This is a genomic window from Aromatoleum bremense (assembly GCF_017894365.1).
GTDB classification, from domain to species: domain Bacteria; phylum Pseudomonadota; class Gammaproteobacteria; order Burkholderiales; family Rhodocyclaceae; genus Aromatoleum; species Aromatoleum bremense.
On sequence record NZ_CP059467.1, the window covers coordinates 3,742,201 to 3,795,047 of the forward strand.

The 52,847-nt window shown below is 65.6% G+C and carries 62 protein-coding genes (1 of these 62 running past the window's edge); 38 read left to right on the top strand and 24 right to left on the bottom strand.

Annotated elements, in window-relative coordinates; translation table 11 throughout:
* The 6 genes from pbN1_RS21000 to pbN1_RS17645 all read left to right on the top strand — a co-directional run.
* A protein-coding gene (locus pbN1_RS21000; RefSeq protein WP_280516162.1) for a WecB/TagA/CpsF family glycosyltransferase crosses the window boundary here: on the top strand, window positions 1-331 show its 3' portion. 20 nt of this gene lie to the left of the window's left edge; 331 of the gene's 351 nt are visible here — the last part of the coding sequence; the start codon falls outside the window, past its left edge; its stop codon occupies window positions 329-331.
* A 96-nt stretch (window positions 332-427) separates the two neighbouring features.
* Entirely contained in the window at window positions 428-1,027 is a 600-nt protein-coding gene (locus pbN1_RS21005) for an H-NS histone family protein (protein WP_280516163.1), read from the top strand.
* 188 nt (window positions 1,028-1,215) lie between these two features.
* Window positions 1,216-1,458 (top strand): VanZ family protein, encoded by a 243-nt coding sequence (locus pbN1_RS17630; protein ID WP_169204237.1) that lies wholly within the window; start codon window positions 1,216-1,218, stop codon window positions 1,456-1,458.
* A gap of 64 nt (window positions 1,459-1,522) precedes the next feature.
* A complete protein-coding gene (locus pbN1_RS17635; protein WP_210147567.1) occupies window positions 1,523-3,067 on the top strand; it encodes an O-antigen ligase family protein in 1,545 nt (514 codons plus the stop codon).
* 34 nt (window positions 3,068-3,101) lie between these two features.
* Window positions 3,102-3,341, top strand: a complete 240-nt coding sequence (locus tag pbN1_RS17640) for a ribbon-helix-helix domain-containing protein (protein WP_169204286.1) — start codon at window positions 3,102-3,104, stop codon at window positions 3,339-3,341.
* A gap of 288 nt (window positions 3,342-3,629) precedes the next feature.
* Window positions 3,630-4,136, top strand: a complete 507-nt coding sequence (locus pbN1_RS17645) for a TIGR00645 family protein (RefSeq protein WP_169204287.1) — start codon at window positions 3,630-3,632, stop codon at window positions 4,134-4,136.
* Between the two features lie 52 nt (window positions 4,137-4,188).
* On the opposite strand, the gene pbN1_RS17650 is transcribed toward pbN1_RS17645, so the two are convergent.
* Both pbN1_RS17650 and map read right to left on the bottom strand, forming a co-directional pair.
* Window positions 4,189-6,774 (bottom strand): [protein-PII] uridylyltransferase, encoded by a 2,586-nt coding sequence (locus pbN1_RS17650; protein ID WP_210147568.1) that lies wholly within the window; start codon window positions 6,772-6,774, stop codon window positions 4,189-4,191.
* 6 nt (window positions 6,775-6,780) lie between these two features.
* Complete coding sequence (map, locus tag pbN1_RS17655) at window positions 6,781-7,605, bottom strand: type I methionyl aminopeptidase (RefSeq protein WP_169203542.1); 825 nt, start codon at window positions 7,603-7,605, stop codon at window positions 6,781-6,783.
* Between the two features lie 351 nt (window positions 7,606-7,956).
* Between map and rpsB the strand changes: the two genes are divergently transcribed.
* The 17 genes from rpsB to pbN1_RS17740 all read left to right on the top strand — a co-directional run bounded on the left by rpsB (window position 7,957) and on the right by pbN1_RS17740 (window position 23,382).
* Window positions 7,957-8,712, top strand: a complete 756-nt coding sequence (gene rpsB / locus pbN1_RS17660) for a 30S ribosomal protein S2 (protein WP_169200113.1) — start codon at window positions 7,957-7,959, stop codon at window positions 8,710-8,712.
* A 52-nt stretch (window positions 8,713-8,764) separates the two neighbouring features.
* Window positions 8,765-9,655: a translation elongation factor Ts gene (gene tsf / locus pbN1_RS17665; RefSeq protein ID WP_169203543.1), complete on the top strand. Its 891-nt coding sequence runs from the start codon at window positions 8,765-8,767 to the stop codon at window positions 9,653-9,655.
* A gap of 10 nt (window positions 9,656-9,665) precedes the next feature.
* On the top strand, window positions 9,666-10,382 hold the full coding sequence (pyrH, locus tag pbN1_RS17670) for a UMP kinase (RefSeq protein WP_169203544.1): 717 nt from the start codon (window positions 9,666-9,668) through the stop codon (window positions 10,380-10,382).
* Between the two features lie 10 nt (window positions 10,383-10,392).
* A complete protein-coding gene (frr, locus tag pbN1_RS17675; protein WP_169203545.1) occupies window positions 10,393-10,950 on the top strand; it encodes a ribosome recycling factor in 558 nt (185 codons plus the stop codon).
* A gap of 49 nt (window positions 10,951-10,999) precedes the next feature.
* On the top strand, window positions 11,000-11,791 hold the full coding sequence (uppS, locus tag pbN1_RS17680; RefSeq protein ID WP_169118715.1) for a polyprenyl diphosphate synthase: 792 nt from the start codon (window positions 11,000-11,002) through the stop codon (window positions 11,789-11,791).
* Complete coding sequence (locus pbN1_RS17685; RefSeq protein WP_169118714.1) at window positions 11,784-12,611, top strand: phosphatidate cytidylyltransferase; 828 nt, start codon at window positions 11,784-11,786, stop codon at window positions 12,609-12,611. Before uppS ends, pbN1_RS17685 begins: the two co-directional genes overlap by 8 nt.
* A gap of 3 nt (window positions 12,612-12,614) precedes the next feature.
* Entirely contained in the window at window positions 12,615-13,826 is a 1,212-nt protein-coding gene (gene ispC / locus pbN1_RS17690; protein WP_169203546.1) for a 1-deoxy-D-xylulose-5-phosphate reductoisomerase, read from the top strand.
* On the top strand, window positions 13,823-15,187 hold the full coding sequence (gene rseP / locus pbN1_RS17695; protein ID WP_168954179.1) for an RIP metalloprotease RseP: 1,365 nt from the start codon (window positions 13,823-13,825) through the stop codon (window positions 15,185-15,187). The genes ispC and rseP overlap by 4 nt, the downstream gene beginning before the upstream one ends.
* Window positions 15,188-15,194: 7 nt before the next feature.
* Window positions 15,195-17,495, top strand: coding sequence for an outer membrane protein assembly factor BamA (bamA, locus tag pbN1_RS17700; protein ID WP_169203547.1), 2,301 nt, complete (start codon window positions 15,195-15,197; stop codon window positions 17,493-17,495).
* 115 nt (window positions 17,496-17,610) lie between these two features.
* On the top strand, window positions 17,611-18,114 hold the full coding sequence (locus pbN1_RS17705) for an OmpH/Skp family outer membrane protein (protein WP_169203548.1): 504 nt from the start codon (window positions 17,611-17,613) through the stop codon (window positions 18,112-18,114).
* A 12-nt stretch (window positions 18,115-18,126) separates the two neighbouring features.
* Window positions 18,127-19,134 (top strand): UDP-3-O-(3-hydroxymyristoyl)glucosamine N-acyltransferase, encoded by a 1,008-nt coding sequence (gene lpxD / locus pbN1_RS17710; protein ID WP_169203549.1) that lies wholly within the window; start codon window positions 18,127-18,129, stop codon window positions 19,132-19,134.
* A 17-nt stretch (window positions 19,135-19,151) separates the two neighbouring features.
* A complete protein-coding gene (gene fabZ / locus pbN1_RS17715; RefSeq protein WP_169118709.1) occupies window positions 19,152-19,589 on the top strand; it encodes a 3-hydroxyacyl-ACP dehydratase FabZ in 438 nt (145 codons plus the stop codon).
* Window positions 19,586-20,356, top strand: coding sequence for an acyl-ACP--UDP-N-acetylglucosamine O-acyltransferase (lpxA, locus tag pbN1_RS17720; RefSeq protein ID WP_169203550.1), 771 nt, complete (start codon window positions 19,586-19,588; stop codon window positions 20,354-20,356). The genes fabZ and lpxA overlap by 4 nt, the downstream gene beginning before the upstream one ends.
* A gap of 4 nt (window positions 20,357-20,360) precedes the next feature.
* A complete protein-coding gene (gene lpxB / locus pbN1_RS17725; protein ID WP_169203551.1) occupies window positions 20,361-21,536 on the top strand; it encodes a lipid-A-disaccharide synthase in 1,176 nt (391 codons plus the stop codon).
* Complete coding sequence (gene rnhB / locus pbN1_RS17730) at window positions 21,509-22,123, top strand: ribonuclease HII (RefSeq protein ID WP_169203552.1); 615 nt, start codon at window positions 21,509-21,511, stop codon at window positions 22,121-22,123. Before lpxB ends, rnhB begins: the two co-directional genes overlap by 28 nt.
* Window positions 22,120-22,575 carry a CopD family protein gene (locus pbN1_RS17735; RefSeq protein WP_169203553.1) on the top strand — a complete coding sequence of 152 codons (456 nt, stop codon included), beginning with the start codon at window positions 22,120-22,122 and terminating at the stop codon, window positions 22,573-22,575. Before rnhB ends, pbN1_RS17735 begins: the two co-directional genes overlap by 4 nt.
* Before the next feature lie 21 nt (window positions 22,576-22,596).
* Window positions 22,597-23,382: a TrmH family RNA methyltransferase gene (locus pbN1_RS17740; protein WP_169203554.1), complete on the top strand. Its 786-nt coding sequence runs from the start codon at window positions 22,597-22,599 to the stop codon at window positions 23,380-23,382.
* 16 nt (window positions 23,383-23,398) lie between these two features.
* Here the strand turns inward: pbN1_RS17740 and bioD are convergent, their stop codons facing one another.
* The 5 genes from bioD to pbN1_RS17765 are packed head-to-tail and all read right to left on the bottom strand — an operon-like array spanning window position 23,399 to window position 28,174.
* Complete coding sequence (gene bioD, locus pbN1_RS17745) at window positions 23,399-24,076, bottom strand: dethiobiotin synthase (protein WP_169203555.1); 678 nt, start codon at window positions 24,074-24,076, stop codon at window positions 23,399-23,401.
* Window positions 24,069-24,935 carry a methyltransferase domain-containing protein gene (locus tag pbN1_RS17750; RefSeq protein WP_169203556.1) on the bottom strand — a complete coding sequence of 289 codons (867 nt, stop codon included), beginning with the start codon at window positions 24,933-24,935 and terminating at the stop codon, window positions 24,069-24,071. The genes bioD and pbN1_RS17750 overlap by 8 nt, the downstream gene beginning before the upstream one ends.
* Window positions 24,928-25,680, bottom strand: coding sequence for an alpha/beta fold hydrolase (locus pbN1_RS17755; protein WP_169203557.1), 753 nt, complete (start codon window positions 25,678-25,680; stop codon window positions 24,928-24,930). The genes pbN1_RS17750 and pbN1_RS17755 overlap by 8 nt, the downstream gene beginning before the upstream one ends.
* A complete protein-coding gene (bioF, locus tag pbN1_RS17760) occupies window positions 25,677-26,837 on the bottom strand; it encodes an 8-amino-7-oxononanoate synthase (RefSeq protein ID WP_169203558.1) in 1,161 nt (386 codons plus the stop codon). Before bioF ends, pbN1_RS17755 begins: the two co-directional genes overlap by 4 nt.
* A gap of 5 nt (window positions 26,838-26,842) precedes the next feature.
* Window positions 26,843-28,174 carry an adenosylmethionine--8-amino-7-oxononanoate transaminase gene (locus pbN1_RS17765; RefSeq protein ID WP_169203559.1) on the bottom strand — a complete coding sequence of 444 codons (1,332 nt, stop codon included), beginning with the start codon at window positions 28,172-28,174 and terminating at the stop codon, window positions 26,843-26,845.
* Window positions 28,175-28,320: 146 nt separating this feature from the next.
* Here pbN1_RS17765 and yaaA point away from each other — a divergent pair, with 146 nt between their 5' ends.
* From yaaA to pbN1_RS17785, 4 genes are all read left to right on the top strand, one after another.
* Entirely contained in the window at window positions 28,321-29,106 is a 786-nt protein-coding gene (gene yaaA, locus pbN1_RS17770) for a peroxide stress protein YaaA (protein ID WP_169203560.1), read from the top strand.
* Window positions 29,107-29,136: 30 nt separating this feature from the next.
* Window positions 29,137-30,261 carry a M14 family metallopeptidase gene (locus pbN1_RS17775; RefSeq protein WP_169203561.1) on the top strand — a complete coding sequence of 375 codons (1,125 nt, stop codon included), beginning with the start codon at window positions 29,137-29,139 and terminating at the stop codon, window positions 30,259-30,261.
* Between the two features lie 107 nt (window positions 30,262-30,368).
* Window positions 30,369-30,599: a DUF433 domain-containing protein gene (locus pbN1_RS17780; RefSeq protein ID WP_169203562.1), complete on the top strand. Its 231-nt coding sequence runs from the start codon at window positions 30,369-30,371 to the stop codon at window positions 30,597-30,599.
* Window positions 30,596-30,874: a DUF5615 family PIN-like protein gene (locus pbN1_RS17785; protein WP_210147569.1), complete on the top strand. Its 279-nt coding sequence runs from the start codon at window positions 30,596-30,598 to the stop codon at window positions 30,872-30,874. Before pbN1_RS17780 ends, pbN1_RS17785 begins: the two co-directional genes overlap by 4 nt.
* A gap of 349 nt (window positions 30,875-31,223) precedes the next feature.
* Here pbN1_RS17785 and pbN1_RS17790 read toward each other — a convergent pair whose 3' ends face one another.
* Window positions 31,224-31,718 (bottom strand): hypothetical protein, encoded by a 495-nt coding sequence (locus pbN1_RS17790; RefSeq protein WP_210147570.1) that lies wholly within the window; start codon window positions 31,716-31,718, stop codon window positions 31,224-31,226.
* Window positions 31,719-32,325: 607 nt separating this feature from the next.
* Here pbN1_RS17790 and pbN1_RS17795 point away from each other — a divergent pair.
* The 7 genes from pbN1_RS17795 (at window position 32,326) to pbN1_RS17825 (ending at window position 36,589) form a co-directional block, all read left to right on the top strand.
* A complete protein-coding gene (locus pbN1_RS17795; RefSeq protein ID WP_169204132.1) occupies window positions 32,326-32,790 on the top strand; it encodes a PIN domain-containing protein in 465 nt (154 codons plus the stop codon).
* Window positions 32,791-32,905: 115 nt separating this feature from the next.
* Window positions 32,906-33,166 carry a hypothetical protein gene (locus pbN1_RS17800; RefSeq protein WP_169204133.1) on the top strand — a complete coding sequence of 87 codons (261 nt, stop codon included), beginning with the start codon at window positions 32,906-32,908 and terminating at the stop codon, window positions 33,164-33,166.
* A gap of 660 nt (window positions 33,167-33,826) precedes the next feature.
* Window positions 33,827-34,459, top strand: coding sequence for a GIY-YIG nuclease family protein (locus tag pbN1_RS17805; RefSeq protein WP_169204134.1), 633 nt, complete (start codon window positions 33,827-33,829; stop codon window positions 34,457-34,459).
* Between the two features lie 109 nt (window positions 34,460-34,568).
* Window positions 34,569-34,979 carry a hypothetical protein gene (locus pbN1_RS17810; RefSeq protein ID WP_169204135.1) on the top strand — a complete coding sequence of 137 codons (411 nt, stop codon included), beginning with the start codon at window positions 34,569-34,571 and terminating at the stop codon, window positions 34,977-34,979.
* A 205-nt stretch (window positions 34,980-35,184) separates the two neighbouring features.
* Window positions 35,185-35,670: a hypothetical protein gene (locus pbN1_RS17815; RefSeq protein ID WP_169204136.1), complete on the top strand. Its 486-nt coding sequence runs from the start codon at window positions 35,185-35,187 to the stop codon at window positions 35,668-35,670.
* A 332-nt stretch (window positions 35,671-36,002) separates the two neighbouring features.
* Window positions 36,003-36,257, top strand: a complete 255-nt coding sequence (locus pbN1_RS17820; protein WP_169204137.1) for a type II toxin-antitoxin system HicA family toxin — start codon at window positions 36,003-36,005, stop codon at window positions 36,255-36,257.
* Window positions 36,254-36,589 carry a type II toxin-antitoxin system HicB family antitoxin gene (locus tag pbN1_RS17825; protein ID WP_011239230.1) on the top strand — a complete coding sequence of 112 codons (336 nt, stop codon included), beginning with the start codon at window positions 36,254-36,256 and terminating at the stop codon, window positions 36,587-36,589. Before pbN1_RS17820 ends, pbN1_RS17825 begins: the two co-directional genes overlap by 4 nt.
* A 100-nt stretch (window positions 36,590-36,689) precedes the next feature.
* On the opposite strand, the gene pbN1_RS17830 is transcribed toward pbN1_RS17825, so the two are convergent.
* The gene (locus tag pbN1_RS17830) at window positions 36,690-37,013 is read right to left on the bottom strand and encodes an HAD family hydrolase (protein WP_280516164.1); all 324 of its coding nucleotides are present in this window, start codon (window positions 37,011-37,013) and stop codon (window positions 36,690-36,692) included.
* Between the two features lie 212 nt (window positions 37,014-37,225).
* Between pbN1_RS17830 and pbN1_RS17835 the strand changes: the two genes are divergently transcribed.
* Complete coding sequence (locus pbN1_RS17835) at window positions 37,226-37,636, top strand: EthD family reductase (RefSeq protein ID WP_244857011.1); 411 nt, start codon at window positions 37,226-37,228, stop codon at window positions 37,634-37,636.
* 207 nt (window positions 37,637-37,843) lie between these two features.
* On the opposite strand, the gene pbN1_RS17840 is transcribed toward pbN1_RS17835, so the two are convergent.
* The 10 genes from pbN1_RS17840 to pbN1_RS17885 form a co-directional block, all read right to left on the bottom strand.
* A complete protein-coding gene (locus tag pbN1_RS17840) occupies window positions 37,844-38,128 on the bottom strand; it encodes a type II toxin-antitoxin system RelE/ParE family toxin (protein WP_169204138.1) in 285 nt (94 codons plus the stop codon).
* Complete coding sequence (locus pbN1_RS17845) at window positions 38,125-38,403, bottom strand: antitoxin of toxin-antitoxin stability system (protein WP_169204139.1); 279 nt, start codon at window positions 38,401-38,403, stop codon at window positions 38,125-38,127. Before pbN1_RS17845 ends, pbN1_RS17840 begins: the two co-directional genes overlap by 4 nt.
* A 114-nt stretch (window positions 38,404-38,517) precedes the next feature.
* Window positions 38,518-39,348 carry a phosphoserine phosphatase SerB gene (gene serB / locus pbN1_RS17850; RefSeq protein WP_169204140.1) on the bottom strand — a complete coding sequence of 277 codons (831 nt, stop codon included), beginning with the start codon at window positions 39,346-39,348 and terminating at the stop codon, window positions 38,518-38,520.
* A complete protein-coding gene (locus tag pbN1_RS17855; RefSeq protein WP_169204141.1) occupies window positions 39,345-40,424 on the bottom strand; it encodes a 3-deoxy-7-phosphoheptulonate synthase in 1,080 nt (359 codons plus the stop codon). Before pbN1_RS17855 ends, serB begins: the two co-directional genes overlap by 4 nt.
* Window positions 40,425-40,567: 143 nt before the next feature.
* Complete coding sequence (locus pbN1_RS17860; RefSeq protein WP_169202904.1) at window positions 40,568-41,728, bottom strand: NAD(P)/FAD-dependent oxidoreductase; 1,161 nt, start codon at window positions 41,726-41,728, stop codon at window positions 40,568-40,570.
* A 112-nt stretch (window positions 41,729-41,840) separates the two neighbouring features.
* Complete coding sequence (locus tag pbN1_RS17865; protein WP_169202903.1) at window positions 41,841-42,005, bottom strand: rubredoxin; 165 nt, start codon at window positions 42,003-42,005, stop codon at window positions 41,841-41,843.
* Between the two features lie 58 nt (window positions 42,006-42,063).
* Window positions 42,064-42,549, bottom strand: a complete 486-nt coding sequence (locus pbN1_RS17870) for a rubrerythrin family protein (protein ID WP_169120338.1) — start codon at window positions 42,547-42,549, stop codon at window positions 42,064-42,066.
* Window positions 42,550-42,670: 121 nt separating this feature from the next.
* Window positions 42,671-43,693, bottom strand: coding sequence for a patatin-like phospholipase family protein (locus pbN1_RS17875; RefSeq protein ID WP_169202902.1), 1,023 nt, complete (start codon window positions 43,691-43,693; stop codon window positions 42,671-42,673).
* A gap of 103 nt (window positions 43,694-43,796) precedes the next feature.
* Entirely contained in the window at window positions 43,797-44,012 is a 216-nt protein-coding gene (locus tag pbN1_RS17880) for a dodecin (RefSeq protein ID WP_169120336.1), read from the bottom strand.
* Between the two features lie 110 nt (window positions 44,013-44,122).
* Window positions 44,123-46,885, bottom strand: a complete 2,763-nt coding sequence (locus pbN1_RS17885) for a bifunctional diguanylate cyclase/phosphodiesterase (protein ID WP_169202901.1) — start codon at window positions 46,883-46,885, stop codon at window positions 44,123-44,125.
* Window positions 46,886-47,200: 315 nt separating this feature from the next.
* On the opposite strand from pbN1_RS17885, the gene pbN1_RS17890 reads away from it, so the two are divergent.
* On the top strand, window positions 47,201-48,814 hold the full coding sequence (locus pbN1_RS17890) for an NAD(P)/FAD-dependent oxidoreductase (RefSeq protein ID WP_169202900.1): 1,614 nt from the start codon (window positions 47,201-47,203) through the stop codon (window positions 48,812-48,814).
* A gap of 73 nt (window positions 48,815-48,887) precedes the next feature.
* On the top strand, window positions 48,888-49,091 hold the full coding sequence (locus pbN1_RS17895; RefSeq protein ID WP_169120330.1) for a SlyX family protein: 204 nt from the start codon (window positions 48,888-48,890) through the stop codon (window positions 49,089-49,091).
* An 18-nt stretch (window positions 49,092-49,109) separates the two neighbouring features.
* Here pbN1_RS17895 and pbN1_RS17900 read toward each other — a convergent pair whose 3' ends face one another.
* Window positions 49,110-49,331 (bottom strand): hypothetical protein, encoded by a 222-nt coding sequence (locus tag pbN1_RS17900; RefSeq protein WP_169120328.1) that lies wholly within the window; start codon window positions 49,329-49,331, stop codon window positions 49,110-49,112.
* A gap of 26 nt (window positions 49,332-49,357) precedes the next feature.
* Window positions 49,358-49,756 (bottom strand): thioredoxin family protein, encoded by a 399-nt coding sequence (locus tag pbN1_RS17905; protein WP_169202899.1) that lies wholly within the window; start codon window positions 49,754-49,756, stop codon window positions 49,358-49,360.
* Window positions 49,757-49,947: 191 nt separating this feature from the next.
* On the opposite strand from pbN1_RS17905, the gene pbN1_RS17910 reads away from it, so the two are divergent.
* Window positions 49,948-50,715: a metallophosphoesterase family protein gene (locus pbN1_RS17910; protein ID WP_169202898.1), complete on the top strand. Its 768-nt coding sequence runs from the start codon at window positions 49,948-49,950 to the stop codon at window positions 50,713-50,715.
* 45 nt (window positions 50,716-50,760) lie between these two features.
* Here pbN1_RS17910 and pbN1_RS17915 read toward each other — a convergent pair whose 3' ends face one another.
* The 3 genes from pbN1_RS17915 to pbN1_RS17925 all read right to left on the bottom strand — a co-directional run bounded on the left by pbN1_RS17915 (window position 50,761) and on the right by pbN1_RS17925 (window position 52,561).
* Window positions 50,761-51,375 carry a hypothetical protein gene (locus pbN1_RS17915; RefSeq protein ID WP_169202897.1) on the bottom strand — a complete coding sequence of 205 codons (615 nt, stop codon included), beginning with the start codon at window positions 51,373-51,375 and terminating at the stop codon, window positions 50,761-50,763.
* A gap of 92 nt (window positions 51,376-51,467) precedes the next feature.
* A complete protein-coding gene (locus pbN1_RS17920) occupies window positions 51,468-51,800 on the bottom strand; it encodes a cupin domain-containing protein (protein ID WP_169202896.1) in 333 nt (110 codons plus the stop codon).
* Between the two features lie 8 nt (window positions 51,801-51,808).
* The gene (locus tag pbN1_RS17925; RefSeq protein WP_169202895.1) at window positions 51,809-52,561 is read right to left on the bottom strand and encodes an SDR family NAD(P)-dependent oxidoreductase; all 753 of its coding nucleotides are present in this window, start codon (window positions 52,559-52,561) and stop codon (window positions 51,809-51,811) included.
* Window positions 52,562-52,847: the final 286 nt, after the last annotated feature.

Here is a 52,847-nt window from a genome sequence, read left to right on the forward strand (position 1 = left end):
CGTACAAGCGCTGAACCCCAGCCTGAAGCTGGCCGGTTATCACCACGGCTACTTCTGGAGCGACGAAGCGGGAACGGTTGAGAAGATCCGCGCCAGCGGCGCGCAGTTGCTGTTCGTCACGATCACCTCGCCGAAGAAGGAAAACTTCATCAACTGCTGGCGTGACCAGCTCGGAGTCACTTTCGTTATGGCCCGCCTCGCTTTGGTCGAGCTACAAGGACGGGTTGCGCAACGTGCAGTTCGCGCCCTTGCAGCCCTACGAGGGGCTGCCGGTGCTGTTGGCTTCGGCGGCTTGTCACCTGGTCATCCAGAAACGCGGCGCCGCCGATAAAGACCGCATCCTGGAACGCTTCCTTGCGGACCCGACCGGAACGTGTCAATGATTTTGAGACACCAAAGGGTACTAATTTAGTGACGAAGAGAAGGCATGCGACCGATTCGCCTGCGCTTCACCACGCGTCGCAGTCGTCCGATCGCTGCAGCGCTGGGGCTGGAGTGGCTGTGCCGGTTGATCCAGGGGCATGAAATCCCGGGATGTTTAAGCATCTTCATCATCGGCATATCGCACAGATCCTCGAATCGCTCACATTCAATCACAGCGGTGGCGCCATTGAAGGCGGTGAACGTGGTCATGGTGGGGTATGCTCGCGCCGGTAAAATATTTGCGAACAACACAAACGGAGCAGGCGTAATGAGCACGTATCAGGAAATCCTCGCGCAGATCGAAGCGCTCAAGCAGCAGGCGGAAGAGATGCGGCAGGCCGAGATTGCCGACGTGATCGCCGATATCCGGCAGAAGATCACCGACTACAACCTGAGCGCAGCCGACCTGGGCTTCGGCGCTCCGGCGCGAGCCGAGAAACCGGCGGCGGGCAAGCGCGGAACGGTCAAGGCGAAATATCGCAATCCGGCCACCGGCACGAGCTGGTCCGGGCGCGGCGTGATGCCGAAGTGGCTGAAGGCCGAGCTGGATGCGGGCAAGGCGAAGGAGGCGTTTTTGATTGCGGATGAAGGGGCGCAAGTCTGATGAATCGCGCTCGGGGCGCGGATCGAATGCAATGAAATCCGGAGCCGGGATTTCGGGGATGTCCGCCGCGGGCGGGGAACGGGTGTGGAAGGTCGTTGCCTTGGCGATAGTGGTCGCGCTCTTCGCTGGCGGCGGCCACACGCAGGTGGTCGCGGGGCTGATCGTATTGCCGTGGGACAAGCTGATGCATGCGACCCGCGTTCGGCGTGCTGGCGCTGTCGCTGGTGCGCGGCTTTTCGCTGCCGTTCGTCCGGGCGGGCGTCGCGGCGGCGCTGTTCGGGGTCGCCGACGAGCTGCATCAGACCACCTTGGCGGGACGCGATCCGAGCGTCGGAGATTGGGTGGCGGACGTGGTCGGGGTGGCGCTGGTGCTAGCGATGCTGCATTGGCGGCGGCGGGCCTTGCGCGCGCACGGCCCGTTGCTGCGGTGAACTCCCAGGGCGCAGAAAAATACCGGGCGTTTGCCGGGCATCGAATAGGGAAGGTTGTGATCGGATGAATGGTTTGACGATGGATGGGGCGGGGCAGCGGTCGGCGGGTTGGGTGGCGTGGGTCGCGGGCTTGATGCTGGTGTTCGCGCCGCTGGTGCGCGGGGCGAACCGGCCGCTCGCGTTGCTGGCGCTGGAACTGCTGGCGCTGTTGCTGCTGGCGGGCGCGGTGGCGCGGCCGGTATTCGTAGAGCGGCTGTCGCGGCCGTTGCTGCTGGCGCTGGCGATGGTGGTCGCGGTGCCGTTGCTGCAGCTCGCGCCGCTGCCGTTCGAATTCGGAGTGACGCTGCCGGGCCACGGGGCATATGCCGTCGCGCAGTTGGAAGCGGGGGCTGCGCCGGAGTGGCTTGCGCTGTCGACGGTGCCTTATCTCACCGAGCAGGCGTTGTGGGCGCTGCTGCCGCCGCTGGCGGTGTTCCTGGTCGTGGTCGGGCTCGATGACACGCAGGTGCGGCGGTTGGTGATGGTGTTTGTCGCGGTCGCGGTGTTCCAGGCGGTGATGGGCCTGATGCAGTACGGCGCGGGGCCGGAGTCGGCGCTGCGCTTCGGTTACGAATCGTCCGGCGACAGCGCGATCGGTACCTATGCGAACCGCGGCCACCTCGCGGGCCTGCTGCTGATGGCGCTGCCGATCGGCCTGGCGCTGCTGGCGTCGACAATCTTTTCGCTGGACGAATCGGCGAGCCGTCGCCAGCGGCGGGGCGGGGCGCTGCACCGGCTGAAGGCGCTCGTCGGCGGCGAGGGCGAGATGAACCGCACGGCCGTGTATGCGGCGGTGTGCGTCGCGCTCCTGCTCGGCATCGTGTTCGCGCGCTCGCGCACCGGCATCGCGGTCGGCATGGTCGGCGTGGTGCTGTCGGCGGTGGTGCTGATGCGCAATTTCGGTGCCGGTTTCGCGACGCGCATGGTCGGCGCGGTGTCGGCGTTCGGGGTCGCGCTGGCGGTGGCGGTCGGGCTCGCACCGGTGTTCGCACGGTTTGCGCAGGACGCGACGGCGGATGCACGCTGGCCGATCCTTGACGCGACGCTGGAGGCGGCGTCGGCATTCTTCCCGTTCGGCAGCGGCATGGGCACGTTCCCGGCGGTGATCCGGGCGTTCCATCCGGCTGAGATCGGCGGCGAAGCCTATATCAACCACGCGCACAACGATTTCGCCGAGTGGTGGATGGAAGGCGGCGTGCCGGCGCTGGGGCTGATGCTGGCGCTGGCGGCGATCTACCTGCTGCGCTGGCGCGCGGTGTGGGCGGTGCGCAACTGGCGGCCGCTGCACATGATGCAGGTCGGCGCGGGGCTGGGCGTGCTGCTGATCGTGCTGTTCGGGCTGACCGACTACAACCTGCGCATTCCCGCCAACGCGATGTACTTCGCGTTCCTCGCCGCGGTGTTCTTCCACCCCGGCGAGCCGGAACGGGAGCGCCGGCGCGGGGAGCGTCGCCGGGCTGCGGTTGCGGAACCTGTCGCCGCGCAGGCGACTGCGCACCCCGTCGTGTCGCCGCAGACCCGGGCAGTGGATGCCGGCATGGGAGCGGGGCGCAATCCGTTTGCGGATTGAGCGTTTCATTCGCCGGTGCTCTCAAGAGTCTTCCATGTCGACGATACGCTGGAACGTTGCTGTTTCCGCCGAAACAGACCAGGCATTGCGGATGTACCTTGCCAGCCAGGGGGGCGGGCGCAAAGGTGATTTGTCGCGCTTCATCGAAGAGGCGGTGTGCACCCACATCCTCGAGCTGAGCGCGGAAGAAGCCAAGGCAGCCAATGCCGAAGTAAGTGAATCCGACATCGCGGCGATGGTGGATGAAGCGCTTGGCTGGGCCAGGGCGCAGTAATGCGCGTGGTGCTGGACACCAATAGCAAGTTGCCTGGCAGGTGCACGGGACGGACTACCTGACTCCAGGCGAAGCATTCGGGATCTACGAGGCATTGCTGAAGGTGCTGGACAGAGCGCCCGAGGTTGCGCTGGCCGCCTTGCATTGACAAGACGGCCTGTCCGCGCTGCGACGCGTGCTGCCTTGATCCGCCCTTCCAGACCGGATGTATGCAAAGCGGTATCGACGTCGCCTCACGAAGCCACGGGCTGCTAGAATTCGGCGCCCTGGTCTTCCACGAGTGAATGCATGAAACGCCTCGAATCGGCCTTCGAACACTTCCTTTTCAGCAGCCGCTGGCTGATGGCGCCGGTGTATGCGGGATTGATCTTCGCGCTGCTGGTGCTGCTGGTGAAGTTCGGCAAGGAGGTCTGGCAGCTGTCGAGCCGGGTGATGACGGCGAGCGGCAGCGAGGTGATCATCGGCGTGCTGTCGCTGGTGGATATCTCGCTGATCATGAGCCTGCTGATCATCATCATGCTGAGCGGCTACGAGAACTTCGTCTCGAAGATGGAGGATCTGCACGCCCATACCGACCGGCCGGAATGGATGGGGCATATCGGCTTTTCCGACCTGAAGATCAAGCTGATCGGCTCGATCGTCGCGATCTCGGGGATCGAGCTGCTGAAGGCGTTCATGAACGTCGGCAATCTTTCCGACCGCCACCTCGGGTGGATGGTCGGCATCCACCTGACCTTCGTGCTGTCGGGCCTGCTCTATGCGCTGATGGACCGGCTGCAGGGCAAGGGGCACTGACGGCAAGGCCTGGCGGATAGGGCCTGCGCGCGCCTGCGGCGCATCCGCCTTGCTAGATGTGCAGCCGCTGCAGCAGTTCGCGCTCGATCTTGACGACCCGTGCATCCTGCGACAGCCCGTTTCCGCTGAGCAGGAACGTATCTTCGACGCGTTCGCCGAGCGTCGCGATCTTCGCGGTGTGCAGGACGATGCCGTTCTGCGCGAGCACTTCGGCGACCGCGAACAGCAGCCCCGGGCGGTCGGCCGCGGTCAGCGAGAGGATGTAGTGCTTGCCGGATTCGTCGGGCAGGATGCTGACCCGCGGAGTGACCGGGAAATGCTTCACCTGACGTGACAGGCGGCCGGGGGACGGGCGGTCGGGCGGGGCGGGTTTTTTCAGGCGTTCGGTGAGTTCGTGCTCGATCAGCGTGATGACATCGCGGTAATGTTCGGCGTTGCCCGGGTCCTGCAGCATGAAGCTGTCGAGCGCGTAGCCGTGGCGCGTGGTGTGCACCTTGGCGTCGAGGATCGAGAAGCCGAGGCGGCCGAAGAAACCGGTCAGGCGCACGAAGAGATCCTTCTGGTCGCGCGTGAACACCATCACCTGCACGCCCTGGTCGGCGTCGGAGACGCGCGCCTTGACGACCGGCTCGAGGGCGTCGGGGCGGTAATACAGCGTGCGGCTGTGCCACGCGATCTCTTCGGCCGAATGGCGCATGAAATACACGGCATCGAGTTGGGCCCACAGCGCATCTTCGACGCCGGGCCGCAGCCCGTGATAGCGCAGCAAGGCGCGCGCGTTTTCCTGGCGGTCGTCGAGCCCGAGCGCCTCCTGCGGCGTCGCGCCGCGCAGCAGCCGGCGGGTGGCGAAGAAGAGATCTTCGAGGAGCTTGCCTTTCCAGCCGTTCCAGACCTTCGGGCTGGTGCCGCGGATGTCGGCGTGCGTGAGCAGATACAGCGCGGTCAGCCGCCGCTCGGTGCGCACGGTGTCGGCGAAGCGCCGGATTACCTCCGGATCGTACGTGTCTTCCTTCTGCGCGACGTGAGACATCGTCAGGTGATGTTCGACGAGCCACACGACGAGATCGGCGTCTTCGCGGGCGAGATGGTGATGCTCGCAGAATTCGCGTGCGTCGATCGTGCCGAGTTTCGAATGGTCGCCGCCGCGTCCTTTCGCGATGTCATGGAACAGTGCGGCGACGTACAGCAGCCAGTGCCGCTCGAAAGCTATGATGAGCTGCGCCATCAGCGGATATTCGTGCGCGTGCTCGCCCATCGTGAAGCGGCGCATGTTGCGCAGCACCATCATGATGTGCTGGTCGACGGTGTAGACGTGGAACAGGTCGCGCTGCATCTGCCCGACGATGCGTCGCCACGAGGGCAGGTAGCCGCTGAGAATGCCGTACTGGTTCATGCGGCGGAACTCATGCACGATGCCGCGCTTTTGCTGCAGGATCGCGAGGAAAAGCTCGCGGTTGTGCGGGTCGGCACGAAACGCGGCGTTGATGCGCTTGCGGTTGAGCCACAGGGCGCGCAGCGTGCGGGCCGTCATGCCCTTGAGCTCGGAGCGCTGCTGGAGGATCAGGAAACACTCGAGCAGCGCCGACGGGTGCCGGGCGAAGGTGTCGTCTTCGCGCATGTCGAGCAGCTCGCGCACCGCCTGGAAGCGGTCGTTGATGACGATCGCCGCGCCGGCGCGCCGGGGAAAGATCTCGACGCCGTAGTTCTGCAGCAGGATGGTGTTGGTCTGCGTGACCTTCTTCGCGTTGATGTAGTAACGCTGCATGAACACTTCGGAGGCGCGCTTGGCTGCGGTCGCCTCGATGCCGAGGGCGCTGGCGAGCCTTTCCTGGTAGTCGAACAGCAGCCGGTCTTCGCTGCGCCCGGTGAGGTAGTGCAGGCGGATGCGCACGTGCTGGAGGAAACGCTCGATGCTGCGCAGGTCGCGCGCTTCGGCGCCGGTGATCAGCCGCCGGCGCGCGAGGTCGCGCCAGTTGCGCCCGAGCCCGGCGGCCCGCGCGATCCAGCCGAGCATCTGCAGATCGCGCAGGCCGCCGGGGCTCTCCTTGCAGTTGGGTTCGAGCGCGTAAGGGGTGTCGTTGTAGCGCGCGTAGCGCTTTTCCTGTTCGAGCTGCTTGGCCTTGAAGAACACGCGCACGTCGAGCAGCGCGCGATAGCGCCGGCAGAATTCCTCGAACAGTGGCCGGTTGCCTTCGAGCAGGCGCGATTCGAGCAGGTTCGTCTGGACCGTGATGTCCTGTTCGGCGGCGTCGATCGCTTCAGCGACGGTGCGGGCGCTGTGGCCGATCTCGAGCCCGACGTCCCACAGCGCACCGAGCAGCACGGACAGGCGCGCCTGCATCGCGTCGTCGGCGGTGTCGGGCAGCAGCACCATCAGGTCGACGTCGGAGCACGGGAAGAGCTCGCCGCGGCCGTAGCCGCCGACCGCGAGCAGCGCCACGTCGGCGGGCATCGCGCACGCGCGCCACAGGCGGTGGATGGTCTCGTCGACGAGGTGCGCGCGGCCCTTGAGGACGGTCGACGTCGCCGGATGGGCCTCGTAGGCCATCCGGATGCGCATGCTGGCGTCGGCGAGGCGGGCGCGGGCGTCGGCAATGGCGGCCTGGACCGCGTCCGTGGGGATCGCCGTGGTGCTCATCGCGCGTCAGGCAAGCGAGGGGAACAGCGGCGCGACGAGCGCCGGCGGAGGAGGACAGCCCGGCGAGAGCGTCAGCACTTCGACGCTGGTGTCGGTGACGAGCACCATGTGCTCCCACTGCGCGGACAGACTGCGGTCCTTGGTGACGATCGTCCAGCCGTCAGGGAGCTCGGAGATCGCGGCCTTGCCGGCGTTGATCATCGGCTCGATCGTGAAGGTCATGCCGGGACGCAGCTCGATGCCGGTGCCGGCCTTGCCGTAGTGCAGCACCTGCGGTTCTTCATGGAACTTCAGGCCGATGCCGTGACCGCAGAATTCGCGCACCACCGAAAAGCCGTTGCTCTCGGCGTGCTTCTGGATGATGTGGCCGATGTCGCCGAGCCGTCCGCCGGGGCGCACGACGGAGATGCCGAGCCACAGGCATTCGAGCGTCACCTGGCACAGGCGCTTCGCGAGGATCGGCCCGTCGCCGCCGACAATGAACATGCGGCTGGTGTCGCCGTGGTAGCCGTCCTTGATGACGGTGATGTCGAGGTTGACGATGTCGCCCTTCTTCAGCGCCTTGTCGCCCGGCACGCCGTGGCAGATCTGGTGATTGACCGAGGTGCAGATCGACTTGGGGTAGGGCGGGTAGCCTGGCGGGGCGTAGTTGAGCGGCGCGGGGATCGTGTGCTGCACGTTGACCATGTAGTCGTGGCACAGGCGGTCGAGTTCTCCGGTCGTCACGCCCGGCTGGACGTAGGGCGTGATGTAGTCCAGGACTTCCGCGCCGAGCCGGCCGGCGACGCGCATTTTCCCGATTTCTTCCGGCGTCTTTATTGTGATGCTCATTTCCGTGGGGTCGCGTGTAAATGAGAAAGGCTAGCGCATGCGCGAACGCGCGGCAAATTCATGCTGCCCCGCGAGAGGCGCGCGAGCGCGAGGCGAGCGCGAAGTCGTCTTGAGTGCGCAATGGCATAGCTGCTATCATCTTGGGCTTGTCTGCCGACCGAGGCGGGCAAAATCCACACGCCCGGCATCGTACCAAAAGGGTCCGCCGGATCGGGGCAAGCGCCCCGTGGCGGTTTTAGGCACTGAAATGAGGTTGCCGAAGGATCGCGGAGAAGTCCGCGAATGTTTGCGAATTTTGCAAATGGCAACCGTGCCGGGCGGCGGTTCAACCCTGAAAATCTGGAGTTTCACATGACTGTCACGATGCGTCAGATGCTCGAAGCGGGCGTCCACTTTGGCCACCAGACCCGATTCTGGAATCCGCGCATGGCCCCGTACATCTTCGGCCAGCGCAACAAGATCCACATCGTCAACCTCGAAAAGACGATGGGCAAGTACAACGAAGCGATGAACTACGTGCGCAAGCTCGCGGCCAATCGCGGCACGATCCTGCTGGTCGGCACCAAGCGCCAGGCACGCGAGATCGTCTCCGAGGAAGCCCGCCGCGCCGGCATGCCGTTCGTCGATGAGCGCTGGCTCGGCGGCATGCTGACCAACTTCAAGACGGTCAAGCAGTCGATCAAGCGCCTCAAGGAAATGGAAGCGATGGTCGAGGACGGCTCGATCGAGCGCCTGTCCAAGAAGGAAGCGCTGATGGCGACGCGCGAAATGGACAAGCTGAAGAAGAGCATCGGCGGCATCAAGGACATGGGCGGCCTGCCTGATGCGCTGTTCGTCATCGACGTCGGCTACCACAAGATCGCGATCACCGAAGCGCAGAAGCTCGGCATCCCGGTCGTCGCCGTCGTCGATACCAACCATTCGCCCGACGGGATCGACTACGTGATCCCCGGTAACGACGACTCCTCGCGCGCGATCCGCCTGTACGCCCGCGGCGTCGCCGACGCGGTGCTCGAAGGCCGCAGCCAGGCGCTGCAGGACGTCGTCGCAGCGGGCTCGGACGAGTTCGTCGAAGTCGAGGAAGACGGTTCGGACGAGCAGGCCTGAGCCCTGCCGGCCTTTGATCGCGTCGAATTGAATACGGAATACAGGAGTTAGCATGGCGGAAATTACCGCAAGCATGGTCAAGGAACTGCGCGAGAAGACCGACGCGCCGATGATGGAGTGCAAGAAGGCGCTGACCGAAGCCGCGGGCGACCTGGCCAAGGCCGAGGAAATCCTGCGCGTCAAGCTCGGCAGCAAGGCGAGCAAGGCAGCGTCCCGCGTGACCGCCGAAGGCATCGTCGCGACCTGGCAATCGGCCGACGGCAAGCTGGCCGCGCTGGTCGAAGTGAACTGCGAGACCGACTTCGTCGCGAAGAACGACGACTTCCTCGCGTTCGCCGCTGCGGTGGCCGAGCTGGTCGCGACGCGCAATCCGGCGGATGTCGCCGCGATCGCGGCGCTCGAACTCGACGGCCAGACGGTCGAGCAGGTGCGCATGGCGCTCGTCGGCAAGATCGGCGAGAACATCACGATCCGCCGCTTCACGCGGATCGACGCGCAGGGCGCAGTGGCGAGCTACATCCACGCCGGCGCCAAGATCGGCGTGCTGGTCGACCTCGTCGGCGGCGATGAAGCGCTCGGCAAGGACCTCGCGATGCATATCGCCGCGGCCAAGCCGAAGGCGCTGATGGCGTCCGAGATCCCGGCGGAGCTGATCGACACCGAGCGCCGCATCGCGATCGAGAAGGCGCGCGAAGCCGGCAAGCCGGAAGCGATGCTCGACAAGATCGCCGACGGCACGGTGCAGAAGTTCCTGAAGGAAGTCACGCTGCTCGGCCAGCCGTTCGTCAAGGACGACAAGCTGACGATCGAAGCCCTGCTGAAGTCGCGCAACGCGTCGGTGGCGAGCTTCGTGCTGTACGTCGTCGGCGAAGGCATCGAGAAGAAAGTGTCCGACTTCGCCGCCGAAGTGGCTGCGCAAGCCGCCGCCGCGGCACAGAAGTAAGGGCCGCCAGATGAGTGTCGCCGCTTACAAGCGCATCATGTTGAAGCTGTCCGGCGAGGCCCTGATGGGGGACGACTCGTACGGCATCAACGAGGATGTGGTCAGCCGCATCGTCGCCGAGATCGCCGAGGTGAATCGCCTCGGCGTGCAGATCGGCGTGGTGATAGGCGGCGGCAACATCTTTCGCGGCATGAAGGGTGCCGCCTCCGGCATGGACCGCGCCACTGCGGACTACATGGGCATGCTGGCGACGGTGATGAACGCGATGGCGCTGGCCGACGCGTTCCGTCGCGCCGGGGTCGAGGCGCGCGTGCAGTCGGCGCTGCGCATCGACCAGGTCGTCGAGCCGTACATCCGCGGCCGGGCGATCCGCCACATGGAAGAAGGCCGCGTCGTGATCTTCGCGGCCGGCACCGGCAACCCCTTCTTCACGACCGACACCGCGGCCGCGCTGCGCGGGTCGGAGATGGCCGCGCAGATCGTGCTGAAGGCAACGAAAGTGGACGGCGTGTATACCGCCGACCCGAAGAAGGACCCGCAGGCGCAGCGTTACCACCGCATCAGTTTCGACGAGGCGATCGGCCGCAATCTGGCCGTTCTCGACGCGACCGCGTTTGCGTTGTGCCGCGACCAGAAACTGCCGATCAACGTGTTCTCGATCTTCAAGCCGGGCGCGCTCAAGCGCGTCGTGCTCGGCGAGGACGAAGGCACGCTGGTCCATTCGTGAGGACTCGACGATGATCCCCGAACTCAAGAAGACGACCGAGCAGAAGATGCAGAAGTCGATCGAGGTGCTCAAGGCCGACCTGGCGAAAGTGCGCACCGGCCGCGCCCACACCGGGCTGCTCGACCACGTCATGGTCGAGTACTACGGCAGCATGGTCCCGATCAACCAAGTGTCCAACGTGACGCTGATCGACGCACGGACGATCGGCGTGCAGGTGTGGGAAAAGCCGATGGTGCAGAAGGTCGAGCGGGCGATCCGCGATTCCGACCTCGGCCTCAATCCCGCGAACCAGGGCGACATCATCCGCGTGCCGATGCCGGCGCTGACCGAAGAGCGCCGCCGCGACCTGACCAAGGTCGTCCGCCACGAGGGCGAGGCGGCGAAGATCGCGATCCGCAACCTGCGGCGCGACGCCAACCAGCACCTCAAGGATGCGGTCAAGGACAAGACGATCTCGGAAGACGACGATCGCCGTGCACAGGAAGATATCCAGAAGCTCACCGACCGAAACATCGCCGAAATCGACAAGCTGCTCGCGCAAAAAGAGCAGGAACTGATGCAGCTCTGATCCTCCCGGATCGCATTCTCCAATCCGGACGAACCGCGGGAGACGCATCATGACGGAATCATCCTTCATCAGTTCGACTCGCGACGTCCCCGCGGTGTCGGGCATTCCCCGGCACATCGCGATCATCATGGACGGCAATGGCCGCTGGGCGCGCAAGCGGTTCCTGCCACGCGTCGCCGGCCACAGCCGCGGCGTCGAATCGGTGCGCAGCGTCATCCGCGCGTGCATGGAACGCGGCGTGTCCTACCTCACGCTGTTTGCGTTCAGTTCCGAGAACTGGCGCCGCCCGGCCGACGAGGTGTCGTTCCTGATGCAGCTGTTCATGCGTTCGCTGCAGAAGGAAGTCGACCGGCTTCACGACAACAGCATCCGTTTTCGCGTCATCGGCGACCTGTCGCGCTTCGACCCGAAGCTCGTCGACATGATCCGCCGCGCCGAGGCGCGCACCGCCGCCAATGAAAAACTGACCCTGACGATCGCCGCGAACTACGGCGGCCGCTGGGACATCCTGCAGGCGATGACGCGGATGCTGGCGAAGAACCCCGAGCGGCGCGAAGGGTTCACCGAAGAGGATCTGTCGAGCGAGCTGTCGCTGAACTACGGCCCGGAACCGGACCTCTTCATCCGCACCGGTGGCGAACAGCGGATCAGCAACTTCCTGCTGTGGCAGCTCGCCTATTCCGAGCTTTATTTCACCGATACGTTGTGGCCCGATTTCGACGTCGCGGCGCTGGACGAGGCGATCCGCTCGTACCAGGCGCGGGAGCGCCGTTTCGGACGTACCAGCGAGCAGCTTCGTCAGGCCGAAGGCGTGGTTTCTCCGTCAGGCGGCCATGCTTAGAACGCGCGTCATCACGGCGCTGGTATTGCTGACGGGCCTGCTTGGGGGGATTTTCCTGCTGCCGCCCTGGGGCTGGCTCGCCCTCGCCGCGACCATCTGCGCGGCGGCGGCGTGGGAGTGGGGCGGCCTCGGCGGCTTTCCCGTCGGCCGGCGCAGCGTGTTTGCGGTGCTGATGGGCATTGCATGCCTGCTGACCGGCGCGATGAGCGGGCTGGCGGGCGACGACGCCTCTCCTCCGGCCGGGCTCGCGGCGCTGTACCTGGCGAGCGGCGTGTTCTGGGTTGCCGTCGTGCCGGTATGGCTGGCGAGAAAATGGCGCATCACCGGCGCGGCCGGCACCGTCATCGTCGGCCTGGTCGTGCTGCTGCCGCCGGCGCTCGCGCTGGCGCACCTGCGGATGCTCGGTCCGTGGCTGCTCCTGGCGGTGATGGCGGCGACGTTCGTGTCGGACATCGCGGCGTATTTCACCGGGCGCGCGTTCGGTCGCCACAAGCTGGCGCCGAGCATCAGCCCGGGCAAGACCTGGGAGGGCGCCGGCGGCGCGGTCGCCGGCGTGCTCGTGTTCGCGCTGATCGTTCTGGCTTCGAGCGCGCCGTCGATGCTCGACGCGCGCACCCTGTTGCTGGTGGTTCCACTGCTCGCCGCATTCACGGCGGTCGGCGTCCTCGGCGATCTTTTCGAGTCGCTTCTCAAACGTCAGGCCGGCGTCAAGGACAGCGGCAGCATGCTGCCCGGGCACGGCGGCATCCTCGACCGCATCGACAGCCTGACCTCAACCCTTCCGCTGGCCGGTCTGGCGGCTTTATGGCTGGCCCTTTGATCGATGCCTGACCCGACTCCCCCCCGCCTGCAACGCGTCACGGTGCTCGGAGCGACCGGTTCCATCGGCATGAGCACGCTCGATGTGCTCGCCCGGCATCCGGACCGCTTCGAGGCGTTCGCGCTCACCGCGCAGGTCCAGGTCGAGCGCCTGTTCGAGCTGTGCCTGCGCTTTTCGCCGCGCTTCGCGGTGCTCGTCGATTCGGCCGCGGCGTCCGATCTTCGCCAGCGCCTGAAAGCCGCCGGTTCGGCGACGGAAGTGCTCGCCGGCCCCGGAGCGCTCGTCGATGTCGCGGCGCATCCCGACAGCGACGCGGTGATGGCGGCGATCGTCGGCGCCGCGGGCCTTGCGCCGGCGCTCGCCGCGGCGCGCGCCGGCAAGCGCGTGCTGCTCGCGAACAAGGAGGCGCTGGTGCTGTCCGGGCGGCTCTTCATGCAGGCGGTGGTCGAGAGCGGCGCCGAGCTGCTGCCGATCGACAGCGAGCACAACGCCGTCTTCCAGGCGCTGCCGCAGGGTTACACGCGCGACCCGCAGCGCTGCGGTGTACGGCGCATCCTGCTGACGGCGTCCGGCGGCCCTTTCCGCGAGCGCTCGCTGGAGAGCCTCGCGAACGTCACGCCGGACGAAGCCTGCGCACATCCGAACTGGGTCATGGGGCGAAAAATCTCGGTCGACTCGGCGACGATGATGAACAAGGGGCTCGAAGTCATCGAGGCCCACTGGCTGTTCGCGGTGCCGCCGGAGGCGATCGAGGTCGTCGTGCATCCGCAGAGCGTCATCCATTCGATGGTCGAATATGCCGATGGCTCGGTGCTCGCGCAGCTCGGCAACCCCGACATGCGCACGCCGATCGCGCATGCGCTGGCCTATCCGGAGCGTATCGACGCCGGCGTGCGCCCGCTCGACCTGTTCGAGATCGGCCGGCTGAACTTCGAACGCCCGGACTTTGTCCGGTTTCCGTGCCTGGCGCTCGCGTACGACGCGCTGCGCGAAGGCGGGGCGGCGGCGGCCGTGCTCAACGCCGCGAACGAGGAAGCCGTCGCCGCGTTCCTCGAACGCCGGGTGGGATTCACGCGCATCCCCGACATCATCGCGGCGACGCTCGAACGCGCGCGCGATCTGTCGGTCGATTGCATCGAGGCAATCCTCGATGCCGATGCGCGCGCACGTGAAGTCGCGCGAAGTGAAATCCTCGCCAGACAGACGACTCCATGAACATTCTCGAATACCTGATCCCGTTCGTTCTCGCGCTCGGCCTGCTGATCCTCGCTCACGAGCTGGGCCATTACCTGATCGCGCGCGCGTGCGGCGTCAAGGTGCTGCGTTTCTCGATCGGGTTCGGGCGCCCGCTGCTGCGCTGGACTGCCGGTGCCGACCGGACCGAATGGGTGATCGCCGTGTTCCCGCTCGGCGGCTACGTCAAGATGCTCGACGAGCGCGAAGGCGAAGTCCCGCCGGCCGAATTGCACCGCTCCTTCAACCGGCAGTCGGTATGGCGGCGCTTTGCGATCGTCGCAGCCGGGCCGCTCGCCAATTTCCTGCTCGCGATCGTGCTCTATTGGGGCCTCTTCGCGACCGGCACCGAGGAGCTCAAGCCGCGGCTCGCGCTGACCGACGGGCCGAGCATCGCGGCGTCGGCGGGCGTGCGCGAGGGTGATCTCGTCGCCGCGGTCGATGACGAACCGGTACGCAGCTGGCCCGAGCTGCGCTGGGTGCTGTTGCGCCACGCGCTCGACGCGCGCGAGGTGACGTTGCAGGTGCGCACTGCCGATGGCGGTGACGCGTTGCGCATGCTCGACCTGTCCGGCGTCGAGGTCGATGACGGCGAGAGCGACCTGATCGCGGAAATCGGCCTGCGCCCTTGGCGCCCGCTGATTCCGCCGGTGGTCGGGCGGATCATCCCGGATGGCGCCGCGGCGGCGGCAGGCATCAGGGAAGGCGACCGTTTCGTGTCGCTTGCCGGCGAGCCGGTCACGTCGTGGGTGGACTTCGTCGAGCGGGTGCGCAGCTCGCCCGGTGAACCGCTGCCGGTGCGGTTGATGCGCGGCGACACGCCGGTCGACACGACGCTCGTGCCCGAGGTGTCGGAGGACAGGGGCGAGCGCATCGGAAAGATCGGCGTCGCGGTGGCCGAGCCGCCCGGCGGGCGCGAGGAAATGTTCGCGGTCGTACGCTACGGCGTGGTCGACGGGCTGTCGAAGGCGATGGCCCAGACGTGGGAAACGAGCGTGCTGAGCCTCAAGATGATGGGCCGCATGCTGACCGGCGAAGTGTCCTGGAAAAACCTCTCGGGACCGGTGACGATCGCAGACTATGCCGGGCAGTCGGCGAAGCTCGGATGGAACCATTACCTCAAGTTCGTCGCGCTGATCAGCATCAGCCTGGGAGTGCTGAACCTGCTGCCCATCCCGGTGCTGGATGGGGGGCATTTGCTGTATTATGTGATCGAAATTATCAAGGGCGGCCCAATTCCCGAGCGCGTGATGGAGATCGGCCAGCAAATCGGTCTGGTTGCGCTTGCAATGTTGATGGCATTCGCCTTTTACAACGACATAACTCGTCTCATTTCTGGCTGAATCCCTGATGAAACACAAGCTTCTCACCGGGCTGCTGACGGCCCTGTTCGCCGTCGCGCCGGTGCATGCGTTCGAACCTTTCGTCGTCAAGGACATCCGGGTCGAAGGCATCCAGCGAACCGAAGCCGGAACAGTATTCAACTACCTTCCGGTGCGGGTCGGAGAGACTTTCACCGAGGCGCAGGCCGCCGAGGCGATTCGCGGCCTGTTCGCCACCGGGTTTTTCAAGGACGTGCGGATCGAGGTCGAAGGGGACGTGCTGGTGGTGCTCGTCGATGAGCGTCCGGCGATCGCCCAGATCGACTTCGTCGGGGTCAAGGAGTTCGACAAGGAAGCGCTGAAGAAGGGGCTGCGCGAAGTCGGTCTCGCCGAATCCCGGATCTTCGACCGCTCGTTGCTCGAACGCGCGGAGCAGGAGCTCAAGCGGCAGTACCTGAGCCGCGGCAAATATGCCGCGGTGATCGAGACGACGGTCACGCCGCTCGAGCGCAACCGCGTCGGGCTGAACTTCAAGGTCGATGAGGGCGAAGTGGCGAAAATCCGCCAGATCGAGATCATCGGCAACAAGGCGTTCAAGGATTCCGAGCTGCTCGGCCTTTTCCAGCTGACCACTCCGGGGTGGCTCACCTGGTACACGAAGAACGACCAGTATTCGCGCCAGAAGCTCGCCGCCGACCTCGAAAACCTGCGTTCGCATTATCTCAATCGCGGCTATCTCGACTTCAACATCGATTCCACGCAGGTTTCGATCACACCCGACAAGAAGGACATCTACATCTCGGTGAGCGCCACCGAAGGCGAGCGCTACACCGTCTCGGCAGTGCGCTTCGCCGGCGACCTGATCCTGCCCGAAGAGGAGTACCGCAAGCTGGCGGCGATCAAGCCGGGGGAGATCTTCTCGCGCGAAAAGCTGACGGAGACGACGAAGGCGGTCGCGGACCGTCTCGGCAACGAAGGCTACGCTTTCGCCAACGTCAATGCGTCGCCCGAAGTCGACAAGGAAAAGCGCGAAGTCGCGTTCACGATCTTTGTCGACCCGGGCCGCCGCGTGTATGTCCGGCGCATCAACGTCGGCGGCAACACGAAGACCCGCGACGAGGTGGTGCGGCGCGAGATGCGCCAGATGGAAGGCGCCTGGTATGACGCCGAAGAGATCAACCGTTCGCGCACCCGCATCGACCGCCTCGGGCATTTCGAGGAGGTGACCGTCGAGACGCCGGCGGTAACCGGCACCACCGACCAGGTCGACGTGAATTTCAACGTCAAGGAGCGCCCGACCGGCAACCTGACGCTCGGCGTCGGCTTCTCGAGCTCGGAAAACGTCGTGCTCTCCGCGTCGGTTTCGCAGCAGAACCTGTTCGGCAGCGGCAACGCGCTGACGCTCGCGCTCAATACCAGCGAGTCGAGCCGCACCTATGCGCTGTCCTTCACGAACCCGTATTTCACGCAGGACGGCCTGAGCCTCGGCTGGGACGCCTATCACCGCACCTACGATCCGTCGGAATCGCTGTCGGTGGCGCCATACAAGACCGTGTCGTCGGGCGCGGGCCTGCGCATGGGCTATCCGATCGCAGAAGACGACGCGATCAACTTCGGCCTCGCCGTCGATCGCACCGTCATCACGACGTTCGACGAGAGCCCGCAGCAGTACCTCGACTTCTGCGACCCGGACAAGGACGATTTCGACTGCGACTCCGTGACCAGCCTGGTCGCCACGGCCGGCTGGTCCCGCGACACACGTGACAGCACGTTCTATCCGCGCATGGGCAGTTACCAGCGCGTCTTCGGCGAGCTGAGCATCCCGCCCGGCGCGCTCCGTTACTACAAGCTCAATTACCAGTACCAGCACTGGTTCCCGTTCGGTCGCGACTACGCGCTGATGCTCAACACCGATCTGGGCTGGGGCAAGGGGTACGGCGGCAAGCCGCTGCCGTTCTACAAGAACTTCTACGCCGGCGGCATCGGTTCGGTGCGCGGTTTCGACCAGAGCTCGATCGGGCCGAAGGATCCGATCAGCGAAGACGCCCTGGGCGGCAACCGGCGCGTGATCGGCAACGCGGAATTCTATTTCCCGCTGCCGGGCACCGGCATGGACCGCTCGTTCCGCATGTCGGCCTTCTTCGACGTCGGCTCGGTGTGGGGCGAGGGCGACAAGGTGAACTTCGCCGACCTGCGCTACAGTACGGGGCTGGCGTTCTCGTGGAGTTCCCCAATTGGCCCGCTCAAGTTCAGTTTCGGTGTTCCGCTGAAGAAGAAGGAAACGGACGAACTGCAGAAATTCCAGTTCCAGTTGGGCTCGGTCTTCTGAGCGCCCCCAGGAAACGGCTTTGCCGTTTCCGCCCCCCGAGGGGGACAAGAAAACTTGGGGCGGCCCGGCGTTTTCTTGAGAGAACCCGATCTACCCGATTCCGTTGGAGAAGCATGTGAAAGTTACGACCCTGACCGTTCTTGCCGCTGCGCTGCTGAGCGTTGCCGCGCCCGCCGCCCTGGCCGAGTCCAGGCTCGGTTTCGTCAATTCCGACCGGGTGATGCGCGAGGCCGCGCCGGCAGTGCGGGCGCAGCAGCGTCTCGAGAAGGAGTTCGAGAAGCGTGACCAGGAGCTTCAACGTCTCGGCAAGGAGCTGCAGGCGCTGCAGGAAGATCTCGAACGCAACGGCGTGACGATGGCCGAGGCCGACCGGCGCAACAAGGAACGATCGTTCAACGACCTGAACCGGGACTTCCAGCGCAAGCAGCGCGAGTTCCGCGAAGACCTGAACCAGCGTCGCAACGAGGAGCTCGCGTCGGTGCTCGACCGCGCCAATCGCGCCGTGAAGCAGATCGCTGAAGCCGAGAAATACGACGTGATCCTGCAGGAAGCCGTGTACGCGAGCCCGCGCATCGACATCACCGACAAGGTGATCAAGGCGCTGGCGGACGGCAAGTAACCGCGGCGTTCCATGTTCCGCCTGGATGAACTCGTCGAGCGCCTCGGCGGTGAACTGCTGGGTGACCCGGCAACGGCGGTGCGCCGCGTAGCGACCCTGGAGCAGGCCGGCGAAGGCGATCTCGCGTTCCTCGCGAATCCGAAATACCAGTCGCACCTCGCCGCGTGCGGCGCGTCGGCGGTCATCCTTGCGCCCGCTGCGCGCGAGCTGACCGTCCTGCCGCGCATCGTCACCGCCGATCCCTACATCTATTTCGCGCGCGTCGCGCAGCTCTTCAACCCGCCCGAAGCGTTCGTGCCGGGGGTGCATCCCGCGGCGAGCGTCGCGAGTCCCGTTCCTGCTTCGGTGACCGTCGCGGCCGGGGCGTCGATCGACGCCGACGTCGAGCTGGGCGAACACGTCGTCATCGGTCCGGGCTGCCGCATCGGGCGCGGCGCACGCATCGGCGCGGGCTCGCGGCTCAACGCCAATGTCACGATCTATCATGACTGCGTGGTCGGGCGCGACTGCATCGTGCATGCCGGCGTGGTCATCGGCGCGGACGGGTTCGGCTTCGCGCGCGAGCGCGACGGCAGCTGGGTCAAGATTCCGCAGGTCGGCCGCGTCGTCATCGGCGATGACGTCGAGATCGGCGCCAACACGACGATCGACCGCGGCGCGCTCGACGACACCGTCATCGGCGACGGCGTCAAGCTCGACAACCAGATCCAGATCGGTCATAACGTGCGCATCGGCGAGCGCACCGCAATCGCCGGCTGCGTCGGCATCGCCGGCAGCACGACGATCGGCGCGCGCTGCATGATCGGCGGCCAGGCCGGCATCATCGGGCACCTCGAGATCGTCGATGACGTCGTGGTGTCCGCGGGCACGCTGGTGACCAAATCAATCCGCCGGCGCGGCGTCTACACCGCGAACCTGCCGGTGCAGGGCCACGCCGAATGGGTGAAAAACTTCGCCCACTTGCGCCATCTGGATGCGCTGGTCGATAGAATACGCGCCCTCGAAGAACGCAAAGAATGAAAAGCCCGGTGATCGCCATGGATATCAACGAAATTCTCCAGTACCTTCCGCACCGCTATCCCTTTCTGCTCGTGGATCGCGTGCTGGAGATCGAAGAAGGCAAGCGCATCCTCGCGTTGAAGAACGTGACGATGAACGAGCCGTTTTTTCCTGGCCACTTTCCGCATCACCCGGTGATGCCGGGCGTGCTGATCGTCGAGGCGATGGCGCAGGCCGCCGCGCTGCTGTCGTTCAAGAGCATGGGCGTCAAGCCCGACGAGAACTCGGTGGTCTATTTCGCCGGCATCGACAACGTGCGCTTCAAGCGCCCGGTGGTCCCCGGCGACCAGCTGCTGTTCGACGTCGTCATCACGCAGAGCAAGCGCAACATCTACAAGTACAAGGGCGTCGCCCGCGTCGGCGGCGAGCTCGCGACCGAAGCCGAGCTGACCTGCGCGCTCAAGACCTTGTCATGATCCATCCGACCGCCATCGTCCACCCGGGCGCTGCGCTCGGGGCAAACGTCGCCGTCGGCCCGTATTCGATCATCGGCGAGCACGTCGAGATCGGCGACAACACGCGCATCGGACCGCACGTCGTCATCGAAGGTCGCACCCGCATCGGGCGCGACAACGAGATCTTCCAGTTCTGCTCGATCGGCGCGGCGCCGCAGGACAAGAAATACGACGACGAGCCGACGCGGCTCGAGATCGGCGACCGCAACACGATCCGCGAGTTCTGTTCGTTCAACGTCGGCACGAGCCAGGACGCCGGCGTGACCCGCGTCGGCAGCGACAACTGGGTCATGGCGTACGTCCACATTGCGCACGACTGCGAGGTCGGCGACCACACGATCTTCGCCAACAACGCGACGCTCGCCGGACATGTGCACGTTGGCGACTGGGCGATCCTTGGTGGTTTCACCGGCGTGCACCAGTTCGTGCGCGTCGGCGCGCACAGCTTCTGCGGCGTCGGCACCGTGCTGCTGCAGGATCTGCCGCCGTTCGTGACCGTCGCCGGCAATCCGGCGAAGCCGCACGGCATCAACAGCGAAGGCTTGCGGCGGCGTGGTTTTTCCGCCGAAGGCATCGCGGCGATCAAGCGCGCGTACCGCGCCCTTTACCGCTCCGGGCTGAGCTTCGACGAAGCCCGCACGCGCATCGGCGAGATCGCCGCCGACCATTCCGAAGTCGCTCCGTTCGGGGCCTTTCTTTCGGCCTCCGCGCGCGGCGTCGTCCGCTGAGCCGATGGCGACGCGCATCGCGATGGTCGCGGGCGAGGCCTCCGGGGATCTGCTCGCGAGCCACCTGATCCGCGCGATCCGCCAGAAAATCCCCGATGCGGAGTTCTACGGCATCGGCGGGCCGAAGATGCAGGCCGAGGGCTTCGACGCGCTGTGGCCGTGCGAGCGCCTCGCGGTGCATGGCTACGTCGATGCGCTGAAGCGTTATCGCGAGCTGTCCGGCATCCGCAAGGCGCTGCTGCGGCGCGTGCGGCAGGAACGGCCGGACGCGTTCATCGGCGTGGACGCGCCCGACTTCAACCTGTGGCTCGAAGGCAGGATCCGTTCGTCCGGCATTCCGGCGATCCATTTCGTCAGCCCGTCGATCTGGGCGTGGCGCGGCGGGCGCATCAAGGGCATCGCGCGCTCGGTGTCGCACATGCTGTGCCTGTTTCCGTTCGAGCCGGCGCTGTACGAGAAGGCCGGCATCCCGGTGAGCTACGTCGGGCATCCGCTCGCCGACGTGTTCCCGCTCGCGCCGGACCGCGCCGCGGCGCGCGAACTCCTGAGCCTCCCTGCCGACTGCAGGATCGTCGCGCTGCTGCCGGGGAGCCGCCAGTCCGAGGTGCGCAATCTCGCGGCGACCTACATCGAGACGGCGCGTCTCCTCGCCGAGCGCCACCCGGACATCGGCTTCGTCGTTCCGCTGGCGACACGCGAGACGCGCGCGCTGTTCGAGCAGGCGCTGCACGCGGCCGACGCCGACGAGCTGCCGATCCGCCTGCTGTTCGGCCATGCGGTCGAGGCGATGACGGCGGCCGACGTCGTGCTCGTCGCGAGCGGCACCGCGAGCCTTGAAGCGGCGCTGCTGAAGCGGCCGATGGTGATCAGCTACCGCATCGGCAAGTGGCAGTACCGGTTGATGAAACGCATGGCCTACCTGCCGTGGGTCGGCTTGCCGAACATCCTGTGCAACGACAGCGTCGTACCCGAGCTGCTGCAGGACGACGCGACGCCGCAAGCGCTGGCCGACGCGCTCGACCGCTGGCTCAACGACGCCGACGCGTGTGCCGAGCTTGCGCTGCGCTTCGAGGCGCTGCATCGCGAGTTGCGCCAGGACACCGCCGGGCGTGCGGCGGCGGCGATCCTTCCCTACCTGAACCGGAGCCCCGAATGGAAGCCATCCCGGCAATCGGCCTGATCTGCGGCGTCGACGAGGCCGGGCGCGGACCGCTCGCCGGTTCGGTCGTCGCCGCCGCGGTGATCCTCGACCCGGCCCGCCCGATCGATGGCCTGAACGACTCGAAGAAGCTCACCGAGCGGGCGCGCGAACGCCTCGCGCCGCTGATCCGCGAGCGGGCGATCGCGTGGGCGGTCGCCGAAGCGAGCGTCGAGGAGATCGACCGCCTGAACATCCTGCACGCGACGATGCTGGCGATGCAGCGGGCGGTGGCCGCGCTCGGCTGCGTGCCGGACCTCGTGCGGGTCGACGGCAACCGCTGCCCGCCGCTGGCAGTGCCGGCCGAGGCGGTCGTCAAGGGCGACGCGACGGTGCCGGCGATCGCCGCGGCGTCGATCCTCGCCAAGACGGTACGCGACGCGCAGATGGTCGCGCTCGACGGCAAGTATCCCGCGTATGGTTTCGCGAGCCACAAGGGTTACCCTACGGCTGAACATTTCCTCGCGCTGCGCCGCCACGGCGTTGCTGCGTGCCACCGCCGCAGCTTCGCGCCGGTGCGCGAGCTGCTCGACAATCCCGAACTCTGGCCTGCGGGGACGCTGACATGACTTTTCCTCACCTGATGCTGTTCCTGCACCTCGTCGGCGTCGTCGTGTGGGTCGGAGGAATGGCGTTCGCGTACCTGTGCCTGCGCCCCGCGGCGACCGCGCTGCCTCCGGCGCAGCGGCTGCCGCTGTGGGCCGCGGTATTCGCGCGCTTTTTCCCGCTGGTATGGACGAGCGTCGCGCTGATCGCCGCGAGCGGGGTTGCGATGCTGGTCGACACCGGCTTCGCGCGGGCGCCGGTCGCGTGGCACGTGATGCTCGTCACCGGCTTCGTGATGATCGCAGTGTTCGTGTGGATCTGGGCAGGGCCGTGGCGCGCGCTGCAGGCGGCGGTGGCCGGCGAGAACTGGGCGGGTGGCGCGGTCGCGCTGAACCTCATCCGCCAGCGCGTCGCGTTCAACCTCGCGCTCGGCTTCGTCACGATCGCGATCGCGACGCTGGGGCTCGGGCTGTAAGGGTCTGGCGGGCCGTTCGCAGTGAAAACGATCACTTCCCGCGACAATCCGGCCGTCAAACGCCTGCACGGGCTCGCGCATTCGGCGCGCGACCGGCGCAGCGAGGGCCGCACGCTGCTCGACGGTGCGCATCTCGTGCGGGCGGCGCTCGATGCGGGCTGGCCGCTGCACGAGCTCGTCGCCAGCGACCAGGGGCTCGCCCGCGCCGAGATTGCGGACCTGCTCGAGCGCTGCGCCGGCGTGCCGGCGATCCACCTCACCGACGCGCTGTTCGCGCACGTCAGCCCGGTCGACACGCCATCGGGCCTGATCGCCATCATCGACCTGCCGGCGCCGCCGTCGACACAGGCATTCACCGAATCGCTGCTGGTGCTCGACGGCGTGCAGGACGCCGGCAACCTCGGCACGATCCTGCGCACCGCGGCGGCCGCGGGCGTGCGCGACGTGCTGCTGGCGCCGGGCTGTGCGCAGGCGTGGTCGCCGCGCGTGCTGCGCGCCGGCATGGGCGGGCACTTCTGCCTGCGGATCCATGAGCAGGCGGACGTCGCGGCGCTGCTGCAGCGCTACCCGGGACAGATCCTCGCGACGGGGCTCGGCGCCGGCGCGCGCGGCTTGTACGAAATGGACTTGCGCGGAGCGGTCGCGTGGCTGTTCGGCGCGGAAGGCCGGGGGCTGTCTGCGGCGGTCGCGGCACTCGCGACCGACACGGTCGTCATTCCGATGCCGGGCGCGGTCGAGTCGCTGAACGTCGCGGCAGCGGCCGCGGTGTGCCTGTTCGAGCAGATGCGCCAGCGCCGCGCCGCATAGCGCGACGCCGGGGCGGTCAAGCGGGCAGTTGCAGCGACGCGGCGACCTGCGCCGGGTCGGCGCCGGCGACGTGCGGGACCACGCCGAGCAGCGGCGCATCGATGCGCCGCCGCAGCGCTTCGAGGTTCTCGTCCGCGCGCAGCATCGCCGGGTCGATGCGGTTCGCGATCCAGCCGGCGAGCGTCAGGCCGCGCGCCGCGATCGCCTCGACGGTCAGCAGCGCATGGTTGATGCAGCCCAGGCGCATGCCGACGACGAGGATCACCGGCAGCCCGAGCTCGCGTGCCAGGTCCGCCGTGTCGTAACGCTCGCCGAGCGGCACGCGGAACCCGCCGACGCCTTCGACGATGACGATGTCCGCCTGCGCGCGCAGGCTCTCGAACGCTGCGCGGATGCGCGCCGGCTCGATGACGATGCCTTCCTCTGCGGCGGCGATGTGCGGGGCGACCGGCGTCTTCAGGCAGTAGGGGTTCAGCCGGTCGAGGCCAGGGTCGAAGCTGGAAGCCGCGCGCAGCTGCGCGGCGTCTTCGTTGAGCCATTCGCCGGCGACCCACTCGGCGCCGGCGGCGACCGGCTTCATGCCGAGCGCGCGGTGGCCGTCCCGCCGCGCCGCATGCAGCAGCGCGCAGGCGACGAAAGTCTTGCCGATCTCGGTGTCGGTTCCGGCGAGGAACCAGGCGCGGGGTTCAGTCATCTGTCGATCCTTCGGTGGCCGCGGCGATGCCCGCGCCGCAACCCGCGGCTTGCGCCGGTTTTCTCAGCGCGAGCAGGATCAGGTCATAGGTCGCAGGCAGCAGGCCGTCGTCGCGGCGATGCGTCTCGTAGCGTGTTTCGAGCACTTTCCAGGCCGCGCGGCCGAGCGGTTCGCGGCGCCGCTGCGCGCCGAGGCTGTGCGCGCCGATCGACTTGATGTCGCGCAGTAGCTGGCGCAGGTCGGGGGCGACGGCGAAGACGGGAAAATTGTCGTCGGCGATCGGTTCGAAGCCGGCCGCGACGGCTTCCGCGATCCAATGCTCGGACGGGTGAAAGCGGATCGCATGCTCGGCGTCGTCCACAGTGGCGAAAGCGTCGCGCAGCTCCCACAGCGTGCGCGGCCCGAGCGTCGCGATCCACGCCTCGCCGCCGGGGCGCAAGACCCGCGCAAACTCGCCGAGCGCGAGCGCCGGTTCGCACCATTGCAGCGCGAGGCTCGACCAGACGGCGTCGATCGAGCCGCCGGCGAGCGGCAGCGCTTCGAGGTCGGCGCAAAGCGGTACCGGACGCGCGTGTTCCGGCCCGACTGCAGCGAGCCGGGCGAGCATCGCCGGCGCAAAGTCGAGTGCAATCAGCGTCGCCTGCGGACAAAGCCGCGCGAGCAGATCGAGGCCGTAGCCGGTCCCGCATCCGGCATCCACGACGCGGTGCAGCGGCGGCGCCGACGCCAGCCGGGGGGCGGCGAACTCGGCGAGCCGGTGGCAGATCTCGCGCTGCACCGCGGCCGCGCTGTCATAGGTCGCAGCGGCGCGATCGAACGCGCGCCGCACCGCGTGTTTCGGGACCGTGCGGCTAACCACGGACGACGTCCTCGATGAGCGCGGCGCAGTCTTCCGGGCGCGACAGGAAAGGCGCGTGGCCGCAGTCGTCGAATCGTGCGAGGCGGGCGTCGGGCAGTCGCGTCGCGAGCCATTCGGCGGCGGCGATCGGCATCAGCGCGTCGCCGGCACCGTGAATCAGCTGCACGGGCTGGCGGACGTCGTCGAGCACGGCGCGCCGGTCGGTGTCCGCGAGCAGTTCGAGGCCCGCGCCCAAGGCAGCGGGATCGCACTGTTCGATATCGGCGAGCGCGGCGTTCAACATGCTCGCGACCGTGCGCCGCCGCGCGTCGCCGAGTGCCTGCAGGGCGACGAAGCGTCGCAGCGTCGCAGCCGGATCGTGCGCGAAATCGTCGATGAAGCCGGCGACGGTCGAGGCGGCGAGCCCGTGCGGCCACGGCGCGGCGGTGTTTTCGGGGCGGGTGACGAAACACGGGGAAGTGTCGATCAGCACCAGCCGCGCGACCTTGCGCGGATAACGCTGCGCGAGATCGAGCGCGACGAGCCCGCCGAGCGACCAGCCGCATACGACCGCGCCGTCCGGCAGTTCGGGCAGCAGCGCGTCGCCCCACGCTTCGAGCGTCGTGCCGCGGGCCGGTGCGCCGCCGTGACCCGGCAGCGCCGGCGTGCGCACGCGCAGCCCGCCCGGCAGATGCGGCGTCAGCGCGGTCCACACCTGCGGACCGAGCCCCCAGCCATGCAGCAGGACGAGATCCGGCCGGCTCATCGCCGCGCCTCGAGCCGGTTGAGGGCGTGCGCGAGACGGCGGACGTCGTCGGCGCAATGCGCGGCGGTCAGCGAGATGCGCAGGCGCGCGGTGCCCTGCGGCACGGTCGGCGGGCGGATCGCCGGCACCCACAGGCCTTCGTCCCACAGCGCGCGGGCGACGGCGAGCGCTTCGGCGTTGTCGCCGATCAGCACCGGCTGGATCGGCGTGCGTGACGGCAGCAGCTGCCAGCGGGCGAGGGCGAGTTCGCGCCGCAGCAGCGCGACCAGTCCGGCAAGGTGCTCCCGGCGCTCGTCGCCGCGCTCGATCAGGTCGAGGCTCGCGAGCAGCGCTTCGGCGAGCGCGGGCGGCGCGCCGGTGGTGAAGATGTAGGTGCGGGCTTTTTGCATCAGCCACTCGACGACATCGGCGTGGCCGGCGACGAACGCGCCGGACACGCCCGCGGCCTTGCCGAGCGTGCCGACGTAGATCAGCCGCCACGACGCGAGACCGGCTTCGGCAATCGCGCCGCGCCCGTTCGGGCCGAGCACGCCGAAGCCGTGCGCGTCATCGACCATCAGCCACGCATCGAAGCGTTCGGCCAGATCGAGCAGCGCTGCGAGCGGCGCGACGTCGCCGTCCATGCTGAACACCGCATCCGTGACGATCAGCTTGCGTTTCGCCGAACTCGACGCGAGCGCGCGCTCCAGCGCAGCCGGATCGCCGTGCGCATAGCGGTGCAGCTCGGCGCGCGACAGCAGCGCGCCATCGATGAGCGACGCGTGGTTCAGGCGGTCGGCGAAGATCGCGTCGCCGCGCCCGACGAGCGCCGGGATCGTCCCCGTGTTCGCCATGTAGCCGGTCGAGAAATACAGCGCGCGTTCGCAGCCGACGAACGCCGCGAGCCGCGCTTCGAGTTCGTCGTGGACGGCGTAGTGGCCGCTCACGAGGTGCGACGCGCCGGAGCCCGCGCCCCAGCGTGCGGCGCCGGCTTGCAGCGCGTGCGCGAGGGCCGGTTCGGCGGCGAGGCCCAGATAGTCGTTGCTGCAGAATGCCAGCATGTCGCGTCCGTCGACGCGGGCGTGCGGGGTGCACGGTGTCGCGAGGCTGCGGCGCGTGCGCCTGAGCGCGCGGGCATCGAGTTCGAGGAGGTCGGCCTTGAGGCGGTCGAGCAGCATCGCGGTCAGCCCGGCACCGGCTCGAGCGCTTCGGCGAGCGCCGCGGCCGCGCCGTCGACGAGATGCGCGACGTGAGCCGCGTCGAGGATGTACGGCGGCATGAAATAGACGGTGTTGCCGATCGGGCGCAGCAGCACGCCGTGGTCGAGCCCGGCGCGGAAGAAGTTGCGCGCGAAGTCGGGCCGCTCGGTCGCGACGTCGAACGCGAGGATCATGCCGCGCTGGCGCAGCTGCCGCACTGCGGGATGCGCGCCGAAACGCGCGTGGACGGCGTCGCCGAGCTGCCGGGCGAGCACGCGGTTCGCGGCCAGCACGTCATCCTGTTCGAAGATGTCCAGCGTCGCCAGCGCGGCGCGGCACGCGAGCGGGTTGCCGGTGTACGAGTGTGAATGCAGGAAGGCGCGGGTCGCGGAGTCATCGTAGAACGCCGCATAGACGGTGTCGGCCGCGAGCACCAGCGACAGCGGCAGGTAACCGCCCGAAATGCCTTTCGACAGGCACAGGAAATCGGGCCAGATGCCGGCCTGTTCGCATGCGAAAAAGCTGCCGGTGCGCCCGCACCCGACCGCGATCTCGTCGGCGATGAGATGCACCCGGTAGCGGTCGCACAGCGCGCGGGCGAGGCGCAGGTATTCCGGGTCGTACATGACCATGCCGGAGGCGCCCTGCACGAGCGGCTCGACGATCAGCGCGGCGGTCTGCGCATGGTGCTCGACCAGATGCGCTTCGAGCGCGGCGGCGGCGCGGCGGGCGACGTCGGCGGCCGATTCGCCGGGCAGGGCGAGGCGGGCGTCCGGCGTCGGCACGGTCGTGCCGGCGCGCACCAGCGGCGCGTACGCGTCGCGGAAGATCGCGACGTCGGTGACCGCCAGCGCGCCGACGGTTTCGCCGTGATAGCTGCCGGCGAGGCTGACGAAGCGGGATTTTTCCGCAAGGCCGAGGTTGCGCCAGTAATGCGCGCTCATCTTCAATGCGATCTCGGTCGCGGACGCGCCGTCGGACGCGTAGAACGCATGCCCGAGGCGATGTCCGGTCAGCGCCGCGAGCCGTTCGGAGAGCTCGACGACGGGCTCGTGCGTGAAGCCGGCGAGCATCACGTGTTCGAGTGTCTCCAACTGCGCGCGCAGCGCGGCGTTGATGCGCGGGTTGCAGTGGCCGAAGAGATTAACCCACCATGAGCTGATGCCGTCGAGCAGCCGGCGGCCGTCGGCATCGATGAGCCACGGGCCTTCGCCGCGCACGATCGGCACCAGCGGCAGCGCTTCGTGCTGCTTCATCTGCGTGCAGGGGTGCCATACGCTCCTAAGGGATCGTTCGAGCAGTGACGGGGCGTGCATCTGGGATTCCGGCCGGGTGGGACCAAGGAATGTCGCGCAATCGGGCTGCCCGTGTCAAACGCCCCGCCACGCCCCGCCCCCGCGCGACGCGATGCACGACGTTTTGTTACCATGCGTCGGCCCGGCAACGACAACAAGCACAATCCATGATTTTCGTGATCTCTCCGGCCAAGGCGCTGGATTTCGAAACGCCGCCGGTCACCGCCACGGCCACGCAGCCGGATTATCTGCATGAAGCCGGCGAGCTGATCGGCATCCTGCGGCAGAAGACGCCTGCGGAGGTCGCGGAGCTGATGCACCTGTCGGACCCGCTCGCTGCGCTGAACGTCGCACGCTACGAGCGCTGGCATCGGCCGTTCACCCCCGACAATGCGAAGCAGGCGCTGCTCGCGTTCAACGGCGACGTCTACGGCGGGCTCGACGCGGGCAGCCTTTCGGAAGACGACCTCGCCTGGGCGCAGCAGCACCTGCGCATCCTGTCCGGGCTGTACGGCATGTTGCGCCCGCTCGACCTGATGCAGCCTTACCGCCTGGAAATGGGCACCCGGCTCAAGAATCCGCGCGGGGCGAACCTCTACGCCTACTGGGGCGACACGCTCGCCCAAGCGCTGAACCGGTTGCTCGCCGCCGAGCGCGAGGCCGGCGGCAGCGCAGTGCTCGTGAACCTTGCGTCGGAGGAGTACTTCAAGTCGGTGCGGCCGGCGAAGCTCGCCGCGCAGGTGATCACGCCGGTGTTCGAGGACTGGAAGGGCGGGCGTTACAAGATCATCAGCTTCTACGCGAAGCGGGCGCGCGGCCTGATGAGCCGCTACGCGATCCGCAACCGGGTCGAGGACGTCGAGGGGCTCAAGGGCTTCGACGCCGAAGGCTACGGCTTCGCACCGGAAGTTTCGGACGTGGACACGCTCGTGTTCCGGCGCCGCACCGATTGACGCTCAACACACTGCGATCCGGGGGACAGCATGAAAATCAGCCACAACTTCGACGCCGGCGCCATCGAGGTCGTCAGCATCGCCAACCCGCAGGACATCCGCCTGCGGCTGCGCGCGGACAATGCGGCGAACCTGCACCAGTGGTTCTATTTCCGCCTGCACGGCGCCGCGGGCCGGCCGCTTCGCATGACGTTCGAGAACGCGGGCGACGCGGCCTTTGCCGAAGGCTGGCCGGGCTATCGCTGCGTCGCCTCGTACGACCGGCGCAACTGGTTCCGCGTCGCGAGTACGGCGTACGAGAACGGCCAGTTGATCGTCGAGCACACACCCGAGCGCAACAGCATCTACTACGCGTATTTCGAGCCGTACTCGCACGAACGCCACCTGGATCTGCTCGGCTGGGCCGAGATGTCCGCGTTCGCGCAGATAGACACGCTCGGCACGACGGTCGAAGGGCGCGACATCGACCGTATCGTTGTCGGGCGGGCGAGCCCGGGGCGCCGGCCGGTGTGGATCATCGCCCGACAGCATCCTGGCGAAACGATGGCCGAATGGTTCGTCGAAGGCCTGCTCGAGCGCCTGCTCGACGCCGCCGACCCGGTCGCGCGCAAGATCCGCGAACAGGCCGTGCTGCACATCGTGCCCAACATGAATCCCGACGGCGCCGTTCATGGCAACCTGCGCACCAACGCGGCCGGCCGCAACCTGAACCGCGAATGGCGCGCGCCCGACCCGGTTGCGAGTCCCGAAGTGTTCTGCGTGCGCGAAGCGATGGAGGCGAGCGGTTGCGATCTCTTCCTCGACATCCACGGCGACGAGTCGCTGCCCTATGTGTTTTTCTCGACCGCCGAGGAAGTGCCCGGCTTCACCGCCGAGATGGCGCAGCAGCAGGCGCGCCTCGTTGCCGCCCTGGCCGCGGCGAGCCCGGATTTCCAGACGCGGCACGGCTACAAGTCCGGCCGGTTCGGCGACGAACTGCTGACGCTGGCAAGCAAGTGGGTCGCGCACCGCTTCGGCTGCGTGTCGCTGACGCTGGAGATGCCGTTCAAGGACAACGCCAACCTCCCCGACGGCCTCACCGGCTGGAGCGGCGCGCGCAGCAAGCGGCTGGGCGGCGCAATGCTCAACGCGATCCTCGCGCATCTGGAGGGCTGACCGAGGTGATCGAATCCCTCGCGATCAAGGTTTTGTCGTTCTCATGAATGGTTCTTGAAATGCTATTTTTGAACTACCCTGACATCGGGTTTCGAGAGGAGTGGACCATGGGACAGCTTGATCGGATCAGCCAGGAGCCCGGCGTGATGGGCGGCAAAGCGTGCATCCGGGGCATGCGTGTCACGGTCGGCATGGTCGTGGGACAGATCGGCGCAGGGCATAGCGTCGACGAGATCCTTGCCGATTACCCCTACCTCGAACGTGAGGACATCATGCAGGCGCTTCGTTACGCCGCATGGCGGGCCGAAGAGCGCGAGGTCGTGCTGGCCTCCGCATGAAGCTGCTCGTCGATATGAATCTGTCGCCGCGCTGGATCGGGGTGCTGGGCGATGCAGGATTCGAAGCGGTGCACTGGACTTCGCTGGGGGCGAAGAACGCCCCGGACTCGGAAATCATGGCCTACGCCAAAGCCGCCGATTACGTGGTGCTCACCCACGATCTGGATTTCGGCGCGATCCTCGCCGCTACGCACGGCGAGAAGCCGAGTGTCGTGCGGAGGATGTCAGCCCGGACGCAATCGGCGAGCAGATTATCGTCGCCCTGCGACAGATGACCTCCGAGCTGGAAGAAGGCGCGTTGCTCACGGTTGACCCCGACCGCACGCGAATGCGCCTGCTGCCGCTGCAGGCGAGGGGTGACAAACCAAGTTGAACGGTGAGGTGTTCCCCTCGACGCAGCAGCCGTAGGGCGGATGAGCCGCGCAGCGGCGTTATCCGCCGCATGACAACGGAATCGGCATCGGTCGTGGGGCGGAAGTACCCTGCGGCGGAAGGCGCCTGCGGCTTTTCCGCCCGCTCGCTGACCGAGGTGATCGAATCCATCGCGATCAAGGTTTTCTCGTTCTCATGGGTGACCCTATATTTTCCAGAGGTCCCTTCCCACGCGGCATTCGGCCCTGGTGCTTAACGGTTGTACTGCCGCTGGCGCTCGTAGTAGGCGTCCTGGTCGCGCTGGAACTGATCCTGCGCGCGTGAGCGGTCCATGTGGTTGCGCCAGGCCTGGTCGGACACTCGGCTACCGCTGTGCCCGCCGTTCCAGCCGCCCTGGCCCGCGAGCGCGCGGCGTTCGGCGTCCCGAGAGATGGCGTCCACCTGACGCTGGACGTCTTCGTCCGAGCGGCGCTGGGTGTAGGTGGGGGTGGACCATTGGGCGGTGCGTCCCGCCGTGCCGCCGGGCGCGGCGGGTGGACGCGCGGTGCTGGCGGGGTCGGGCAGGGCGTGGCTGTTGCTCCATTGATTTGTGCGCGGTGACGGTTGGGCTGGCGGGGGCGTGGCGGGGCGCTGGGGGGCTTCCGACCAGCGCTGGGTCTTGGGGGCCTCGGACCAGACCTCGGTCTGCGCCCAGGCGGGCAGGGTCAGGGAGCATGCCAAGGCGAGGTAGCACCAGGTACGTTGCATCGGGTCCTCCTTGATAGTAGGTTACGGTTGTATCAAGTTGTTACGGCAATGTACAGCCGCCGTAGGGCGGATGAGCCGCGCAGCGGCGTTATCCGCCGCATGACAAGGGAATCGGCATCGTGGTCGTGCAGCGAAAGCACCCTGCGGCGGAAGGCGCCTACGGCTTTTCCGCCCTACGCTCGCTGGAAATCGTGGTCTGTTTGTGAGCGGCGACGTGAATTTCCGTGAAACTTGGCGTTATGGAAACCGGTGTGTTTCGAGCACGGTGACACGCTCCACGGTCACTTTCCTCGACGTTTGGCTCGCAACCACGTAGTGAACCAAGGAAGAAAAGCCAGAAGGGCTTTTATAAAAATCTGATTGAAGAAAACTGACGAAGAATACCCGCCACTTACACAGATCTGGGATCATGTCTTGCAATAACGAATTCTCTTATGTCATATTGCTTCCATAGCACATCCCTTGAGACTCGCGGGAAGAGGTGATCTTGTATTGCAAGACCTGCCCCCTGCTTTGCTGCTTGTGACCCCTGTGTGCTTTGACCCCCTGTGTGCCTCGTGTGATGCTGTGACCTGTGCTGTGTGCGGTTATCCTTGGAAAAATGGTGATGGAAACTAAAAAACTTTTGTCGCTGCTTCTGGGTTTCATTCCCACGATAGCTAGCGCTCAACTGCAGATCGATAGTCGTCAGATTGGTCGAGAAGCTGCGGCGCTCATCTCCTACGTCAAGATGATTGAAATGGGAGCGGCCGACCCCGATTGCAAGGGTGTCTTGTTTGTAGCACAAGACGTGAACTCACTGCTCACTCGGACAGTAGTTCCAACAATGGAGGCACTCGCACGAAAAGACGGCAGGAGCGCGCCCGACGTTAATCAGTTGATCGCTGAATTTCAGAAGCAAGTCGCTTCTCCTCCAGCCGTTCAGGCTAGGGAGACGGCGTACCGAAGAATGAAGGCTCAGGCAATTCAGGCCTATGGCACCGCCAACCACTGCGCCGCACTTTCGATGAGCATGGCCACCGTGGTTCAGCAGAAGCAACTTCTTCTTGAAACGTTGAGGACGACAAAGTAGTCGGCGATAGCCGGTAGGATTAATCATCGGCGTATCGTAAAATAGTACTAGACCAAATCTGCCAGAAAAGCCGGGCCGGCCGCTAAATTCAAACGTAACCAGCAGAAAAACTACCATGTTGAAAATTCTAATAGCTAGAGTTATATTTGCTATTGGTATTTTTGTTCTCGGGTATTTGGCTGGCAGCGGGTTCATGCCTGCCTCCATGACGCTTTGGGTGATACTCGCGTACATACTGTTCTGCGAACTCGCGGTCGCTACTTTCATCAAATCGCGCATAGCGCCACTTAGCGTTTCTCAAAAACGTCTGGCACTACTACCGTGGCTCCTTCCTGTTGCAGCCTTTGCTTATGCGATTTTAGTTCCGATGCATTGAGGGTGAGCAAGGGAGATCTGGGGGCACGAAATGCCATTCCTCTTCAGTGACATCGCTCGGGTAGGGTTTTCTGCTCACAGAGATCAAAAAAACATCAACTATATCATCTGCATAAGTTCATAACACGCTCTAGCTTTATTTGGAGAAAAGATGGTCAAACACAGTAAGTGTAAAAAGTGCGGCGCAATTCTCAATGCGCTTGAACTAAAGGATAACGACGAAGGCGTGCACAAACACAAAGTATGTGCTGATGAGATTAAATGCAAAAAACGCCAAGAGAAATCGCAGAATAAATCCTGAATCCGTATTCTTAAAATCCAAACCTTCGCTGTAAGCGCCGGCCCATGAAATTCGAGCGATCGTCCGCCATAAACCCGACCGAAGCTGCTCGGCGCGGGGGTAGTTTTTTTGCCGCATGCGGCAAAAAACCGGCAACGAACACAGGGTCACCCATTAGCCTCCCCCGTCAATAGAAGTGCATCGAGTCGAGTGCATCGAGCGAGTGCATCGAGTATCGATGGTCAGGTCTTGCATGTAACGCACTCTCCTCTGTCATAGTGCTACCATGGCACGTCCCTTGAGACTCGCGGGAAGAGGCGATCTTGTATTGCAAGACCCCTGTGCTTTCTAGTTGTAGCTTTTTTAGCATGGAAGCGACTAATGAAGAAGTTATGGAGAAAACTCTGGGGTAGGCCATTAACTGATGCTGGGCACGTGTATTACGTCAGACTGAATACTTCGCAAGGAATACTTTACAAACTTGGATTTACAACCCGAGGTTCTGTAAAGGAGCGATTTTCGTACGCTGGCTTCGGTGATGAAAAGCTCATCGACAAGATATTTTTCTTTGCCTACAGACAGGATGCCTATTTGATAGAGCAGAAGCTTCACAAGCACTTTAAAAAATGTCTTGCGTTTGGCCAGTACAGCAATGACCCAAATTTGCCTCTCTGCAACCGTGGGCAGGGTGAGTTGTATCGGTCCGACATTCTCGGTCTAGACGACGAATTGTACGTCGAAGAGGTAGCGATCCGTCATGAAGCAGCTAAGAATGATCTTGAAGGCTGCCTAATGATATTGCTAATTCTGGTCGGAGTTGTCGGCGTGCCTCTTGGTGGCTGGGGTATCCCTGTGCTTCTTGGAGCCGGCTTTTGGTATTTTATTGCCAGCAGCAAGGAAGCTCATCAGCAAATTGTGAGCGCTGGGGTCCGCCGTAAACCAGACCATCCCGTTCCGATAGGCGAATTGATCGATGCGCTCTCCAGATCGAGAGAAGGGAAGTATCCGCAGTGACGCTCAACATGGCGCTCAACCTCGCTCCCTTCGGACGCTGGACGCTGCGCGATAAGACCGCGCAGCGCCGGTTAGCTCTACGTTGGGCCACTCCATCCGGTACGCGTTCATGCTGATATTGAACATTCTCGTTATGGTAGGATCCTGCTCCATCTTCTCTCTCGGATACCTGTATTTCCTTGGCCTTCGAATTATCCGTACCGGTTTCAACGAATCGCACAGCGCGTTCTTTCTCGGGCTTGTTGTTTGCAACGGCATTCTCGCCGCAACGGTGTCACTGGAGGCGGTCGTTCTAATTGGCATCGCACGTGAGGTTTCTGGACGTCTTTTCTATGTTGCTTCGGCGATCGGAGTCGTTGTTCTCGCAATCGCTACTGCGGGCGTTGTCGGTCATCCAAAGCCAATCGAGGTGGCTTTGGCAGAACGGAAGGTGGCGTGGTGGGGGCTTGGTATAGGTAACCCGTTGCTCATTGGTATTAACGTGCTTTCCTTCGCAGAATTTTTGCCTTCCGTACTCTAATGCCATGTGCAATCGTTGTGAATGCTGCCATCGACGATCCAGGCGACGTATCTGACGTCATCGTCACTAACTACGACGATAACCACAGAGCAAACAAACAACCGCTTCAGGATAGGCTACTTTCTCTCGAAGCAGAAATTATGTCCAAAGCGATTAACGTCTAATAAAAATACTTAATATGAATTTGATATTGAGACTACTCCCTGTGGCTTTATTGATTGCGTTTGCGATATATCAAACAAACAAGAAAGAGCAAAAAATAGAGCAACGCTTGGCTCCGTTTAACGCGGTTAGTATTCAATATCTTGCAAAGGACAAAACAGCTAAGAACAGACTGCCCGTAACAGGCAAGATTATTGTTATTGATGCTGAATCAGGTTCGCTGATTCCATTTGAAGAATATGAGCGCCAACTGAATCCGAAGCACATTCCAACTCATCCAGATGAGGTGGATACGGTAATTCTCCAAGACTGCAAATGGGATAAAGTCGGATTTTACTCAGCTGGAGGCGATGGGCTCCAGGAAAGTTGTCAATTTTATGTAATAAAGCCAAAAGAGAGAATTTGGAGTTCTTGGGGCGAGACAAAAGGAAGCATGCCTCCTGACGAGGTGAGAAGGCGGCGTAGCAGTACTTCTGACGTGAAGGGTGGGAGAGCAATAATTGAATTTCTTCATGGGAATTTAAAGTGAAGCATTTACTGTAGATTCATATTCCGCTTCTCCCAGTATGTATGCCTTCTTGCATCAGTTCATTTCCTAACGATTAAGGTTATGGTTATGTCGTGATCGCGAAGCGAGCCACGATCTAACCTTAATCGTTATGTCGCTCCCTCTGGTTCCCTCTGGTTCCCTCTGGTTCCCTCTGGTTCCCTCTGGTTCCCTCTGGTTCCCTCTGGCGTCTTCGTACAGGTCACAGAGCGCAGTAATCCGCCATCGGCGGCGCGCCCCTGAACTCAAACGTTAGGCCAAGTGCTAGCGCTATATGCTTGCATTTGCAGTCACTTTTTGCTAGCATTTTCCTTGTGAACACCAAGCAACGCAAAACCCTGCAGGCCATCTTCACCAAGCCAACGTCCTCATCGATTGTCTTCTCCGACATCGAGGCACTGATCATCGGTCTTGGTGGTGAAGTCCATGAGCGAGAAGGCTCTCGCGTCAAGATCCTTCTCAAGGGTGAGCAGTGGCGTTGCCATCGCCCTCACCCTGGCAAAGAGGCCAAGCGTTACCAAGTCGAAGAGGCCCGAGAATTGCTGGAACGAGTAGGAGTAAAACCATGAACACCATGACCCACAAAGGCTATACAGCCCGCATCGAGTTCGACGAACGCGACAACATTTTTGTCGGTCGCGTACTTGGCCTGCGCGTCATGATCAGCTTCCATGGTGAAACTGTGGCTGAACTGCATGAGGCATTCGCTGGCGCCATCGAGGACTTTCTTTCCGATTGCAAGGAACAAGGGGTCAAGCCAGAAAAGCCTGCCTCCGGCAAGCTCATGCTGCGCGTTCCGCCAGAAGTCCATGGTGCGGCACTCGTCGCTGCTCAAGCTTCGGGCAAGAGCCTGAATCAGTGGGCAACGGAGGTTATTCAGCGCGCATCCCGTGCGTATTGAAATGCCGCCGCCGTCTAACCGTGCGTTGCGCGCGGGCGCCAACCCGTACCGGGTGGTTGCCCTCCGCCTTCGGCTCCGGCGCCGGTGAAGCCTGCACGCCCTACGTGAAGAGGTTCAGCAGCCCGTCCAGCCCGACGTGGTCGAGGCGGCAGTCGGCGACGGTGCGCAGCACGGGCTTCGCGCGGTAGGCGACGGCGAAGCCTGCTTCGGTCAGCATCGGGATATCGTTGGCGCCGTCGCCGGCGGCGATCACCTGGTCGGCTTTCAGGCCCAGGCGCTCGCGCGCGTGACGCAGATGCGCGGCTTTCGCGGCGCCGTCGACGATCGCGCCCCGCACCCGGCCGGTGAGGCGGCCGTCGTGCGTTTCCAGTTCGTTCGAGAGAAACACAGTGTCAAGTCTTGCAATCACGCATTTTTCCCACATGATGGGGCCGCAGCGCCCCTACCAGACTCGATCCCGACACTGCGTTATCTGATCGCCCGCGAGATTGCGCAGCGAGCGTAGGCGGATGAGCTGAAGGCGTTATCTGCCACCTCTTGCCGCGGTGCCGGACGCGCAAAAATTCATGCCGTCGGCAATCGGCTGCGCTACATTGCAGATACTGCAAACGTGCGCGCTGCGCAAGGACGGGGGTCGTGCCCCCGCAATCCGCCGACACCATTATGGAGGACCGCGTCGTGATCAAGGTGAGCGTTTTCTATCCCTACACCCCGGACAACCGCTTCGACTTCACCTATTACTGCAACGAACACATACCGATGGTGAAGGACAGGCTCGGCGACGCCTGCCAGGGCATCGCCGTCGACCGCGGCGTCTCCGCCGAGGCGCCCGACTCGGAGCCGCTCTACGCGGCCGTCTGCCATCTCTTCTTCAATTCGGTCGAAGAATTCGGTGCCGCCTTCGCGCCGCACGAGAAAGAGATCATGGAGGACATCCCCAACTACACGGACATCAAGCCGGTGATCCAGATCAGCAAGGTGCTGATCAATGCACGCCGCAGCGAGACCGGCCCCTTCCACCTGCACCTACCCGACACGACCGCGTGAGCGGCGGCGCCGGGCGGCGCTCACTTGATCCGCCTGGCGGTGAATTCGTCCTCGATGTTGTCGCTGCGAACACGGGGTCACGAGAACACGGGTCAAATCTTGCAATCATGCATTTTTTCCACATGGTGGGGCCGCAGCGCCCCTACCAGACTCGATCCCGACACTGTTCAGCAGACCATCCAGGCCGACGTGGTCACTCCTCCCCACTCAATCGCGCACGGGCGGCCACTGGCGGGCCGTATGGACCAAAGTCAGGATCCACACCGTTTCGCCGTCGATCTCGTACACCAGTCGATAACTGTCGTGCGGGATCAGCTCGCGGGTGCCGGGTATCTTCCCCGGCCGTCCGAACATGGGATGCATGGTCAGGCGGGCCGCCGCGTCGCTGAACAGTTCATCCATCCTCGCCGCCGCCTGCGGGTTGTCGGCCGCGATGTAATCCCATACGTCGGCGCGGTCCTGCTGTGCCTCTGTGGTCCAGACGACCTTCACGCCCGGTTGGCCACATCGGCGCGCCGGGCAGCGAACTCCGCCTCGATCTCATCGTTCGATCGGCCCTGACCGGCCCGCATCGAAGCCCGACCGGCCTCCACCTTGCGGTGCAGGAACTCGTCGTATTCGCGCGCCTCGCGCTGGCGTTGAACGAATTCGCGCATCAGCTCGCGCAGTACCTGCGACGCCGGACGGTGGGCAGCCTCGGCCTCGGCCATGAACTCGTCGCGCAACTCGGCCTCCAGCTTCATAGTGAAAACGGCTTGTTTCGACATGATCGAACCTCGTGTTACTTTGTACTAGAAAAGTATATACGTTTTCAGTACTTTTCACTGCTGCGGGCGTTCACCCGCCGCCCGAGGAACGCCGTCACTCCACTCCTGCGCGCCCTACGCGAAAAGGTTCAGCAGACCATCCAGGCCGACGTGGTCGAGGCGGCAGTCGGCGACGGTGCGCAGCACCGGCTTCGCGCGGTAGGCGACGGCGAAGCCTGCTTCGGTCAGCATCGGGATGTCGTTGGCGCCGTCGCCGGCGGCGATCACCTGGTCGGCTTTCAGGCCCAGATGCTCGCGCGCGTGACGCAGATGCGCGGCTTTCGCGGCGCCGTCGACGATCGGACCGCGGACCCGGCCGGTGAGGCGGCCGTCGTGCGTTTCCAGTTCGTTCGCGTGGGCTTCGTCGAAGCCGAGCCGAGCCTTGAGGCGCTCGGTGAAATACGTGAAACCGCCCGATACCAGCACGGTGTGGAGGCCCGCGGCTTTGAGCCCGCGCATCAGGCGTTCGGCGCCCGGGTTCAACTGCAGCCGCTGCTCGTAGACCTCGGCGAGCGCCGCTTCGGGCAGGCCGGCGAGCAGGCTCACGCGGCGGGTCAGGGATTCGCGGAAGTCGATTTCGCCGCGCATCGCCGCTTCGGTGATTGCCGCGACCTCGGGTTTCAGGCCCTGCATGTCGGCGATCTCGTCGATGCACTCGATGTTGATCAGCGTCGAGTCCATGTCGGTGACGAACAGGCCGAAGTCGGCGAGCTTGCGCCCGGACGGCACCCAGGCCCAGTCGAGCCGGGCCTCGGCGCACAGGCTGTCGACCTGCTCGCTGTCGTGCCCGGCCACGAGCCGGAAAGCCTGCGCAGTGATCTGCTCGATGGCGCTCGCGCCGGTAGTCTTGGCGAGATTCTTCAGGGCGACCGAATCGACATCCTCGCCCTGCACGACAAGATTCATGCGAGCTCGCTCCGGCGCTGCAACGCTTCGCGCAGCACGCTGTCGGCGTTGCGGATCGTGGCCTCGGTGGTGTCCCAGTCGATGCAGGCATCGGTGACCGAACAGCCGTACTTCAGTTGCGACAGGTCGGCCGGAATCGACTGGTTGCCGGCTTCGAGGAAGCTCTCGATCATCAGCCCGACCACCGAGCGGTTGCCCTCGCGGATCTGGTGCACCACGTCCTTCATGACCAGCGGCTGCAGCTCGGGCTTTTTCCACGAGTTCGCGTGCGAACAGTCGACGACGATGTTCAGCGGCAGCTTCGCCTTCGCCAGCGCCTGTTCGGCGAGCGAGATCGACACCGTGTCGTAGTTCGGCCGTCCGGCCCCGCCACGCAGCACGACGTGGCCGTAGCGGTTGCCGCGCGTGCGCAGGATCGCGGACTGTCCCTTGCCGTTGATGCCGAGGAAGCTGTGCGGATGCGACGCGGAAACGATCGCGTTGATCGCGACGTCGAGGTCGCCGTCGGTGGCGTTCTTGAAGCCGACCGGCGTCGATAGGCCCGACGACATCTCGCGGTGCGTCTGCGACTCCGACGTGCGCGCGCCGATCGCCGTCCATGCGATCAGGTCGCCGTAGTACTGCGGGGCGATCGGGTCGAGGGCTTCGGTCGCGGCCGGAAGGCCGATCTCGTTCACGTCGAGCAGGAAGCGGCGCGCCTTCTCCATGCCTTCCTCGATGTGGAACGAGTCGTCCATATAGGGATCGTTGATGAAGCCTTTCCAGCCTGTCGAGGTGCGCGGCTTCTCGAAATACACGCGCATCACCAGCACCATCGTTCCGGCCACTTCGTCGGCCAGCGCCTTCAGGCGCTTGGCATAATCGAGGCCGGCGACCGGGTCGTGGATCGAGCACGGGCCGACGACGATGAACAGGCGCCTGTCCTTGCGGTCGAGGATGTCGTGGAGTGCGCGGCGGCCGGCGACGACGGTCGCCGCAGCGCGTTCGGTCAGCGGCACGCGGGCCTTGATCTCCTCGGGCGAGGGCATCGGGTCGACGGCGACGATATTGAGGTTTTCGGTTTGAGCCAGGGGCATTACGCGCTTCTCCGCAGTGCAGCAGGGAGGGCGCATTGTAACGCTGCTCGCGGCGGGCGGGGAGCGCTTCCGGCGTCCTCCGGAGGGTGGTGGGGCGGGGCGGCGGCGAGCCGGAAACCGCGCCGCCGCGGCCTTCCGCGGGTTCAGCCGAGCGTTGCGGGCGCGCGGCTGGCGAGCGCCTGCTTGCGCGCCGTTGCGCCGCCGAGCAGGACGAAGCCGAGGAGTTTTTCGTTTGCGTCGAGACACTGCGCCTCGATGCCGCCGCCGGCCTCGTCGCTGGCGACGATCTGCCAGCTGCCCTGCGCGTCGATCGCCGGCGGGCAGACGACCGCGGGGCATGCCGGCGTCTTGACGACGACCGGCATCGCCGGATAGCTGACCGCGGTCGGCGTGCCGGCGAGCGTCGCTGCCAGCGCGCGCGCCTGGTGCATGATCGGCATCACGTACGGCAGCGTCAGGCCGTCGACTTCGGCGCAGTCGCCGAGCGCGTGGATATGCGGATCGGAGCTCGCCAGCCGGCGGTCGGTCAGCACGCCGCGGTTGACGGCGAGGCCGGCCGCGGCGGCGAGTGCGGTGCGCGGTCGCAGGCCGACTGCCGACAGCACCACGTCGGCGTCGAGCGTCGTGCCGTCGCTGATCGCGAGCCGGTAACCGCCGGCATGGTGCGACACCGTGGTGGCGGAGACGCCGAGTCGAAAGCTCACGCCGGCCGCTTCGAGCCGCTGCCGAAACCACTGCCCGGTGTCTTCCGGCAGCAACCTGCCGAGCGGCCAGCGGGCGATGTCGATGACTGTCGGGCGGATGTCGCGGGCGAGCAGGTCGTTGGCGAATTCGCAGCCGATCAGCCCGCCGCCGAGCACCGCGACGCGCTTCGCGCCGTCGAGCCGCGCGGCGAAGCGGGCGAAATCGTCGAGGTCATTGACCGACAGGACGTCCGCCGCCGCGTCGCCGCCGAGCGGCAGGCGGATCGGATCGGCGCCGAGCGCGAGCACGAGGTCGCGATAGGGGATTTCTTCGCCACCGGCGAGTTCGACGACGCGGCGGGCAGGGTGGAGCGCGGCGACCTCGAGGTGGGGGCGGATCACCGCGGCGAGCTCGGCGGCCATTTTTTCGACCGGCTTCATCACCAGGCTTGCGGCGCTGCGGTGGGCCGAAAATGCGTTCGACAGCATCGGCTTCGAATAGAAGCCGGCCGCGTCGCGGCTCAGGATGACGAGTGGTGTGTCACGGTCGAGCTTGCGCAATTCACGTGCCAGCGTGTAGCCGGCGAGACCGCTGCCGAGGATGACGATGGGTGGGGTCATGGGTTGCCTCTCTGTTGTTCGTCTTGTCGGCGGGGTGCCGGGTCGCCGGCGGAGAACGATCCGGCAGCGGGTAGCCTGCTCCCGGGTGTCAGGGAGCAGGGGCGATGCCGCATCAGATCATGACCATCTCGAAGTCGGCCTTCGCGACGCCGCAGTCGGGGCAGGACCAGTCGTTGGGGATGTCTTCCCAGCGCGTGCCGGGGGCGATGCCCTCGTCCGGGAGTCCGGCTGCTTCGTCGTAGGTGAAACCGCATACAACACATTGCCAAGTCTTCATGATGTTCTTCCTTTCACGCTTGATTCGTCGTTGATTCGTCGATTCGGCACGGCCCGGTTCAGGCGGAGATCCGGTCGAGCGCTTCCTGGTAGTGGTTGGCGTGACGCTCTTCGACCTTGGCGAGCGCGGCGAAGCGCTTCGCCGCGCGTTCGAGCACGGCCCTGAACTGTTCGGCGTGTTCCTTCGACTCGACGATCTGCTCGTCGATCTCCTTCACCGCGTCGGCATGGCCTTCCTCGACGGCTGCGTGGCGAAAGCCCGGGTACATCTCGGTGTATTCGTAGGTCTCGCCTTCGATCGCGAACTGCAGCGCGCGCGCCGGGGTCATTTTCGCCTTCGGGTAGAGCAGGTCGAGGTGGCCGAACGCGTGCATCACTTCCTGGTCGGCGGTCGCCTCGAAAACCTTCGCGGTTTCCTCGTCGCCCATCTCGCGGCACAGCTTGGCGAAGTAGCGGTACTTGATGTGCGCCATCGACTCGCCGGCGAACGCGGCTTCAAGGTTCTGGATGGTGACCGATTGCGGGTTGTGGAAGGGATTTGTCATCTTGTTTCTCCTTTCTTCGCGGGTTGCGTTGGAACCCATCGTACGCAGCGCGGGAAGATTGGAGAAATTGAATGTCGGAATAGAATCGATATGTATTGACTATCAACTGTGCAGTGGAACATCAGTAGAACAGCTCGGCGATTTCGACCGACGAACGCTGCCCGACCTTGCCGTAGTTTGCGTCCAGCCACGTCCGGGCATGTTGCCGGCCCTGGTCGCGCAGCATCTCGAGAAATCGCAGGCTCGTCGCGAGCCTGGTTTCGGTCGGCAACTGGCTCAGCAGTTCTTCGGCTTCGATCAGATGGAAATTCGTCCGCTTCAGCCGCCGCTCGAGCCGTCCCGCCGGCAGCAGCGTGCGGCTGGCGTATTCGCGCGCGTGGGCGTACATGCGCATCTCGCGCAGGAAGGTCGCGTTGAACGACAGGTCGAGCGTGCGGCTGCGGATCTCCTCGACGGTGTGCGGCGTCTCGCCGTGCAGCAGCGGGCTGAGCAGGACGAGGAGAATGTCACGCGACGAGCAGTCGTAGAACAGCGGAAAGACTGCGGGGTTCGCCGAGTAGCCGCCGTCCCAGTAGGGTTCGCCGTCGATCTCGACGGCGCGGTGCAGCGCCGGCAGGCAGGCGGACGCGAGCAGCGCGTCGGCGGTCATTTCGCGCGTTTCGAAGATCCGCAGCTTGCCGGTGTTCGCATGGGTCGCCGCGACGAAGAGCTTGAGCCGGCAGTGCGTGCGCAGGCGCTCGAAGTCGATTTCGCGCACGACGATGTCGCGCAGCGGGTTGACGTCGAAAGGGTTCAGTTCGTGCGGTGAATAGTGGCGCGCCCACGCGAGTATCGCCCTGGCGCCCGGCGACAGGTTGCCGTTTTCGCCGTTCGTGACGGCGGCGCTCGGATCGAAGGGGGCGCTCGCGGCGACGGCGCCCCAGAAGCGCGCGAGCGCCTCGCGTGCGCCGTCGCGCCCGCCGTGCAACAGCCCGTGCGCGAGGACGACTGCATTCATTGCGCCGGCGCTGGTCCCGCTGATCCCCTCGAATTCCAGTCGGCCATCTTCGAGCAGGCCGTCCAGCACGCCCCAGGTAAACGCGCCATGTGCGCCGCCGCCCTGCAACGCGAGGCTGATGGCAGGATTGCGCGAACGGAATAGCATCGGTTGTTCTCCGGCAACATCGAAACCGCACATGATGCAGTCTCGATGTTGCCGGTGTTGTTAAGGATGGCTACTGCCGCGGCAAATCGCGGTCGTTCGCGGTTCAGGACTCGAAGCGGAACCCGACTTTCAGTTTGACCTGGAAGTGCGCGATCTTGCCGTCGGCGATGTGCCCCCGGATCTCGGTGGTTTCGAACCAGTCGAGGTGCCGCAACGACTGGCTCGCCTGCTCGATCGCGTTGCGGATCGCATCGTCGACGCCGACGGGCGATGTACCGACGAGCTCAACGAGTTTGTAGACGTGGTTCTGATCTGTCATCGTCTTCTCCTCCTGGCATGAATGGGCAGGTTTTCCAGTATAGGAGCATGTCGCGGAGTTGCCCGGCGAGACGCGGCGCAGGGGCACCCGCGGGTCCGGCCGCCCGCGGGTCAGGGATGTGCCTCCTGCGCCCGCGCTTCGCGCAGGAAAATCCCGAGCGCGGCCGGATCGAGCGGGCGGGAGAAATAGTGGCCCTGCGCGAAATCGCACCCGATCTGGCGCAGGAAGTCGGCTTGCTCGGCGTGCTCGACGCCTTCGGCGACGACCGACAGCCCGAGGCTTTTCGCGAGCGCCACGACCGCGCGCGTCAGTGACCGATCGTTGCGGTCGCCGGGCAGGCCGCTGACGAACGAGCGGTCGATCTTGAGGCTGTGGACCGGGAAGCGCTTGAGATAGGCGAGCGAGGAGTAGCCGGTGCCGAAATCGTCGATGCTGATGCTCACCCCGGCCTCGACGAGTTCGGTGAGGACGAGGACCGCGCGCTCGGGATGTTCCATGACCATCCCTTCCGTGACCTCGAATTCGAGGTCACAGGGCGCGAGGCCGGCTTCGTCGAGCATTGCGAGCAGGCGGCTCGCGAGATCGTTGCGGCGGAACTGCCGCGGCGACAGATTCACCGCGACCCTGCCGGAGAAGATCCCGGCGTTCTTCCATTCGCGCACGCGGCGGGCCGCTTCCCGCAGCACCCATTCACCGATCGGCTCGATGAGCCCGGACTCTTCGGCGAGCGAGATGAAGCGCGACGGCAGGATCGTCCCCTTTTGCGGATGCTCCCAGCGCACCAGCGCTTCGACGCCGGCGACTTCGAGCGTCGCGAGGTCCATGCAGGGCTGGAACACCAGCTTGAGTTCGTCGCGATCGAGCGCCGCGCGCAGGCTGTTCGCCATGAACAGCCGTTCGCTCGCCTGCGCGTTGATTTCCGGCGCGAAGAAGCGGTAGCGGTTCTTCCCTTCCTGTTTTGCGCGGTACATCGCCATGTCGGCTTGCCGCAGCAGCGTTTCCGCGTCGAGGCTGTCGGAGGGATAACAGCCGATGCCGATGCTCGCCGAGATGTACTGGTACTGCGGTTGCCCGGCCAGGATGTAGGGGCGCTCGAGGGCATCGAGGATGTTGCGGGCGATGATGCCTGCCTCCTCGGGGGAGCGCAGCTCGTCGAGCAGGACGGCGAATTCGTCGCCACCGAGGCGTGCGGTCGTGTCGCTCGCGCGCACGCAGCCGCCGAGGCGTTCCGCGACGCGCCGCAACAGTTCGTCTCCGGCCTCGTGCCCGAGGGTGTCGTTGATCGGCTTGAAACCGTCGAGGTCGATGAACAGCAGCGCGAGCATGTTCCCGTGCCGCTCGGCGCGGACCAGCATGTCGGCGAGGCGCTCGCGAAACAGCAGGCGGTTCGGCAGTTCGGTCAGCGCGTCGTAATGCGCGAGGTGCTGCAGGCGGGCCTCGTACTGCTTCGCAGCCGAGATGTCGGAAAAGACGCACACGAGGATCGTTTCGTCCGACCCGTACGCGGCCCTGCTGATGCTGCTCCATGCGGGATACATCTCGCCGTTTTTTCGCCGGCCCCGGACTTCGCCCTGCCACTGCCCGGTTTCGTGTACTGCGCAGCGCCGGTCGTCGCGGTGCGCCTTTTCGGTTTCCGCGAGGAGTATCGCAAGCGGTTGCCCGACCACTTCCGCCGGCCAATACCCGGTGATTGACATGAATGCGCGATTCACGGTGGCAATCCGCCCGCCGCGCGCGATCACCACGCCCTCCACCGCGGAGTCGAGCGCCGTCGCAGCGAGCGCGAGCTTCTCCTCCGCCTGCGCCCGGTCCGCTTCGCGCTGGTGCAGCAGTTCCTGCGCCTGGGTCAGTGCGCGGCCCACTTCGTCGGCTTCCTCGAGCGCGAGCGGCGGGATTGAAACCGGCTCGCCCCTGCCGATCGCCAACGCAGGGGCGACGAGGGCCTGGATCGGCCGGGCAATCCTGCGGCCGAGGAGACCGGCGAGCGCGAGGCCGCCGAGCAGCAGCACCATCGCGCCGACGGCGTAGTGGCGCAGCGCGTCCACGAGCCCCGCGGTCAGCGCGCTCTGCTGAACGCCGACCGCGGCCGTCCACCCGTAGGGCGCGGAACGCGAGAAGAAGCACACGAAAGCTATGCCCTGCAGCGACTCAGCCTCGATCGAACCTTTCGTTTCACGCTGGGTTGCCTCGAGCAAGGCGGGGAACGTCTTCTGCCCGATCAGTTTCTCGTCCGCGGGGCTTCGCGCGAGCCGCCGCCCTTCGCTGTCGAGGAGCACGGCTACCCGTCCCGGCGCCAGCCCCTGCTGCTGCAGAAGCTCCCCGAGGTGTTTCAGTTCGATGCCCAGCGCCAGGCTGTAGAGGACCTTTTCGTCGCGGATGACCGGGACTTCCAGGCTCACGACAGCAGTTCGCGTCATCCCGCTGATGTAGACACCGGACACCGCGGGCAGGCCGGTTTCGATGACGCGGCGCAGCAATGCCGGATTGGCATGCTGCGGCAACGGCGAACCAAGAGGCTGCAGGAGGTTGAGGAGCTGCTGTCCCGAGGCGTCCGTCAGCACGATCGTGAATCCGGGGGTGTGGCGAAGAACCTCCTTTGCCTGGCGGTAGAACTCGCTGCGGTCGCTGCGGTCGATGTCGTCGGAAGCTGCGAGGGTTTCCAGGGCAGCCTGATTTGCCGCGATGTCCCGTTCGATGAGCCGCAGCAGGGTGTGTGTGGCTTCGTGCGTCTGCTCGAGAACGGCGGCCCGTTCCCGTTCGTAGGACAGATAGATGACGATTGCGGCGAGCAGCCAGGCGGGCAGGATGCAGGCGACGACGAGGAGTGCGACTGTCGAACGGATCGTGCGGCGGCGCGGAGCCTGAGGGCGCATCTCGTAGAACCTCCACGACACGACTGCGACAGCATGCAGACGTCGTCATCACTGTGGTCCGGGGGCGGCGACACGGCAAAAACTATGCGACCAAAGTAGTATGCGCCACGACTGCGCACTGTATGCCAAACCTGCCGTGTTCGCCAATCCCGAGAGCGGTGAATCCGCATGAAGACGGTCCCGCTCGGTTTGCCCGGAACACTCGGCGTTCTGGTGCGCGGCGATCCCGTTTAGAATCGCCCCCTCCCGGCGGCCCCCGCGTGGTCGTCCCGGCCCCTTCGCCGACCCGTTACAACCTGGATACTGGACTCACCGATGCTGCGACTCACCGAACTCAGGCTGCCGCTCGATCATCCGCCCGAGGCGTTGAGCGCTGCGATCGTCGAGCGACTCGGCATCGCCGCCGACGACCTCGGCGATGTCACCGTCTTCAGGCGCAGCTACGACGCGCGCAAGGTCGCAATGATGACGATGATCTACACCGTGGATATCGTCGTGCGCGACGAGGCCGCGTTGCTGCGCAGGTTCGCCGGCGACCGCCACGTCGTGCCGACGCCCGACACGAACTACCGCTTCGTCGGCCGCGCGCCGGAAGGCTTCGCAAACCGCCCGGTCGTCGTCGGCTTCGGCCCGTGCGGCATCTTCGCCGGGCTGATCCTCGCGCAGATGGGCTTGCGGCCGATCATCCTCGAACGCGGCAAGGCGGTGCGCGAACGCACCAAGGACACCTGGGGGCTGTGGCGCAACAACGTGCTGAACCCCGAATCGAACGTCCAGTTCGGCGAGGGCGGCGCCGGGACGTTCTCGGACGGCAAGCTCTACAGCCAGATCAAGGACCCGAAGCATTACGGCCGCAAGGTGCTGACCGAGTTCGTCAAGGCCGGTGCGCCCGAGGAAATCCTGTATGTCGCGAAGCCGCATATCGGCACGTTTCGCCTCGTCGGCATGGTCGAGGCGATGCGCCATGACATCGAGGCGCTCGGCGGCGAGATCCGCTTCCAGCAGCGCGTCGCCGATGTGCTGATCGAGGACGGCCACGTGCGCGGGCTGACGCTCGCGTCGGGCGAGGAGATCCGCTGCGACCACGTCGTGCTCGCGCTCGGCCACAGTGCACGCGACACCTTCGGGATGCTGCACGCGCGCGGCGTGTTCATGGAGCCGAAACCGTTTTCGATCGGCTTTCGCATCGAGCATCCGCAGTCCTTGATCGACAAAGCCCGCTTCGGCCCGAACGCGGGCCATCCGCTGCTCGGCGCCGCCGACTACAAGCTCGTCCATCACGCGAAGAACGGCCGCAGCGTCTATAGCTTCTGCATGTGCCCGGGCGGCACGGTCGTCGCGGCGACCTCCGAGCCGGAGCGCGTCGTCACCAACGGCATGAGCCAGTATTCGCGCAACGAGCGCAACGCGAATGCCGGCATCGTCGTCGGCATCACGCCCGCCGACTATCCGGGCGGGCCGCTCGCCGGCGTCGAGTTCCAGCGTCGCTGGGAATCGCGCGCGTTCGAACTCGGCGGCGGCGACTACGTGGCGCCGGCGCAGCTCGTCGGCGACTTCATCGCCGGCCAGCCGTCGGCGGTGCTCGGTGCGGTCGAGCCGTCGTACAAGCCGGGCGTGAAACTCGGCGATCTCACGACCAGCCTGCCCGACTACGCGATCGACGCGGTGCGCGAAGCGCTGCCGGCGTTCGAGCGCCAGATCAAGGGCTTTTCGATGCGCGACGCGGTGCTGACCGGCGTCGAGACGCGCACCTCGTCGCCGCTGCGCATCACGCGCGGCGCGGACTGCCAGAGCCTGAACGTGAAGGGTCTTTATCCGGCGGGCGAGGGTGCGGGCTACGCGGGCGGCATCCTGTCGGCCGGTGTCGATGGCATCCGCGTCGCCGAAGCGCTCGCGACCGCACTGCTCGGCGCGCCGGCTGCGGTGTGAGCGCCGTTGCGCTTCGGGCGCACCGATTCATCCCGCCACGGCATGTCGACGCGGCCGAACTCAAGGAACAAGCATGGAAGAACGCCTGACGAAGATCGAGACCAAGATCGCGCTGTCCGAGGATCTGCTCGAAGAGCTCAACCTCGCCGTCTATCGCCAGCAGCAGCAGATCGACCGGCTGCAGCAGCAAATACTCGAACTGCACCGCCAGCTCGCCGCGGCCGCGCCGGGCGAGCGGCCGCGCGACCTGCGCGACGAAATCCCGCCGCACTACTGACGGGCCGCGGCGGCGGGATCAGGGCGCCGGCAGCGCGGCTTCGAGTTCCGCCCACATCACCCACTGGCCGCAGGCATTGCGCGGGCCGCGCAGCGAGCCGTGCCACGGCCCTTCGATGCACGGTCCCTTGTCGTCGTTCTCGTCGTATTCGACGCTGCCGGGCTCGCTCCCGGGACGGCGCTTGCCGCCCCAGCGCTTGCAGGACAGGCAGCGTTTGCGGTCGAGCGGCTGGCTGGTCATCGTTGCACTGCGCGGACGCCGGAACGTCAGGCGTCGTGCCCGGCGCTGCGCCGCTGCAGCGCCGCGCGGAAGTTGCAGTCGCGCTGCCAGGCGCGGCGCTCGTCGGTCGCGAACGCATAGGCGCGCGCTTCGTCCTCGCCCATCGCGGTGAGGGTTTCGAGCGTGCGCTGCAGGAACACGTGCTGCGGCAGCATCGTGCCGAAGAACAGCACCAGCTCGCCGCGCTGGATCAGCAGCGTCGGGAAATTCTCGACGTCCAGGTCGCCGAGCCAGTCGGCATCGTCCTCGATGTCCACCCAGTGGAACCCGGCGTGAGGCCACTGGCGGGCGAGGGCTTCGAAGCCGGCGCGATAGTCGCGGCAGGTGCCGCACCAGTCGGCGCACAGGCAGGCGACGAGGAGTTCGGGAAGCGGTTGGTCGTTCATCGGGAAGGCTGCCAGTCGATCATCGCGCGAGTGCGCGTACCGGCCGAGGCTAGCATATTCCGCGCGCGACGGCCGCCTGCCGCGGCCATCTCGCAGACGTCGCGGATGGGCTTACACTCGATCCGTCGTTACCGCAGAGTTTCAGGAGTATCCCCAGCCCGCGACAGCGGGCCGCAGCGAGGAAGAGTGCGATGAAAATCCAGATCCTGTCTGACCTGCATCTGAACGTTGCCGAGATGGAGCCTGCGCTCACCGATGCCGACATCGTGGTCCTCGCGGGCGACATCGCACGCCCCGAGCGGGCGATCGCGTGGGCGCGGCAGTTTTCGCAGCCGGTCGTCTATATCCCCGGCAACCACGAGTACTACGGCGGCAGCCTGTCGGGCGTCGGGCAAAGGCTGCGTGCTGCGGCCGAGGGGAGCAACGTCTGCATCCTCGACTGCGGCGCTGCGGTGTTCGGCCGGGTGCGCATTCTCGGCTGCACCCTGTGGAGCGATTTCCGGCTGTTCGCGGAGGTCGAACGGCAGCAGCACTCGAGAGCCGAAGCGACGCGGCTGATGTACGATTTTTCGCGCGTCCGCATCGATGACGACGCGCCCGATCTGTTCACGCCGGCGCTGTCTGCCGGCCTGTTCGATCAGGCCTCCGCGTGGCTGCGCACCGCGCTGCAGGTGCCCCACGAGGGAACGACGGTCGTCGTCACCCATCACGCGCCGTGCACGCGCAGCGTGCATCCGAAATACGCCGATTCGCCGATCACGCCGGCGTTCGTCTCCGACCTCGACGAACTCGTCGCCGCCTCGGGAGCGGCGTTGTGGATCCACGGCCACGTCCACGATTCGCACGATTACCGCATCGGCGCCACGCGCGTGCTGTGCAACCCGCGTGGCTACGGCAAGGACGGAGTCAACGAGAACCCGCGGTTCGATCCGGCGCTGACGGTGATCGTCGAGGAATGAGCCTGCTCACCGTTCCTTCATTGGATGTTGCCGCCGCCCGAAAGGTTACGCCGATAGAGGATGGATGCGGAACACCTCCGGATCGTCGCCGTGATTGAGCAGGATGCGGCGCACGCGGTCCTGCCACAACGCGCCGAACTGCCGCTGCTCGTTCGCGTCGGCCGCGCCGGTGAGGCAGCGCGCCATCAGCGACGGCATCGCCGGGTCGGCCGGAATTTTCGCGAGGTCCGCTTCGACGTCCACGGCCGCGCCGTTGTCGAGACGTGTGAAACGCAGCGCGAGCGGCAGGTCGACGGCGAACTGCTGCAGCCCGCGACGCACGTAGCGCCCGGCGAGGCCCTTGAAGCCGCCGTCCTGCGCAGCACCGGTCAGCAGCGTCACGACGCTTGCAATCACGCCGGTGACGCCGTCCTCGAAGTGGTTGCGGAACTCGACGCGTACACCGCCGCGTTCGGGCACTTCGCCGGGGTACAGCGCGGTCAGCGCATGGCAGGTGAGAAGATAGGCCGAGCCGACCGTCGGGCACGAGTGCCCGGCGAGCTTCACGGCGTCCTCATAGCCGTATTCAATGACGCCGTCTTCGGCAGCGCCGAGGAAGGCCGCCAGCGCGTCGCGCACCTTGAGTCGCGGCACCGCGCGGTAAAAATCGGGGAATTGCATTGCTGCTCCAGGGAGTCGTTGGTTCGGGAAAAATGGTATCGGCGGCACGGTCCGGCCGGCCCGCCGAGGGGTGGTGCATCATGGATGGCGCGTCACGCGCGATGCAGCAGCATGGTGATCAGCAGCGAGGCGTCCTCGATCGCGGTCACCGCGTGCGGCTCGGCATCGGCGAGATAGACCAGCGTGCCAGGGGTGAGCGTTTGCGCCTGGCCGTGCGCGTCGAGCTCGACGACGCCTTCGAGGCACTGGATCGTGATCAGGCCGACGGCCCGGTGTTCCTGCGTGGACTTGCCGGCCGGCAGCACCAGCCGGAAGACCTCGAAGTGCTCGGCCCTGATGAGCGTCGTCGACACCGTGTCGCGGACGCGTTCGCCGAGCGGCGTGATGTCGATCAGTTCGCCGGACGCGGCGTGCGCAATGGCCATGACGTCTCCTAACCGATGGTATAGCCGCCGTCGACGACGATGTCCTGGCCGTAGATGTTCTTCGCGCCGTCCGACGCGAGGAACACCGAAGTCTCGGCGATGTCATCCGGCTTGCCGAACTCGCCCGTCATCAGCCGCGAGTTGATCTGCCCGGCGACCGCGGTGAGCACGTCGGGCGGCAGGCCGACGGTGCCCCACAGCGGTGTGGCGATCGGCCCCGGCGCGATCGAGTTGACGCGTATCCCTTTCGGCGCGAGCTCCGCCGCAAGCGTCTGGGCGAACGATTTCAACGCCGCCTTGCTCGCGCTGTAGATCGCGAGGCCGGGGAAACCGACCTGAGTCAGGAAGGTGGTGATGAACTGCACCGATCCGCCGCGGCGGATATGCGGCAGGAACAGGCGGACCGTCTCGGCCGCGGCGAAGAGGTTCACCGAGAACTGCGTCTCGAAAGCTTCGCGCGTGCTGTCCTCGAACGAGACGACGCGGGCGATGCCGGCGTTCGGTACGACGATATCGACGCCGCCGAACGCCTTGAGCGTCTCGGCGACAAGACGCTGCAGATCCTCGGCGCACGTCACGTCGCCATTGACCGTGACGACTTTCCCGGCGTGGGCGGTCTTGAGCGCGTCGAGCGCCTCCGTGTTCCGCCCGAATGCGGCCACTTTCGCCCCTTCGGCGACGTAGCGCTCGACGATCGCGCGGCCGATGCCGCTGCTCGCCCCGGTCACGACCGCGACCTTGTCTTCCAGACGTCCTTTCATGTTCGGATTCCTCACCGGTTTTTCCGCCTTTACGGAGTGGGGCAAGCATCACTGTCCGCGCCGCTGCCCTCATTGATATGTATCAATCGTCGGCATCCGAGCGGCGCTTCGGTCAAATACATGACCAGTGCGCGCCCCTCGTGTTCCCGCTGCCGCGGCGATGGAGCCGTCGCGTACGCAATGGTTTCTGAACTCGCCCGAGCTCGACGATGTCATTTACCGAGCCAGCGCGCTTTCCGCCCCGCCGGAGCCCGCCACGCTGCGGGCGTTTTCCGGCCGACCTCGA

Excerpts from the sequence above, each read along its gene's own strand:
- pbN1_RS21005 (WP_280516163.1), top strand. The coding sequence starts at position 428 with ATGCGACCGATTCGCCTGCGCTTCACCACGCGTCGCAGTCGTCCGATC.
- pbN1_RS17630 (WP_169204237.1), top strand. The coding sequence starts at position 1,216 with ATGCGACCCGCGTTCGGCGTGCTGGCGCTGTCGCTGGTGCGCGGCTTT.
- pbN1_RS17635 (WP_210147567.1), top strand. The coding sequence starts at position 1,523 with ATGAATGGTTTGACGATGGATGGGGCGGGGCAGCGGTCGGCGGGTTGG.
- pbN1_RS17640 (WP_169204286.1), top strand. The coding sequence starts at position 3,102 with ATGTCGACGATACGCTGGAACGTTGCTGTTTCCGCCGAAACAGACCAG.
- pbN1_RS17645 (WP_169204287.1), top strand. The coding sequence starts at position 3,630 with ATGAAACGCCTCGAATCGGCCTTCGAACACTTCCTTTTCAGCAGCCGC.
- pbN1_RS17650 (WP_210147568.1), bottom strand. The coding sequence starts at position 6,774 with ATGAGCACCACGGCGATCCCCACGGACGCGGTCCAGGCCGCCATTGCC.
- map (WP_169203542.1), bottom strand. The coding sequence starts at position 7,605 with ATGAGCATCACAATAAAGACGCCGGAAGAAATCGGGAAAATGCGCGTC.
- rpsB (WP_169200113.1), top strand. The coding sequence starts at position 7,957 with ATGACTGTCACGATGCGTCAGATGCTCGAAGCGGGCGTCCACTTTGGC.
- tsf (WP_169203543.1), top strand. The coding sequence starts at position 8,765 with ATGGCGGAAATTACCGCAAGCATGGTCAAGGAACTGCGCGAGAAGACC.
- pyrH (WP_169203544.1), top strand. The coding sequence starts at position 9,666 with ATGAGTGTCGCCGCTTACAAGCGCATCATGTTGAAGCTGTCCGGCGAG.
- frr (WP_169203545.1), top strand. The coding sequence starts at position 10,393 with ATGATCCCCGAACTCAAGAAGACGACCGAGCAGAAGATGCAGAAGTCG.
- uppS (WP_169118715.1), top strand. The coding sequence starts at position 11,000 with ATGACGGAATCATCCTTCATCAGTTCGACTCGCGACGTCCCCGCGGTG.
- pbN1_RS17685 (WP_169118714.1), top strand. The coding sequence starts at position 11,784 with ATGCTTAGAACGCGCGTCATCACGGCGCTGGTATTGCTGACGGGCCTG.
- ispC (WP_169203546.1), top strand. The coding sequence starts at position 12,615 with ATGCCTGACCCGACTCCCCCCCGCCTGCAACGCGTCACGGTGCTCGGA.
- rseP (WP_168954179.1), top strand. The coding sequence starts at position 13,823 with ATGAACATTCTCGAATACCTGATCCCGTTCGTTCTCGCGCTCGGCCTG.
- bamA (WP_169203547.1), top strand. The coding sequence starts at position 15,195 with ATGAAACACAAGCTTCTCACCGGGCTGCTGACGGCCCTGTTCGCCGTC.
- lpxD (WP_169203549.1), top strand. The coding sequence starts at position 18,127 with ATGTTCCGCCTGGATGAACTCGTCGAGCGCCTCGGCGGTGAACTGCTG.
- fabZ (WP_169118709.1), top strand. The coding sequence starts at position 19,152 with ATGGATATCAACGAAATTCTCCAGTACCTTCCGCACCGCTATCCCTTT.
- lpxA (WP_169203550.1), top strand. The coding sequence starts at position 19,586 with ATGATCCATCCGACCGCCATCGTCCACCCGGGCGCTGCGCTCGGGGCA.
- lpxB (WP_169203551.1), top strand. The coding sequence starts at position 20,361 with ATGGCGACGCGCATCGCGATGGTCGCGGGCGAGGCCTCCGGGGATCTG.
- rnhB (WP_169203552.1), top strand. The coding sequence starts at position 21,509 with ATGGAAGCCATCCCGGCAATCGGCCTGATCTGCGGCGTCGACGAGGCC.
- pbN1_RS17735 (WP_169203553.1), top strand. The coding sequence starts at position 22,120 with ATGACTTTTCCTCACCTGATGCTGTTCCTGCACCTCGTCGGCGTCGTC.
- bioD (WP_169203555.1), bottom strand. The coding sequence starts at position 24,076 with ATGACTGAACCCCGCGCCTGGTTCCTCGCCGGAACCGACACCGAGATC.
- pbN1_RS17755 (WP_169203557.1), bottom strand. The coding sequence starts at position 25,680 with ATGAGCCGGCCGGATCTCGTCCTGCTGCATGGCTGGGGGCTCGGTCCG.
- bioF (WP_169203558.1), bottom strand. The coding sequence starts at position 26,837 with ATGCTGCTCGACCGCCTCAAGGCCGACCTCCTCGAACTCGATGCCCGC.
- pbN1_RS17765 (WP_169203559.1), bottom strand. The coding sequence starts at position 28,174 with ATGCACGCCCCGTCACTGCTCGAACGATCCCTTAGGAGCGTATGGCAC.
- yaaA (WP_169203560.1), top strand. The coding sequence starts at position 28,321 with ATGATTTTCGTGATCTCTCCGGCCAAGGCGCTGGATTTCGAAACGCCG.
- pbN1_RS17775 (WP_169203561.1), top strand. The coding sequence starts at position 29,137 with ATGAAAATCAGCCACAACTTCGACGCCGGCGCCATCGAGGTCGTCAGC.
- pbN1_RS17780 (WP_169203562.1), top strand. The coding sequence starts at position 30,369 with ATGGGACAGCTTGATCGGATCAGCCAGGAGCCCGGCGTGATGGGCGGC.
- pbN1_RS17785 (WP_210147569.1), top strand. The coding sequence starts at position 30,596 with ATGAAGCTGCTCGTCGATATGAATCTGTCGCCGCGCTGGATCGGGGTG.
- pbN1_RS17790 (WP_210147570.1), bottom strand. The coding sequence starts at position 31,718 with ATGCAACGTACCTGGTGCTACCTCGCCTTGGCATGCTCCCTGACCCTG.
- pbN1_RS17795 (WP_169204132.1), top strand. The coding sequence starts at position 32,326 with ATGGAAACTAAAAAACTTTTGTCGCTGCTTCTGGGTTTCATTCCCACG.
- pbN1_RS17800 (WP_169204133.1), top strand. The coding sequence starts at position 32,906 with ATGTTGAAAATTCTAATAGCTAGAGTTATATTTGCTATTGGTATTTTT.
- pbN1_RS17805 (WP_169204134.1), top strand. The coding sequence starts at position 33,827 with ATGAAGAAGTTATGGAGAAAACTCTGGGGTAGGCCATTAACTGATGCT.
- pbN1_RS17810 (WP_169204135.1), top strand. The coding sequence starts at position 34,569 with ATGCTGATATTGAACATTCTCGTTATGGTAGGATCCTGCTCCATCTTC.
- pbN1_RS17825 (WP_011239230.1), top strand. The coding sequence starts at position 36,254 with ATGAACACCATGACCCACAAAGGCTATACAGCCCGCATCGAGTTCGAC.
- pbN1_RS17830 (WP_280516164.1), bottom strand. The coding sequence starts at position 37,013 with ATGTGGGAAAAATGCGTGATTGCAAGACTTGACACTGTGTTTCTCTCG.
- pbN1_RS17845 (WP_169204139.1), bottom strand. The coding sequence starts at position 38,403 with ATGTCGAAACAAGCCGTTTTCACTATGAAGCTGGAGGCCGAGTTGCGC.
- serB (WP_169204140.1), bottom strand. The coding sequence starts at position 39,348 with ATGAATCTTGTCGTGCAGGGCGAGGATGTCGATTCGGTCGCCCTGAAG.
- pbN1_RS17855 (WP_169204141.1), bottom strand. The coding sequence starts at position 40,424 with ATGCCCCTGGCTCAAACCGAAAACCTCAATATCGTCGCCGTCGACCCG.
- pbN1_RS17860 (WP_169202904.1), bottom strand. The coding sequence starts at position 41,728 with ATGACCCCACCCATCGTCATCCTCGGCAGCGGTCTCGCCGGCTACACG.
- pbN1_RS17865 (WP_169202903.1), bottom strand. The coding sequence starts at position 42,005 with ATGAAGACTTGGCAATGTGTTGTATGCGGTTTCACCTACGACGAAGCA.
- pbN1_RS17870 (WP_169120338.1), bottom strand. The coding sequence starts at position 42,549 with ATGACAAATCCCTTCCACAACCCGCAATCGGTCACCATCCAGAACCTT.
- pbN1_RS17875 (WP_169202902.1), bottom strand. The coding sequence starts at position 43,693 with ATGCTATTCCGTTCGCGCAATCCTGCCATCAGCCTCGCGTTGCAGGGC.
- pbN1_RS17880 (WP_169120336.1), bottom strand. The coding sequence starts at position 44,012 with ATGACAGATCAGAACCACGTCTACAAACTCGTTGAGCTCGTCGGTACA.
- pbN1_RS17885 (WP_169202901.1), bottom strand. The coding sequence starts at position 46,885 with ATGCGCCCTCAGGCTCCGCGCCGCCGCACGATCCGTTCGACAGTCGCA.
- pbN1_RS17890 (WP_169202900.1), top strand. The coding sequence starts at position 47,201 with ATGCTGCGACTCACCGAACTCAGGCTGCCGCTCGATCATCCGCCCGAG.
- pbN1_RS17895 (WP_169120330.1), top strand. The coding sequence starts at position 48,888 with ATGGAAGAACGCCTGACGAAGATCGAGACCAAGATCGCGCTGTCCGAG.
- pbN1_RS17900 (WP_169120328.1), bottom strand. The coding sequence starts at position 49,331 with ATGACCAGCCAGCCGCTCGACCGCAAACGCTGCCTGTCCTGCAAGCGC.
- pbN1_RS17905 (WP_169202899.1), bottom strand. The coding sequence starts at position 49,756 with ATGAACGACCAACCGCTTCCCGAACTCCTCGTCGCCTGCCTGTGCGCC.
- pbN1_RS17910 (WP_169202898.1), top strand. The coding sequence starts at position 49,948 with ATGAAAATCCAGATCCTGTCTGACCTGCATCTGAACGTTGCCGAGATG.
- pbN1_RS17915 (WP_169202897.1), bottom strand. The coding sequence starts at position 51,375 with ATGCAATTCCCCGATTTTTACCGCGCGGTGCCGCGACTCAAGGTGCGC.
- pbN1_RS17920 (WP_169202896.1), bottom strand. The coding sequence starts at position 51,800 with ATGGCCATTGCGCACGCCGCGTCCGGCGAACTGATCGACATCACGCCG.
- pbN1_RS17925 (WP_169202895.1), bottom strand. The coding sequence starts at position 52,561 with ATGAAAGGACGTCTGGAAGACAAGGTCGCGGTCGTGACCGGGGCGAGC.